48 protein-coding genes, 3 pseudogenes and 2 riboswitches (2 of these 53 cut by a window edge) are annotated in these 57478 nt (G+C 73.3%); of the genes and pseudogenes, 21 read left to right on the top strand and 30 right to left on the bottom strand.

What is annotated here, in order from left to right; genetic code table 11:
• Positions 1–1939, top strand: partial view of an ABC transporter permease gene (locus CLT72_RS05450; protein WP_101409799.1) — the 3' portion only. 614 nt of this gene lie to the left of the window's left edge; 1939 of the gene's 2553 nt are visible here — the last part of the coding sequence; its start codon lies off the left edge, out of view; its stop codon occupies positions 1937–1939.
• 48 nt (positions 1940–1987) lie between these two features.
• Here the strand turns inward: CLT72_RS05450 and CLT72_RS05445 are convergent, their stop codons facing one another.
• Positions 1988–2641 (bottom strand): HAD family hydrolase, encoded by a 654-nt coding sequence (locus CLT72_RS05445; protein WP_101409798.1) that lies wholly within the window; start codon positions 2639–2641, stop codon positions 1988–1990.
• A gap of 184 nt (positions 2642–2825) precedes the next feature.
• Between CLT72_RS05445 and CLT72_RS05440 the strand changes: the two genes are divergently transcribed.
• Positions 2826–3374, top strand: a complete 549-nt coding sequence (locus CLT72_RS05440; RefSeq protein ID WP_101409797.1) for a hypothetical protein — start codon at positions 2826–2828, stop codon at positions 3372–3374.
• Positions 3375–3390: 16 nt separating this feature from the next.
• Here CLT72_RS05440 and CLT72_RS05435 read toward each other — a convergent pair.
• From CLT72_RS05435 to CLT72_RS05425, 3 genes and pseudogenes are all read right to left on the bottom strand, one after another.
• Positions 3391–4149: pseudogene (locus tag CLT72_RS05435) on the bottom strand (neutral zinc metallopeptidase); the annotation flags it as partial.
• Positions 4150–4257: 108 nt separating this feature from the next.
• On the bottom strand, positions 4258–5358 hold the full coding sequence (locus CLT72_RS05430; RefSeq protein ID WP_101409795.1) for a calcium:cation antiporter: 1101 nt from the start codon (positions 5356–5358) through the stop codon (positions 4258–4260).
• A gap of 88 nt (positions 5359–5446) precedes the next feature.
• A complete protein-coding gene (locus CLT72_RS05425; RefSeq protein ID WP_101409794.1) occupies positions 5447–6190 on the bottom strand; it encodes a VOC family protein in 744 nt (247 codons plus the stop codon).
• 431 nt (positions 6191–6621) lie between these two features.
• Here CLT72_RS05425 and CLT72_RS05420 point away from each other — a divergent pair, with 431 nt between their 5' ends.
• The 3 genes from CLT72_RS05420 to CLT72_RS31495 are packed head-to-tail and all read left to right on the top strand — an operon-like array spanning position 6622 to position 7521.
• Positions 6622–6867 carry a hypothetical protein gene (locus tag CLT72_RS05420; protein WP_101409793.1) on the top strand — a complete coding sequence of 82 codons (246 nt, stop codon included), beginning with the start codon at positions 6622–6624 and terminating at the stop codon, positions 6865–6867.
• Positions 6864–7361: a glycosyltransferase gene (locus CLT72_RS32530; protein WP_374208840.1), complete on the top strand. Its 498-nt coding sequence runs from the start codon at positions 6864–6866 to the stop codon at positions 7359–7361. Before CLT72_RS05420 ends, CLT72_RS32530 begins: the two co-directional genes overlap by 4 nt.
• A gap of 13 nt (positions 7362–7374) precedes the next feature.
• Positions 7375–7521 carry a hypothetical protein gene (locus CLT72_RS31495; RefSeq protein ID WP_144082200.1) on the top strand — a complete coding sequence of 49 codons (147 nt, stop codon included), beginning with the start codon at positions 7375–7377 and terminating at the stop codon, positions 7519–7521.
• Positions 7522–7718: 197 nt separating this feature from the next.
• On the opposite strand, the gene CLT72_RS05405 is transcribed toward CLT72_RS31495, so the two are convergent.
• Positions 7719–8822: an ice-binding family protein gene (locus CLT72_RS05405; RefSeq protein ID WP_486484186.1), complete on the bottom strand. Its 1104-nt coding sequence runs from the start codon at positions 8820–8822 to the stop codon at positions 7719–7721.
• A 169-nt stretch (positions 8823–8991) separates the two neighbouring features.
• Here CLT72_RS05405 and CLT72_RS31820 point away from each other — a divergent pair, with 169 nt between their 5' ends.
• Positions 8992–9135, top strand: a complete 144-nt coding sequence (locus tag CLT72_RS31820; RefSeq protein ID WP_158241973.1) for a hypothetical protein — start codon at positions 8992–8994, stop codon at positions 9133–9135.
• Between the two features lie 402 nt (positions 9136–9537).
• Here the strand turns inward: CLT72_RS31820 and CLT72_RS05400 are convergent, their stop codons facing one another.
• The gene (locus CLT72_RS05400; protein WP_374208841.1) at positions 9538–9774 is read right to left on the bottom strand and encodes a sigma factor; all 237 of its coding nucleotides are present in this window, start codon (positions 9772–9774) and stop codon (positions 9538–9540) included.
• On the opposite strand from CLT72_RS05400, the pseudogene CLT72_RS32525 reads away from it, so the two are divergent.
• The 7 genes and pseudogenes from CLT72_RS32525 to CLT72_RS05370 form a co-directional block, all read left to right on the top strand.
• Positions 9730–9876 (top strand): annotated as a pseudogene (locus CLT72_RS32525) (sigma-70 domain-containing protein); the annotation flags it as partial. The gene CLT72_RS05400 and the pseudogene CLT72_RS32525 sit on opposite strands and share 45 nt — an antisense overlap.
• A gap of 43 nt (positions 9877–9919) precedes the next feature.
• Complete coding sequence (locus CLT72_RS05395) at positions 9920–10135, top strand: sigma factor-like helix-turn-helix DNA-binding protein (protein WP_250101032.1); 216 nt, start codon at positions 9920–9922, stop codon at positions 10133–10135.
• Between the two features lie 168 nt (positions 10136–10303).
• Positions 10304–10519, top strand: coding sequence for a hypothetical protein (locus CLT72_RS05390; RefSeq protein ID WP_101409791.1), 216 nt, complete (start codon positions 10304–10306; stop codon positions 10517–10519).
• 174 nt (positions 10520–10693) lie between these two features.
• Positions 10694–11149: pseudogene (locus tag CLT72_RS05385) on the top strand (phage holin family protein); the annotation flags it as partial.
• The gene (locus CLT72_RS05380) at positions 11146–12189 is read left to right on the top strand and encodes a fatty acid desaturase family protein (protein WP_101409789.1); all 1044 of its coding nucleotides are present in this window, start codon (positions 11146–11148) and stop codon (positions 12187–12189) included. The pseudogene CLT72_RS05385 and the gene CLT72_RS05380, both read left to right, overlap by 4 nt.
• Before the next feature lie 139 nt (positions 12190–12328).
• Positions 12329–13789, top strand: coding sequence for an SDR family NAD(P)-dependent oxidoreductase (locus CLT72_RS05375; protein WP_101409788.1), 1461 nt, complete (start codon positions 12329–12331; stop codon positions 13787–13789).
• A gap of 102 nt (positions 13790–13891) precedes the next feature.
• Positions 13892–15163 carry a glycoside hydrolase domain-containing protein gene (locus tag CLT72_RS05370; protein ID WP_101409787.1) on the top strand — a complete coding sequence of 424 codons (1272 nt, stop codon included), beginning with the start codon at positions 13892–13894 and terminating at the stop codon, positions 15161–15163.
• On the opposite strand, the gene CLT72_RS05365 is transcribed toward CLT72_RS05370, so the two are convergent.
• On the bottom strand, positions 15150–15458 hold the full coding sequence (locus CLT72_RS05365) for a hypothetical protein (RefSeq protein ID WP_101409786.1): 309 nt from the start codon (positions 15456–15458) through the stop codon (positions 15150–15152). The genes CLT72_RS05370 and CLT72_RS05365 overlap by 14 nt on opposite strands.
• Positions 15459–15779: 321 nt before the next feature.
• Between CLT72_RS05365 and CLT72_RS05360 the strand changes: the two genes are divergently transcribed.
• Entirely contained in the window at positions 15780–16835 is a 1056-nt protein-coding gene (locus CLT72_RS05360) for a LacI family DNA-binding transcriptional regulator (RefSeq protein WP_101409785.1), read from the top strand.
• 24 nt (positions 16836–16859) lie between these two features.
• Here CLT72_RS05360 and CLT72_RS05355 read toward each other — a convergent pair whose 3' ends face one another.
• The 7 genes from CLT72_RS05355 to CLT72_RS05325 form a co-directional block, all read right to left on the bottom strand.
• Positions 16860–18494, bottom strand: coding sequence for a fucose isomerase (locus tag CLT72_RS05355; protein ID WP_101409784.1), 1635 nt, complete (start codon positions 18492–18494; stop codon positions 16860–16862).
• On the bottom strand, positions 18491–20023 hold the full coding sequence (locus CLT72_RS05350; RefSeq protein ID WP_101414955.1) for an FGGY-family carbohydrate kinase: 1533 nt from the start codon (positions 20021–20023) through the stop codon (positions 18491–18493). The genes CLT72_RS05355 and CLT72_RS05350 overlap by 4 nt, the downstream gene beginning before the upstream one ends.
• 61 nt (positions 20024–20084) lie before the next feature.
• Positions 20085–21086 (bottom strand): substrate-binding domain-containing protein, encoded by a 1002-nt coding sequence (locus CLT72_RS05345; protein WP_101409783.1) that lies wholly within the window; start codon positions 21084–21086, stop codon positions 20085–20087.
• Between the two features lie 26 nt (positions 21087–21112).
• Positions 21113–22195, bottom strand: a complete 1083-nt coding sequence (locus CLT72_RS05340) for an ABC transporter permease (protein WP_350823699.1) — start codon at positions 22193–22195, stop codon at positions 21113–21115.
• Positions 22192–23748, bottom strand: a complete 1557-nt coding sequence (locus CLT72_RS05335; RefSeq protein WP_101409782.1) for a sugar ABC transporter ATP-binding protein — start codon at positions 23746–23748, stop codon at positions 22192–22194. Before CLT72_RS05335 ends, CLT72_RS05340 begins: the two co-directional genes overlap by 4 nt.
• Before the next feature lie 74 nt (positions 23749–23822).
• On the bottom strand, positions 23823–25946 hold the full coding sequence (locus CLT72_RS05330; protein ID WP_101409781.1) for a family 43 glycosylhydrolase: 2124 nt from the start codon (positions 25944–25946) through the stop codon (positions 23823–23825).
• Positions 25946–29221, bottom strand: a complete 3276-nt coding sequence (locus CLT72_RS05325) for a DUF2961 domain-containing protein (protein ID WP_101409780.1) — start codon at positions 29219–29221, stop codon at positions 25946–25948. Before CLT72_RS05325 ends, CLT72_RS05330 begins: the two co-directional genes overlap by 1 nt.
• A gap of 284 nt (positions 29222–29505) precedes the next feature.
• Here CLT72_RS05325 and CLT72_RS05320 point away from each other — a divergent pair, with 284 nt between their 5' ends.
• The 4 genes from CLT72_RS05320 to CLT72_RS32160 all read left to right on the top strand — a co-directional run bounded on the left by CLT72_RS05320 (position 29506) and on the right by CLT72_RS32160 (position 35811).
• Complete coding sequence (locus tag CLT72_RS05320; RefSeq protein WP_101409779.1) at positions 29506–30957, top strand: FG-GAP repeat domain-containing protein; 1452 nt, start codon at positions 29506–29508, stop codon at positions 30955–30957.
• A 20-nt stretch (positions 30958–30977) separates the two neighbouring features.
• Positions 30978–33035, top strand: coding sequence for an N-acetylmuramoyl-L-alanine amidase (locus CLT72_RS05315; RefSeq protein ID WP_101414953.1), 2058 nt, complete (start codon positions 30978–30980; stop codon positions 33033–33035).
• Positions 33036–33114: 79 nt separating this feature from the next.
• Complete coding sequence (locus CLT72_RS05310; protein ID WP_101409778.1) at positions 33115–34107, top strand: alpha/beta hydrolase; 993 nt, start codon at positions 33115–33117, stop codon at positions 34105–34107.
• A 240-nt stretch (positions 34108–34347) separates the two neighbouring features.
• The gene (locus CLT72_RS32160) at positions 34348–35811 is read left to right on the top strand and encodes an FG-GAP-like repeat-containing protein (protein WP_486484361.1); all 1464 of its coding nucleotides are present in this window, start codon (positions 34348–34350) and stop codon (positions 35809–35811) included.
• A gap of 142 nt (positions 35812–35953) precedes the next feature.
• On the opposite strand, the gene CLT72_RS05300 is transcribed toward CLT72_RS32160, so the two are convergent.
• From CLT72_RS05300 to CLT72_RS05275, 6 genes are all read right to left on the bottom strand, one after another.
• Positions 35954–36349, bottom strand: coding sequence for a hypothetical protein (locus tag CLT72_RS05300; protein WP_101409776.1), 396 nt, complete (start codon positions 36347–36349; stop codon positions 35954–35956).
• 181 nt (positions 36350–36530) lie between these two features.
• Complete coding sequence (locus tag CLT72_RS05295) at positions 36531–37907, bottom strand: FAD-dependent oxidoreductase (protein WP_101409775.1); 1377 nt, start codon at positions 37905–37907, stop codon at positions 36531–36533.
• A gap of 166 nt (positions 37908–38073) precedes the next feature.
• Positions 38074–39444: an L-serine ammonia-lyase gene (locus CLT72_RS05290; RefSeq protein WP_101409774.1), complete on the bottom strand. Its 1371-nt coding sequence runs from the start codon at positions 39442–39444 to the stop codon at positions 38074–38076.
• Between the two features lie 37 nt (positions 39445–39481).
• Positions 39482–40417, bottom strand: coding sequence for a proline dehydrogenase family protein (locus CLT72_RS05285; protein ID WP_101409773.1), 936 nt, complete (start codon positions 40415–40417; stop codon positions 39482–39484).
• 102 nt (positions 40418–40519) lie between these two features.
• Positions 40520–40951, bottom strand: a complete 432-nt coding sequence (gene gcvH, locus CLT72_RS05280) for a glycine cleavage system protein GcvH (RefSeq protein WP_101414952.1) — start codon at positions 40949–40951, stop codon at positions 40520–40522.
• A gap of 5 nt (positions 40952–40956) precedes the next feature.
• Entirely contained in the window at positions 40957–41136 is a 180-nt protein-coding gene (locus CLT72_RS05275) for a hypothetical protein (RefSeq protein ID WP_199184488.1), read from the bottom strand.
• A 52-nt stretch (positions 41137–41188) separates the two neighbouring features.
• A riboswitch (glycine riboswitch) is annotated at positions 41189–41269 on the bottom strand.
• A gap of 5 nt (positions 41270–41274) precedes the next feature.
• A riboswitch (glycine riboswitch) is annotated at positions 41275–41367 on the bottom strand.
• 257 nt (positions 41368–41624) lie between these two features.
• On the opposite strand from CLT72_RS05275, the gene CLT72_RS05265 reads away from it, so the two are divergent.
• A complete protein-coding gene (locus tag CLT72_RS05265) occupies positions 41625–43910 on the top strand; it encodes a M9 family metallopeptidase (RefSeq protein WP_358169001.1) in 2286 nt (761 codons plus the stop codon).
• A gap of 119 nt (positions 43911–44029) precedes the next feature.
• On the opposite strand, the gene CLT72_RS05260 is transcribed toward CLT72_RS05265, so the two are convergent.
• The 9 genes from CLT72_RS05260 to CLT72_RS05220 form a co-directional block, all read right to left on the bottom strand.
• Positions 44030–45415 (bottom strand): FAD/NAD(P)-dependent oxidoreductase, encoded by a 1386-nt coding sequence (locus tag CLT72_RS05260; protein WP_199184487.1) that lies wholly within the window; start codon positions 45413–45415, stop codon positions 44030–44032.
• Positions 45412–45669, bottom strand: coding sequence for a (2Fe-2S)-binding protein (locus CLT72_RS05255; protein WP_101409770.1), 258 nt, complete (start codon positions 45667–45669; stop codon positions 45412–45414). Before CLT72_RS05255 ends, CLT72_RS05260 begins: the two co-directional genes overlap by 4 nt.
• A complete protein-coding gene (locus tag CLT72_RS05250) occupies positions 45653–46801 on the bottom strand; it encodes an NAD(P)/FAD-dependent oxidoreductase (RefSeq protein ID WP_101409769.1) in 1149 nt (382 codons plus the stop codon). The genes CLT72_RS05255 and CLT72_RS05250 overlap by 17 nt, the downstream gene beginning before the upstream one ends.
• Complete coding sequence (locus tag CLT72_RS05245) at positions 46798–48147, bottom strand: aminopeptidase P family protein (RefSeq protein WP_101414951.1); 1350 nt, start codon at positions 48145–48147, stop codon at positions 46798–46800. Before CLT72_RS05245 ends, CLT72_RS05250 begins: the two co-directional genes overlap by 4 nt.
• Positions 48148–48246: 99 nt before the next feature.
• The gene (locus tag CLT72_RS05240; protein WP_101414949.1) at positions 48247–49644 is read right to left on the bottom strand and encodes an aldehyde dehydrogenase family protein; all 1398 of its coding nucleotides are present in this window, start codon (positions 49642–49644) and stop codon (positions 48247–48249) included.
• Between the two features lie 5 nt (positions 49645–49649).
• Complete coding sequence (locus CLT72_RS05235) at positions 49650–50651, bottom strand: proline racemase family protein (protein ID WP_101409768.1); 1002 nt, start codon at positions 50649–50651, stop codon at positions 49650–49652.
• Complete coding sequence (locus CLT72_RS05230) at positions 50651–51544, bottom strand: dihydrodipicolinate synthase family protein (RefSeq protein ID WP_101409767.1); 894 nt, start codon at positions 51542–51544, stop codon at positions 50651–50653. Before CLT72_RS05230 ends, CLT72_RS05235 begins: the two co-directional genes overlap by 1 nt.
• Positions 51545–51702: 158 nt before the next feature.
• Positions 51703–52443, bottom strand: coding sequence for a GntR family transcriptional regulator (locus tag CLT72_RS05225; protein ID WP_101409766.1), 741 nt, complete (start codon positions 52441–52443; stop codon positions 51703–51705).
• 94 nt (positions 52444–52537) lie between these two features.
• A complete protein-coding gene (locus CLT72_RS05220) occupies positions 52538–53863 on the bottom strand; it encodes an FAD-dependent oxidoreductase (protein ID WP_101409765.1) in 1326 nt (441 codons plus the stop codon).
• 112 nt (positions 53864–53975) lie between these two features.
• Here CLT72_RS05220 and CLT72_RS05215 point away from each other — a divergent pair, with 112 nt between their 5' ends.
• A complete protein-coding gene (locus CLT72_RS05215) occupies positions 53976–54584 on the top strand; it encodes an SRPBCC family protein (protein ID WP_486484185.1) in 609 nt (202 codons plus the stop codon).
• Positions 54585–54766: 182 nt separating this feature from the next.
• On the opposite strand, the gene CLT72_RS05210 is transcribed toward CLT72_RS05215, so the two are convergent.
• Positions 54767–55990, bottom strand: a complete 1224-nt coding sequence (locus CLT72_RS05210; RefSeq protein WP_101414948.1) for a multidrug effflux MFS transporter — start codon at positions 55988–55990, stop codon at positions 54767–54769.
• Positions 55991–56483: 493 nt separating this feature from the next.
• Here CLT72_RS05210 and CLT72_RS05205 point away from each other — a divergent pair, with 493 nt between their 5' ends.
• Positions 56484–57478, top strand: the 5' portion of a protein-coding gene (locus CLT72_RS05205) for an ATP-binding protein (RefSeq protein WP_101409763.1). The gene runs 4459 nt beyond the window's last position; the window shows 995 of its 5454 coding nt (coding positions 1–995); its start codon is at positions 56484–56486; the stop codon falls past the right edge of the window.

Raw genomic sequence — 57478 nt, 5'->3', positions numbered from 1 at the left:
CGCGCAGAAGCTGATGCTCGGCGCGCCCGACACCTTCAGCAACATCTCGGTCACCGCCGCCGACGGGGTGTCGAACGAGGCCCTGCGCGACGCCGTGGCCGCCGCGGTGGGCGCCGACTTCGAGGTCAAGACCGGTGCGCAGCTGTCGGAGGACGCGGCGGCCGGCCTGAAGGAGGCGCTGTCCTTCTTCAACCGGATCCTGCTCGGCTTCGCGGCGGTGGCGCTGCTGGTGGGCACCTTCCTGATCCTCAACACCTTCTCGATCATCGTGGCGCAGCGCACCCGGGAGTTGGCGCTGATGCGCGCCGTCGGGGCGAGCGGACGCCAGATCATCGGCTCGGTGGTGCTGGAGGCCGTCGCGGTGGGGCTGGTCGCCTCGGTGCTGGGCCTCGGCGCGGGCATCGGCATCGGCGCGCTGCTGGCGTACCTGTTCGGCACCTTCGCCGGGGGGCTGACCCTGGCGGGGATCGGCGTACCCCTCTCCGCCGTCATCGGCGCGTTCGCCGTCGGCCTCGTGATCACCGTGGTGGCGGCGCTGCTGCCGGCGCTGCGGGCGTCGCGGATCCCGCCGATCGCGGCGATGCAGGACGTGGCCACCCCCGACCGGCCGCTGACCAAGATCACCGTGGCCGGGGCGATCGTCACGGCCGTGGGCGGCGCGCTGCTGGCCCTCGGGCTCACCGGCAACGCCGGGGGCAGCACCCTGGCCACCATCCTCGGCGGGGTGCTGTTCGCCTTCATCGGCGTGGCCCTGCTGACGCCGCTGATCAGCCGGCCGGTGGTGAGCCTGCTCGGCGCGATCTTCGCCTGGTCGGTGCCGGGCAAGCTGGGACGGCTCAACTCGGGGCGCAACCCGCGCCGCACCGCCATCACCGCCGCCGCGCTGATGGTCGGCATCGCCCTGGTCACCGGGGTGACGGTGATCCTGGACTCGGCGAAGAGCAGCATCGGCGGGCTCGCCCAGGACAGCCTGAAGGCGGAACTGGTGATCGCCGGGGCGCAGAGCGGCCCCCGCCCGCCGAGCTTCGACCCGGCGGTGCTGGAGAAGGCCGCCGCGATCCCCGGGGTGCGCCTGGTCGACGGCGAGTACGGCGACCTGGCGATGGTCGGCGGCGAACGCACCTGGGTGGCGGCCAGCAGTGACGTCGCCGCGCTGCGGCAGATCTTCGGCGCCGAGCCCACCGCCGGCGACATCGACCGGCTGGCGCCGGACGCGATGCTGGTCAGCTCGGACACGGCGACGGCCCGCGGCCTCTCGGTCGGCTCGAAGGTGCCGGTGCAGACCTCGCGGGGCGAGGCGCGCACCTACACGGTGACCGGCATCTACGCCAGCTCCCAACTGACGAACCCGGTGGTGCTGCCGGCGCAGGCGGCACGCGACTTCACCATCCCGCAGCCGATCCAGGGCTTCATCCAGCTGGCGCCGGGCACCCGGGTGGCCGACGTGCAGCCGCAGATCGAGGCGCTGCTCGCCGACTCCCCCGAGGTGTCGGTGGCCGACCGGGAGGCGTTCATCGAGCAGCAGGCCGGCCAGTTGGACGGGCTGCTCACGATGATCCAGATCCTGCTGGCGCTGGCCATCGTGATCGCCGTGCTCGGCATCATCAACACCCTGGCGCTGTCGGTGCTGGAGCGCACCCGCGAGCTGGGGCTGCTGCGGGCCATCGGCCTGCGGCGGGCGCAGACCATGCGGATGATCACCGTGGAGGCGGTGGTGATCTCGGTGTTCGGCGCGCTGCTCGGCGTGGTCGTCGGCGCCGGCCTCGGCGCGGCCGTGGTCGAGGCGCTGCGCGACGAGGGGATCACCGACCTGGTGCTGCCCTGGACGCAGATGGGGATCTTCCTGGGCCTCGCCGCGATCGTGGGGGTGGTCGCGGCGGCGCTGCCGGCGGTGCGGGCCGCCCGGATCAACGTGCTGGGCGCCATCGCCCACGACTGATCCCGACGCGCGACGAGGGCCCCGTCGGTCGGCGGGGCCCTCGTCGTCTCAGCCGACGGGTGGCGGCGCGCCGAGCAGGGCCGCCAGCAGCTCCAGGTCCGCGCCGGTCAGGCTCTCCAACTGGTGTACGCCGTCCAGCGGCCCGATCGGCACCTCCGCCGGCACGGCCAGCACCGCCGCGCCGGCGGCGAGCGCGCTCGCCACCCCCGTCGGGGAGTCCTCGATCGCCACGCAGCGGGCGATCGGCACGCCGAGCAGCCGGGCGGCGGTGAGGTACGGCTCGGGGTGCGGCTTGGCCGCGTCGACCTCGTCGCCGCAGACGATGGCGTCGAAGCTGTCTCGCCCGAGGGTGTCCAGCGCCACCTCCACCAGCGGCCGGCCGCTGGAGGTCACCAGCGCGGTCGGGATGCCCGCCGCCCGGACGGCCCGCAGCAGGTTCAGCGCGCCGGGGCGCCAGCGCAGCCCGGTGCGGAACAGCTCCAGGATGCGGGCGTTGATCCACGCCGCGCTGGCCTCGGGATCGCGCCCCGGCTGGCCCAGGTCGTCGTGCAGGATGCGCATCGACGCGGCCATGGCGGTGCCGATCATCGCCTTGCGGGCGGGGTCGGAGAGGGTGCCGCCGTACTCGGCTGCCAGCTCGTGCAGCGCGACGTCCCACAGCTTCTCGCTGTCGACCAGGGTGCCGTCCATGTCGAAGAGCACGGCGGCCAGGTGGTGGCTGTTCAGCGGGTCCTCCCTCGGGTGGCTACCCGGGGATCCTCTCAGTCGGCACGACACCGGCGCGCGCTGCGGTGTCGCGGGGTGACCTGGCCGACGGGTTGCGCCCACACGCGAGACTCGGAGACAACCGGTCGCCGGCACGGCGGCCCCTCGCGCGGAGGTCGCCATGCGCGTCCGATCCCTGGTCTCCCGGTGCACCGTGGTCCTGCTCGCCGCCGCCGTCGCGATCTGGCCGGCGGGGCCGGCCGCCGCGGCGAGCCTGCCGTTGGAACGCTGCTACGACCTGGAGACCCCCCAGCACGAGGATGAACGGGACTGGTTCGCGCCGGGCAACGTGCACACCACGTGGCCCTCGCCGGTGGGCATGGTCGACCGGGACGTGTTCCGGGTGTCGGCCCTGGGCACGATCCGCATCGACCACTGGGGCACCCGGAAGTCCATCTCCGGCGAGCTGCCGCTGGCCGGCAGCGGCTGGCCCGCGCCGGAGGCCCCCCGGTACGCGCTGATCGCCAAGGTGACGTCGGGGTCCATGCTGGTGCTGAGCAACGGGCTGACCTACACCTCCGGCCGGTGGTTCCCGGTCGGCGCCAACAGCGGCTGCATGCTCTACTCCAACGGCGGTGCGCCGTCGCGGCTCATCTTCTCCTTCAACGACCCGAACCTCGGCGACAACGGCGGCGGGGCGTCGGTGTGGGTACGACAGTGGTGGAACTGACTGCTGCCGGGCCGTCTCAGCTGAGGTCGCAGGCGGCCAGGGAGCGCTCGTAGCCGCGGAAGAACGACTCGGTGCGCTGCTCGGCGGTGCCGTGCGCGCCCTCGGCGAACCAGGGCTGGTCGGGGGCGTCACCGACGGCCAGCAGCCCCTCGCGGAACTCCTCCAGGTCGCCGTCGGCGAGCCGCAGCGCCTTCGCGCGTACCGAGTCGCCGAGGTAGGCCCCCGCCATGCAGTCGGCCTGCAACTCCTGCTGGATGGTGTAGGAGTAGCGGATGCCGAGGCGGGCCTGGACGCCGTGCGCGTACTCGTGGCCGAGCAGGTAGAACACGAAGGCGTCGCCGACCTGGCGGAACGCGGCCACCGACCAGTTCACGTCGTAGGCGATGAAGTCGCCCGCCGAGCAGTAGACGGCGTTGTTGCGCGGTAGTGGCTGCCCGCCGCAGGAGACCTCGCCGGCCCGCTGGTACGGGATGATCCGGCGGATCGGGCGGAACCGCTGACCGGACGCCCGGAACTGGGCGGCCCAGTACCGCTCGGCGATGCTCTGCGCGTCGGCGACGTCCTGCCGGAACTCCGCGACGCTGGTGGTGCCGTCGGCCCGGGTCCGCTCGGCGCCCGCCGAGGACCCGCCGCCGGGGCGCGGCGGCGCCGGCTGCTGTCCCTCGGGTTCGGACACTCCGCCGACCGCGCACCCGGCCGCCACGACGAGGGCCACCAGCAGGCCGGCCAGCGAGCTTCGCGGTCGGCGTCCCACGCGCGTCCTCACAGTGCCCTCCCCGGCGTCGGCGTCGCGGCGTGCAGTACCCCCGTGGTGGGTCCCTCATGCCCGGACACGGACCTACCCGGCGGCGGGGCCGCGCCGGTCCACCGGCTGCGAGGACGGTCAGGGGCTCGCGGCGAGGAAGACGAACGCGGCGAGCAGCACCAGGTGCACGCCGCCCTGGAGCACGGTGGCCCGCCCCGGCACGACGGTCAGCACGCTGGTGACGACGGTGAGGGCGAGCAGGGTCACCTGGGTGCCGCCGAGGCCGAGCAGCAGCGGGCCCTCCAACCAGATCGACGCGATCGCTATCGCCGGGATGGTCAGCCCGATGCTGGCCATGGCCGAGCCGAGGGCCAGGTTCAGGCTGATCTGCACCCGGTCGCGGCGGGCGGCCCGGGCGGCGGCGAGCGTCTCGGGCAGCAGCACCAGCAGCGCGATGACCACCCCCACGAAGGACGGGGGCAGGTTCGCCCCGGCCACGGCCGACTCGATCGCCGGGGAGACCGACTTGGCGTCGCCCACCACGGCGACCAGTGCCACCAGCAGCAGTCCCAGGCTGAGCAGGGCGGCCCGGTCGGACGGCGGCTCGGCGTGCCCCTCGGTGTCGAGCACCCGCCCCTGGCTGTTGACGGGCAGGAAGTAGTCGCGGTGGCGGCCGGTCTGCACCATGACGAACAGGCCGTAGAGGGCGAGCGAGACCACGGCGGCGAAGGCGAGCTGCGCCGGGGTGAACTGCGGTCCCGGCCGGCTGGTGGTGAAGGTCGGCACCACGAGGCTCAGCGCGGCGAGGGTGGTCACGGTGGCCAGCGCCCCGCCGGTGCCCTCGGAGTTGAACACCGCCACCCGTCGGCGCAGCGCCCCGATCAGCAGCGACAGCCCGAGGATGCCGTTGCAGGTGATCATCACGGCGGCGAAGACGGTGTCGCGCGCGAGGGACTGCGTCTTCTCGCCGCCGCTGATCATGAGCGTGACGATCAGGGCCACCTCGATGACGGTGACGGCCACGGCGAGCACGAGCGAGCCGTACGGCTCCCCCACCCTGTGGGCCACCACCTCGGCGTGGTGCACGGCGGCCAGCACCGCGCCCGCCAGCAGCAGGGCCACCACCACCACGACGGGACCGGAGAGGTCACGCCCCCAGGTCATGATCAGCACCAGGATCGCCAGCAGCGGGACGAACACGGTCCAGTCGGTCAGACGCGAGCGAAACGGCGCGGCCATGCCCCAACCTTCGCAGAGCAGACGACCGGTTGAACGCGGACCGACGCGACGGGGTGCGACTCGGAGCCACCGTCCCCGGCCGGGGACGTCAGGTCGCGTCCGGCAGCCACGCCTCGAGTACGGCGGGCTCGGCGACCGCCTGCCGCACCTGCGTCCGCTCCGGCGCGGTCAGCGGCAGCGCCGCGAGCCGGGTGCCCCAGTCGGGCACCAGCTCCGGCTTCTCCAGCGCGAGCGACAGCTCGATCAACCCGGCCAGCGCCAACGCCTGCTCCACCGCCGGCGCGGCGTCGCCGTGCCGGCGCAGCCCCGAGTTGAGCGCCCGGAAGGCGGCCAGGTCGTCGCTCTTGAACTCCCGCAGGATCCGCGCGTTGTCGAGTACCCGGGCCAGGCCCTGCAACCGCTTCGCGCCGCCATACTCCAGCTCCGCCGGCTCGTCGCGCTGGATGAAGACGATGGTGTTCCCCGACGGGTCGACGACGCTGAACCGGGACGCGCCGGGGCGGTAGCGGGTCATCCGGGGGCGCCCCTTGGCGAGCACCTTGCCGTGGGTGCGGCGCATCGCCTCGCTGAACGCCGCGTGGTAGGGCGCGACCGCGTCGACCATCACCAGGCAACCGCCGGTGCTCTCGGCCGACGGGTCCACGCCGCTCGGCGCGCCGCCGTAGTGCAACTCGAACCCGCTCCAGCGGAACGCCAGGTAGAGGTACGGCCTCGTCTGCTCGTAGGTGACCTCGAAGCCGAGCGCGCGCCAGAACGCCAGGGTCTCCTCCGCCGACACACAGTGCAGCAACGGCACCGTGGTCTCGTTCGGCTGGATGCGATGCTCGGTCATCGGTGCGCCCCAATCCCCGTCGACGGCCCGGCCATTGTGCCAGCGCGCCGGACGTGACGTGTGCCCCTCGGCGGTGCCCGGCCGGTCGGCGCGCGGCCGGCCGGGAGGGCGTAGGCTGGGGGCATCCCGGAAACGACGGCATCCCACTCCTGAGGGTGCCCGCCACGCCGGCTCCGCCCGAGGGCACGCGACGTCCGCCCCGATCCGACGGTCATTCGGCCCGCCTCGATCACCGCGTCCTTCGCGGTGGCACGACGCATCATCTCCGGGAAGTCCTTCTCACCTGCCCGCGGCCGAGGGTGCCGTTAACCCACGCGACGCTCGCGGTCGATACCACGGTGACCGGCACCGCCCGTACCGCACCGCGAGGGCGCCCCCGAGCGGGGCAACCGACGATCCGACCGGGCGAGTCGGCGCACCGACCGGCCGGGATGCCCGCCCCGACGGCGCCCCCGCAGCGGCGCACCGGCGACCTTCCCACCATCACCACCAAGGAGCAGAGCATGACAGTTTCCCGGCACACGATCGTCGCCGTGCTGCGTCGGCGCGGCCAGCACACCAGGGCCGACTGGGTCGAACGGGAACTGCCGGCGCAGGTCGACACCACCCGGCACGCCGGGCTGCTCGCGACCCTGCGTCTCGACCCCGCCGAACTGGACGGGTCGACGACACGGTGAGAGTGGCCCTGCTGGGCCCGGTGGCCTGGCGGACGCCGCCGCGCCACTACGGCCCGTGGGAACAGGTGACCGGCCTCCTGGCCGAAGGCCTCGTCGCGCGGGGTGTGGACGTGACGCTCTTCGCCACGTTGGATTCGCTCACCTCCGCCGCGCTGGACGGGGTGTGCCCGCGCGGCCATGCCGAGGATCAGGGCATGGACGGACTGGCCACGCTCGGCGCGCTGATCCGCTCCGCCGACGTGGTCGTGCTGCCCTCCGACTCGACCGAACAGGTGACCTCCGGCGTCCTGACCGAAGCGGTGGCCGCCGGTGTCCCCGTCGTCGCCACGCCCTTCCCGCACGCCGTCGGCCTGCTCACCGGCGGCCCGGGGCTGTCACCCACGGCGTCGGTCCGATGCGCCGCTACGCCATCGGGGCCCTGCTGCTCGACCTGCACCGGCCGGAGCGGGTCCTCGCGGAACTGCCCGGGCCGCTGCTGGCCCCGACGACACTGAGCGCGAAGGATACGTGACGAACGTCGTCTACTCCTGCGGCGGCCTGCTCCACGACGGGCTGCTCTGGCTGCTGTACGGGGCCAGCGACGCCCGGGTCGGCTTCGCCACCGTACCCCTCGACGCGCTCGTCGAGGCGACGGTCGACCACCGTTCCGGCTGAGCGCCGACCGGCCGGTGCGGCACCGCCCGGCGGACCTGCCGGCCGGGGACCTCATCGACCCCGAGCCGATCGATCGCACGAAGCCGTCACCTGACGGCACCCTTGTGGAAGGTGCCGTCGGGTGACGGAAACTCATGCCCTAGCGGTGCGGGCCCCGGCTGCCGGTGACCGGCAGCCGGGGCCCACCCCCGTCAGGCCTAGGAGGTTCTGCGGCGGTAGAGGAAGAGCAGGCTCGCGCCGGTGGCGACGGCGAGGCTGCCGAGGCCCGTCAGCACGGGGACCAGCGCGCCACCGCCGCTACCACCGGTCACCGGCAGCTGCGTGCGGCTCGGGGTCGGGAACCCGGTCGGGGTGCCCGTGGGCTGTCCGGTCGGAGTGCCTGTGGGGCTTCCGGTGGGCTGGCCGGTCGGGGTGCCCGTGGGGGTACCGGTCGGCGTGCCCGTCGGAGTGCCGGTCGGCGTGCCCGTCGGAGTGCCGGTAGGGGTGCCGGTCGGCGTGCCCGTCGGAGTACCGGTGGGCTGGCCCGTCGGCGTGCCCGTGGGGGTGGTGGTCGGGCTTCCTGTCGGCTGGAGGCAGACGGGGGCGTTGATGGTGTTGGTGTCGAGGGTGACGGCACCGGTCCGGGCCAGGGCTCGGCCCTGCAGGGTCGCGCCGGTGTTCATGCTGATCGAGGTCTGGGCCAGGATGTTGCCCATGAACCGTGTACCGGTGCCGAGAGTCGCCGAGCTGCCCACCTGCCAGTAGACGTTGCAGGGCGAGGCGCCGTTGATGAACACGATGCTGCTGTTCGAGGCGGTGATGAGGGTGGAGGCGATCTGGAAGATGAACACCGCCGCCGGGTCGCCCTGGCTGTTGAGCGTCAGCTGGCCGGTCAGTTGCGCGGCCCCGATGCGGTACACCCCCGGGGTGAGCGTGGCACCGCCGAGTTCCGCCGGCAGGTTGGTGAAGGGAGTCCGACCGGCGGCGTCGTTGTACGCGGTGGTCAGGTCATCCTTGGCTTGCAGTGCGACGGCGTCGCCGAGGTGGATCTCGCCGCCGACGACGCCGGGCGGGAAGCCGGGCGCGGTGTTGCCGGGGTAGACGCCGAGGCTCTGCGCCAGGAAGCTCGGACCGGTGTTGGTCACGGTGGAGCCGGCCAGTACGGAGAAGTTCGCCGCTGTGCCCAGGCCGACCGGTGCCTCGGCGGCGCTGGCGCCGGTGCCACTGACGATCAGCACGGCGACGGCCGCGCTGGCGGCGGCGACGGCCGCGAGCGCCGGCATTGCCGCGCGCCGGAGATGACGGATTCGGGTGACTGTCACGATGAGGCCCTCTCATGGTGCGTCTCCGGCCCGCGCTGTCGGGACAGCAGGCCGAGAGCCACACAAGTGCAAATATAGGTAAATCGGACTTTTGCATATCCATGGTCGCAATGCTCTGATAACCCCTGAAATCGTCGCTGCACCGACCGGCAGGGCCGTGCCTCGGGGTGTGCGGCACGCAGCAGCCGCCCCGGCCGCCTTCGGCCGCTTCTACCGCCGTCTCGCCCCTGCCGTCTTCGCCGAGGTCCGGGGGAGCCTCGGCGGCCCGGCGCCCACGGTCGCGGCGACCCGGGCGGTCTTCGTCGAGGTGTGACGGATCGCGCCGCCACCGCACGGCAACCCGGAGGCGGGCTTGGCCCCGGCCAGCCGCAACCGGCCACTGTCCGATCTGGCGCGGGCGATCGTCGTCGGTTCCGAGCAGCTCCCACCGGCACGGCCGACTCGACGGCCTGCCTGAGCATCGGCTCAGCCGCCGGCGGCGTCCTCCTCGTCGGGTTCCGCCAGGCTCCGTCCCGTGGTGCGCGGACCCCGGACAGCGCATACGGTGAGGCTGTCGCCCGGGTCCCCGACGTGCCGGGCAGCCGCGAGCGGTCGCTGCGCCACCTCGCCGCGTTGGACACCGCGACGATCCCGCTCGCGCGAGGCTACGAGCCCGGATCATCGAGAGCGGCCTGCCGATGGCCGACCGGCTGGCCCGCCGGTACGGTCCTGCTGTTCAGCTCCTGGGCCCGGCGCGGTACCCGCATCGCCACGTGGTGTCGCGGAAGTGCCGACGCAGGGCACCGAGAATGCTCGGGACCGCGTAGCCGGAGAAGGACAGGCCTCGCTCGACGTCGAACCCGTCGACCGCTCTGACCAGGGCCAGCGCCGCAACCTGCGCCAGGTCGTCGTACGGCTCGCCGCGTCCGTGCGCGCCGTGACGGCCGAGTTGACGCGGTCTCGGGGCCACCATCCGAGTGCCGCGGAACTTGCCGACCACCTTGAGGTGCGCGTCGAGGAGGTCCAGGCCACCGCCCTCGCGGCGCAGGCCTACCGGCTGATGTCGCTCGACGCGCCGCGTCACGACACCGACGACCTCGGGACGCTCGCGCTCATCGGTGCCGTCGACCCCGCCTTCGCCCGGGTGGACGATCACCTCGTACTGCGGTCGCTCCTGGCAGACCTCCCCGCGGGAGCGTCGGATCCTGACGCTGCGCTTCCACGGTCAACTGACCCAGAAGCTGATCGCCGAGCGATGCGGGCTGTCGCAGATGCACGTGTCACGGCTGCTGAAGCAGGCCCTCGCCCGGCTCCGTGCCGGCATGCCGCGCTGACCGTCCCCGGCCCGCGGCGCGTCGCCGGCCCGAATGCCCCGACCGTGTCGAATGCGCCGAATCGCCACCCACTGCCCCTGCGCGGTCCCCACGATGAGAGCAAGGTCGGATTCCAACCGAGAGGGGTAGTGCGGCATGAGGCGTCGACGTAGCAGGAGGGTCCCGCTGATGCAGGCGGCGGCGATGTCCCTGGCAGCGGTGGTGGCGGCGGCGGCCGTCGTACGGGCTCGGCGCCGTCGCGCCGTGGGCGACACGATGGGCGGCGATCTTCCTGCCCTGCGCGACGGCGCGTTCGCCGACGCGAGCACGGTCGGGATGCCGGTCCCCGACGGCGCGGCCGGCCGGGACAAGCAGAAGGTGCCATCGGCAGCCGCAGCACGATGAGGACGGGGAGCGCCGCCCCGCGACCAGGCAGGCAGCGCGCCGGCCCGGCGTGACCAGGCGGCGCCCGCCCGACGGCCCTGGACGAACGCGCCCCCGGCACGACGTGCCGAACTGCTCGTGGAGGTGACGGCGGATGAGTGACCCGCCCAGCGGCGCCCGGGCGAGGTTGACCGTCGAGGTGGACACGCCGGCGCCGGCGCCGCGACAGTCGGCGGCGCGGGCGCAATGGCGCTGTTCGGGACGGGAACGCTCGTCGTCGCGCTCCTCCTGGTCCTCCCCGGGTTCGTGCCGGCGTGGGTGGCCGCGCTGGTCGTCGCGGTGGCTCTCTTCGCGACGGCCGGGCTGTTCGTGCTGTCCGGAAAGAAGCAGGTGAAGCAGATGATGCCCGTCAAGCCGGAGTCGACGCTGCACAGCGTGCGCGGACGCGGAGTCGGTGCGGCAGACGGCCAGGGAGGGACGGGGGCGATGACCCCGACCGGCGGCGCGGGGCACGACGGAGCAGCCCGTCCGCTTCGCGACCGGCTGGGCGGGATCGGATCGGTCGTCCGCCGACACCCCCTCCTGGTCGTGGTCGTCGCCACCACCGTTGGTCTCGTCGTGACGATGCGCCAGTACGAGCGTCGACCATGAGCGACGCCACCCTCGACACCCAACGCCACGGTGGCAGCCAGTACGCCGAGCTGTCACGCGTGATCCGGCGCGCGGGCCTGCTCGATCGCCGGCGTCGTTACTACGCGCTGCGCATCGGCGCCCTCGGCGGGTGCTACGTCGGCGCGTGGACGCTGTTCGGGTGGCTCGGTGAGTCGTGGTGGCAGCTGGGCGTCGCAGCCGTCCTGGCGGTGGTCTTCGCGCAGGCCGGGTTCATCGGTCACGACGCCGGTCACCGCCAGATCTTCCGTACCCGGCGCGCCAACGACCTGGTCGGCCTGCTGCACGGCAATCTCCTGATCGGCCTCAGTTACGGCTGGTGGATCGACAAGCACAACCGCCATCACGCGCACCCCAACACCGAGGGGCACGACCCGGACATCGTCGTCCGGCCGTTGTCGTTCACCCCGGAGCAGGCGCGGGGGCAGCGCGGGCCGGGCGCGGTGGTGGTCCGGTACCAGGCGTACCTGTTCTTTCCGCTGCTGCTGCTGGAGGGCCTGCACCTGCACGCCAACAGCGTCAAGGCGGTCGTCGGCCCGGGTCGGCTCAGGCGACGGCCCGCGGAGGCCGCGCTGCTGGCCCTGCACGTCGTCGGATATCTCGGGGCCGTGCTGCTCGTGCTGAGCCCGGCGCAGGCCGTCGCGTTCGTCCTCGTCAACCAGGGCCTGCTCGGGCTCTACCTCGGCAGCGCCTTCGCGCCCAACCACAAGGGCATGCCGATCCTCGCCGCCGACGACCGGCTCGACTACCTCCGACGCCAGGTGCTCACCTCCCGCAACGTGCGCGGCAACTGGTTCATCGACGCCCTGCTCGGCGGCCTGAACTACCAGATCGAGCACCACCTCTTCCCCAGCATGCCGCGACCCAACCTCCGTCGCGCCCGGCCACTGGTCCGCCAGTTCTGCGCCGACCACGCCATCCCCTACCACGAGACCAGCCTGACGCGTTCGTGGGCCCAGGTGCTGGGGCACCTGCACGCGGTCGGATCGAGTCGGCCGGCCGACGACGTCGGCCCCCGCTGAGACACGGCCGGGAGGCGGTTCCCGGGCCGGTCGACGGGCGCGGGATGCGCCGACATCCGTGCGGTGACGTACAGTTCCGGGTCGGACTTGGCGTGGGCCGGGAAGACACGGCGCGGAAACGGGACGAGACAGCGACGGCATGGCGGCGGACAAAATTACGGAAACCGGTCAGGACGGTATCGACCAGGGCCGGCTGGAGATCTGTCTCAGCGTCTTCGAGGCGTTGGAGGACCTTCCTCCCGATCACCCCGACGTGGTGCGCGTGCAGCGGGCCACGGCGAGGCTCTACAAGGTGATCAAACAGCGCCGGCGGGAGGAGCGGCGCGACGCGATCGCGGCGGCGGACCGCGCGGTGACGGCCGCCACCGCCACCGGCGCCCCGGGCCGGATCGACGACGAGACCCAGGGGATTCCGCTCGCCTCCCCCACCGAGGGCACCACGGCCGGCTTCCTGCACAACCCGCGCGGCTGCTACGTCTGCAAGCAGCGCTACCGCGAGGTGGACGCCTTCTACCACCAGCTCTGCCCGACCTGCGCGGCGCTCAACCGGGAGCGCCGCGACGCCCGCACCGACCTGACCGGCCGGCGGGCGCTGCTCACCGGCGGCCGAGCCAAGATCGGCATGTACATCGCGCTGCGGCTGCTGCGCGACGGCGCCCACACCACGGTCACCACCCGGTTCCCGCACGACGCGGTGCGCCGGTTCGCGGCGATGCCCGACAGCGCGGAGTGGCTGCACCGGCTGCGGGTCGTCGGGATCGACCTGCGCGATCCCGCCCAGGTGATCGCGCTCGCCGACTCGGTCAGCAGCCAGGGCCCGCTCGACATCCTGATCAACAATGCGGCGCAGACCGTGCGGCGCAGCCCCGGGGCGTACGCGCAGCTCGTCGCCGCGGAGGCTGCGGCCCTGCCGGACGGCCCCCTGCCGGAGATCGTCACGTTCGCCAAGCCGGCCGGCGGGAGCGACCCGACGGGCAGCCTGACCGCCGCGCCGCAGTCGACCCCGCTCACCCCGCACGCGCTCACGGCGCTCGCGCTGACCAGTGGCTCCGCCTCGCCGGAACGGATCGCGGCGGCCACCGCCATCGACGCCGGCGGCCTGGTGCCGGACCTCGACCCGGTCAACAGCTGGGTGCAGCGGGTGCAGGAGGTCGACCCGGTGGAGCTGCTGGAAGTGCAGCTGTGCAACGTGACGGCCCCGTTCGTGCTGGTCAGCCGCCTGCGGGCGGCGATGGCCGCGGCACCGGCCCGCCGCAAGTACGTCGTGAACGTCTCGGCGATGGAGGGCCAGTTCGGCCGCGGCTACAAGGGCCCGGGGCACCCGCACACCAACATGGCCAAGGCGGCGCTGAACATGCTGACCCGCACCAGCGCCCAGGAGATGCTGACCGACGGCATCCTGATGACCAGCGTCGACACCGGCTGGATCACCGACGAGCGTCCGCACCCGACGAAGATGCGGCTGGCGGACGCCGGCTTCCACGCCCCGCTGGACCTGGTCGACGGCGCGGCCCGGGTGTACGACCCGATCGTCCGTGGCGAGCAGGGCGAGGACCTGTACGGCTGCTTCCTGAAGGACTACGCGCCCTGCGCCTGGTGACCGGCACGTCCATCGATCGAGACTATTGCCAACCGTCGATCCGCTGTGTAAAAGTTCTTCACTGATTTCATCCTCGTGTAAAAATTCTTCGAGGGAGACCGGATGAAGAGGACCACCACCTGGCTGATGAGCCTCGCCACCACGGCGGCGCTCACCACCGCGCTCGGCTCGGCGGCCGCGGCGGAGTCGACGCCGGCCCCACCGCCGCAGCCGCAGTCCGTGGCGGTGTCGGCCGTCGGTCCGCAGCCCGGCACCTTCGTCGGTAAGGGCTTCGACACCTGCGCCGCCCCGTCGCAGTCGGCGATGAACGCCTGGCGGGCCAGCTCGCCGTACCGCGCGGTGGGCATCTACATCAGCGGAGCCAGCCGCACCTGTGCGCAGCCCAACCTGACGGCGACCTGGGTCACCAACCAGACCGCCAACGGCTGGCGGCTCATCCCCATCGAGCTCGGCTACCAGGCGCCCTGCGGCACCCGCGCGCCGAAGATGTCCGCCGACCCCGCCACCGCGCGCTCGCAGGGCCGCACCGCCGCCGACAGCGCCGCCAGCGCCGCGCAGGCGCTGGGCATCGGCGCCGGCAGCACCATCTACAACGACATCGAGCACTACCCGACGTCCGCGTCGTGCCGCGCCGCGGTGCTGTCGTTCCTGTCCGGGTGGGTCGAGCGGTTGCACACCAAGGGCTACCTCGCCGGCATGTACTCCAGCGGATCCTCCGGCATCAGGGACGTCTGCCTGGAGTACAACAACGCGAGCTACACCAGGCTGGACCAGATCTGGATCGCCTGGTGGAACGGCGTGGCCGACACCGACGCCGGGAGCTACTGCTCCGACGCCTACTACGCGAACCACCAGCGGTTGCACCAGTACGCCGGGGACGTGACGGAGACCTGGGGCGGCGTGACGATGAAGATCGACCGCAACTACCTGGACGTCAGCACGTCGCAGCAGCCGCCCCCGCAGCAGTGGACCACCACGATCGACAACACCACGTCCGGCCGGTTCACGGCGAGCGCCAACTGGAGCACGTCGGCGTACTCCGGGCAGCGCTTCGGCACCGACTACCGGTTCGCGAACCCGACCTCGGCCAGCGACGTCGCCTGGTACCGGGCGAACATCCCCGAGACGGGGACGTACGAGATCTCGGTCTGGTACCCGGCCGACCCCGGGTACAACGGCCAGACGCCGTACATCGTCGCCACCGCCTCGGGCAACCGGACGGTGCCGGTCGACCAGCGCGTCAACGGCGGTCGGTGGGTGTCGATCGGCGTGTTCACCCTCGCGGCCGGCGACGCCAACAAGGTCGGGGTGAGCCGCTGGACCAGTGGCAGCGGCTACGTGGTCGCCGACGCCGTACGCATCACCCGCGCCTGAGCGGAGTGCTACCCGGATCGACGCGTCGGTCCGGGTAGCACTCGCCCAGCTCGATCTCGGCCCGTACGGCGAACTCGCGCAGCTTCGTCATCGCCTCGTCCGGCCCGCCGGTGGCCTGCACCATCGCCGACTGGGCCAGGACGATCAGCGCCTCGACGGCCTCCTGCGGTCGGGGGTTGACCAGGGCCGCCACCTGGACCATGTCGTCGTCGAAGTAGGCCAGCAGGATCCGGCTCGCCAGCCCGATGGTCCGGGCGGTGTCCCGCGACAGCTCACTCGCCTCGCCTGACGTCACGTTCCGCTCCTCCCCACACCACCGCGCGCCCCCGACAGGAACCCGGCCCGAGCGCTGCCGGACATCCGGGCCGGTGCGGGCATCCCCACTCTGCACGGTCCGCGCCACCGCCCCGGCGTGCGGCGGGGTGCCGCGGACGGGGCCGGGTTCCGCCGTCGGCCGGCGGGGCTGGGACGGTGGGGAGAAATCGATTGCCTGCCCTATAGGATCTCAGGCGGACACTCTCGGACGGCGGGTCGCGACGCACGGTGGCGCTCGCGCGTGTGGCCGCCTCCGGGGCCGACGCGGGACCGAGCGTACGACACCGACAGGGGCGGCCACATGACGACCATCTATGACGTGGCTCGGGTGGCCGAGGTCTCGGCGTCGACGGTGTCCCGGGTGCTCAACGGGCACTCGTCGGTGGATCCGGACCTGGCGGCGCGGGTACGCCAGGCGATGCTCGACCTGGACTACCGGCCCAACGCGGTGGCCCGCAGCCTGCGCCGGCAGCGCACCAGCCTCTGGGCGGTCATCATCTCCGACATCGGCAACCCGTTCTTCACCTCGCTGGTGCGCGGCATCGAGGACGTGGCGCAGGAGGCCGGCTTCTCCGTGGTGCTCTGCAACGGCGACGAGGATCCCGACAAGGAGACCCGCTACGTGACGGCGGCCCTGGCCGAACGCATGGCCGGGGTGATCATCTCGCCGTCGGGGCGACCGGCCCTGATCAACCGGCTCACCGAGGCCGGGATGCCGGTCGTGGCCATCGACCGGCAGCCCCATGGGGTGGCCGTGGACACCGTCCTGGTCGACAACGTCCACGGCGCCGAGACGGCCACCGCCCACCTGGTCGACGGCGGCTACCGCCGGATCGCCTGCATCACGGGCCCGCGCCGGATCTCCACCGCCGTGCAGCGGCTGCGCGGCTACCAGCAGGCCCTGCGCGCGGCTGGCCGGAGCGTGCCGGAGGACATGGTCCGCCACGCCGACTTCCGCGAGGACGGCGGCTACCGGGCCATGGCGTCCCTGCTGGGCGCGGCCGAGCCGCCGGACGCGGTCTTCGTCACCAACAACCTGATGACCGTGGGCGCGATGCAGTGCCTGGTCGACAGAGGTGTCGCCGTGCCCGCCCGGTGCGGCGTGGTGGGGTTCGACGACATCCCCTGGGCCCACCTGGTGCGCCCCTCGCTGAGCACGGTCGCCCAGCCCACGTACGACCTGGGGCGGGCCGCGGCCTCGCTGCTCACCGAGCGGATCGCCAACCCCGCGAAGGCCTCCTCGACCGTGACCCTGCGGACCACCCTGCGGGTACGCGAAAGCTCGGTCCGCTCGCCGGGTGAGCCGGGCGGGCAGCCCACCGCCGGGCGGAGTGGGCTGCCCGCCCAGGCCCGCTGAACCCGCGCCGCAGGGCGCCCGGGATCACAGCGACACGTCACCGCACAGGTGCACCCGCACCCCGAGCGCGTCGAGCATCGCGGCCTTGACCCGCAGGGCGCGGTCGGCGGCGTCGGCGTCGTCGGCGTAGACCACGTTGACGTGGTTGGCCCTGTGCCGGGCCATCAACTGGTCGCGGCCCACGCCGTGCAGGACGGCGTGCATGATCGGCCACTGCGGGGTGGTGGCCCGCAGCCGACGCTGCGTCTCGGCGGCCGGCAGCTCCACCACGGTGCCCCGGCCCAGGTCGGCGTGCAGCACGCCGTCCATGATGAAGATCCGCGACCAGACGATCTCGCCCGGTCGGGAGACACCGCTCAGGGTGCCGCCGCCCAGCGGGAAGTACATCGGCGGCTGCCGCATGCTGTACGACCGGTCGTAGCCGCCGTTGTGCGCGGCGGGCACCGAGCCGGAGATCTCGAACACCCAGACGAAGTCCGGCCCGTACGACTCGCCCCAGCGGATGTCGTGCAGGGTGGTGGCCGGGTCCATCCCCATCGCGGTCCAGATCCGGTTCGTGACCAGCGAATCCACCGCGACGCCCTCGTCGACCTCGTTGAAGTGCGGCAGGGCCCGTCCCGCGTACAGCTCGCGCGAGCCGTCCCGGCTTCTCACCGGCGGCCGCAACACGTCGTTGAGCAGCCCCTCGGCCAGGTCGCTCGCCGGCACCGTGTCCTTGAGCCCCTGCTGGTACTGGATGCCGACCGCGTCCAGGCCGAAGTCGTCGGCGATGCGCAGCGCGGCGACGTACATCTTGAACTGGCTGAGCAGTTGGGCGTCGGTCAGTTCGGTGGCCTCGTCCGTGCCGGTGTGGAAGGTCATCCCGGCGGCGTCGAGCCACGCCCGCACCGCCTGCGCCTCCTCGTCCGGCACCCGCGACATCTCCGCCACCAGCGCGCTCTGCGACAGCCGTTCCTTGTAGACGCCGAGCGGGTTGAGCAGCTCGTCGTCGATGATCGCGTTGTACATGCCCATGCAGCCCTCGTCGAAGACGCCGATGACGGCCGGCCGGCGCCGGAGCTGCCGGGCCAGCGCCACGCCGAGCGCGACCTCGGGGTCGGACGGCAGCGGCGGCAGGTCCCGTACGTGGCTCTCGTCGTGGACCACCTCGCCGGTCTCCAGCCAGGCCTTGAGCCCGTTGCGGGCCCACTCGTCGGTGAAGTCCTCGCTCCACAGCGCCGAGTACCGCACGCCCGCCTTGGTGAGGCTGCCGGCGAGGTTCAGCAGGCCCACCAGGCCCGGAAACTCGCCGCTCCAGTTCGCCACGAGCAGGATCGGGCCCCGGTGGGCGCGCAGCCCGGCCAGCACGTGGTGGCTGTACTGCCACACCGCCTCGACGACGACGAGCGGGGCGTCGAGGGGGATCTGCTGGAAGACCTGGATGCCGGCGCGCTGGCTGTCGATGAAGCCGTGACCGGCCCGGTCGTCGACCGGGTGGGTCCGCCGGGTCTGCCAGCCCAGGGCGGTGACGGCGGCCGCGAGGTCCGACTCGAGGCGTTGCTGGGTCGGCCAACCGGTGACGTTCGCGGCGGGCCGCAGGTCGCCGCTGGCGACCGTGTAGACCGTCCGGGGGGCGGCGGCCGGCGGCTCGACCAGCACCGGCATGGTGTAGTTGCTCACGGGTTGACTTCCTCCATCGGCTCGTCGGTTCCTGGCTGGGGCGGGGTCGCGAGGCGCGCCTGGCGGGCCGCCAACGCGTGGGCCACGGACTTCGAGCCGGCGTACAGCTGCCGGTACAGCCCGTACAGCTCGTCGTAGTCGGCGGCGAGCGCGGCTCGCGGCTCGCGGACCTCCCGGATCGGGTTCCAGCGGTGGATGTCGACCGGCTGCACCGTCCCGGCGGCGAGGTACGCGGCGCCGTAGCTGGCGCCGATGGTGATCGACGGGACGTGCTGCGCCCGGCCGGTGACGTCCGAGACGATCTGCGTCCACAGGTCGCCCCGGGTGCCGCCGCCCACCGCCACGACGCGCCGGATGTCGCCGCCGGCCGCCTCGATGGTCTCGATGTTGTGGCGCACCGCCAGCCCGGTCGCCTCCAGCGCCGCGCGGTAGATGTCGCCGCGCCCGTGCGAGAGCGTCAGGCCGGCGATCACGCCACGGGCGTCGGGGTCGAGGATGGGGGTCCGCTCCCCGGCGAAGTACGGCAGCATCAGCAGCCCCCGCGCACCCGGCCCGGACCGCTCGGCCAAACGGAGCAGCTCGGGGTAGTCGGCGGCGTCGAACAGCTCCCGCAGCCATCCGGTGACCGCCCCGGAGGTAGCCATGCCGCCGGCCAGGTTGCGGGTGCCCGGCAGCGCGCCGACGGTGCCCCACAGCGACGGGCTGGTGAGCCCGTGCGGCACCGTGTGCACGAGGAACATCGTGGTGCCGTACATGAGCATCAGGTCGCCGACGCCCTGGGCGCCCACGCTGAGCGCCTCGGCCCAGGCGTCGATCGTCCCGGTCACGACCGGGGTGCCCGACGCCAGCCCGGTCGCCGCGGCGGCCCCGTCGGTGACGGTCCCGGCCACGTCGCCGGGCCACCGCAGCTCGGGCAGCTCCAGCCCCGGGGCGATCTCGTCGGCCCACGGCCGCAACCAGGTCTGGGCCGCGCAGTCGTACAGCGGGGTGCACTGGCTGGCCGAGTGCTGGTCGAGCAGGTAGCCGCCGGTCAGCTGGTGCACCAGCCAGGAACTCGGCATGAACAGCCGCCGGGCCCGGGCGAACAGCTCCGGCTCGGCGTCGGCGACCCAGGCGACCTTCGCCCCCGCCGCCTGGGTCGACAGCGCCGAGCCGCACCGGCGCAGGATCTCGTCGGCGCCGAAGCGCTCGGTGAGCCGGGCGATCTGCGGCGTGCAGCGGGTGTCCACGCCGTAGAGGACGGCCGGCCGCAGGGGCGTGCCGGCCGCGTCGGTGAGCAGCACGCACGGCCCCATGCCGCTGACCCCGACCGACACCACGTGGGCGTCGCGCGGGGCCAGCAGCTCACGGGTGAGGGCGACGAACTCGTCCCACCAGACGCGGCCGTCCATCTCCACCCAGCCGGGTCGCGGCCGGTCCACCCGGTGCTCCCGCACCGCGGAGCGCAGCACGCGCCCGGACAGGCCCACCAGGACGCCCTTGCTGCTGGACGTGCCGATGTCGACGCCGAGCACCGCGGCCACCGTCATGCCGGCCATCCCTCAATCTCCAGGTCCGGTCCCGGCCCGTCGGGCCGTGACGGGTCGGTGCTCAGGCGACGCCGCCGAGCTTCGCGTACGTCTCGGCGGCGTTCTCCTTCGTGACGCGCATCGTGTCGAGGGTGGTGGTACGCGGGACGTCCTCGGCGCAGTCGACGAGGATCCGGCGGGCCAGGTCGACGGCCTCCCGGCCACCCGTGGCGTACTGGAAGGTCGCCGCGAGCCGGCCCTGCTCGACGGCCTTGATGCCGCCCGACGGCACCGGCAGGGCGTCGATGCCGGTGAACTTCACCTTCGTGTGCAGCCCGGCCGCTTTCGCCGCCAGGTACGCGCCCTCGGCCATCGGGTCGTTGTGGGCGTACACGGCGGCGGCGTCGGGGTGGGCCTTGAGCAGCGCGTCGGCCACCGACTGGCCCTTCTCCCGCAGCCAGTCCCCCGGCTGGGAGGCGACGACCTCGATCTTCGGGTTGGCCGCGATGCCCTCCCGGAAGCCCTGGGCGCGTTCGGCCGCCGGCGTGGAGCCGGGCAGCCCGGCGATCTCGATGACCTTGCCGCCGTCGGGCAGCAGCGTCGTGGCGTAGAACTCGCCGGCGGCCCTGCCGATCGCGACGTTGTCCCCGCCGATGAAGGCCGTGTACGCCTCGCCCTCCACCTTGCGGTCGAGCACGATGACCGGGACCCCCCGGTCGTACGCCTTGCGCACCACGGCGGTCAGCGGCTTGGCCTCGTTCGGCGAGATGATCAGCAGGTCGATCTTCTGGGTGAGGAAGTTCTCCACGTCGGCGACCTGTTTGCTGTTGTCCTGCGCGGCGTCGGAGACCACCACGCTGAACCCGGGGACGGACTTCGCCGCCGCCTGCACGTCGTTGTTCATGACCTGCCGGTAGGGCTCGGCGTTGTTGGCCTGCGACATGCCGATCAGGAAGTCCTTGCCGGTGCCGCAGTTCCTGGCGGCGGCGTCGCGGCCGTCGGACGGCTTCTCCACGCTGCACGCGCTGGAGGCGGCGAGCGCGCCGGCGCACAGCAGGGCGAGAAGGACGGTACGGGTGCGCATGATGACGCTCCTTGTTCGGTGGCGGTTCAGACGATGCTGCGGCGGAGCTTCTGCAGCCCGGCGGCGGCCACGATCACCAGTCCCTTGATCAGTAGCTGCACGTTGGCGTCGATGTTGTTGAGCGCGAGGATGTTGTTGAGGATGCCGAGCAGCAGCGCCCCGGCGAGGGTGCCGCCCATCGAGCCGGTGCCCCCGGCGAGGCTGGTGCCGCCGATGACCACGGCGGCGATGGCGTCGAGTTCGTAACCGGCGCCGTCGTTGGGGCTGCCCTGGTTGAGCTGTCCCGCGTGGACGATGCCGGCGACGGCGGCGAGCAGGCCCGCGATGGCGAAGACCGCGACCTTGACGCGCAGCACGGGTACGCCGGAGAGGCGGGCCGCCTTCTCGTTGCCGCCGATGGCGTAGACGTGGCGGGCGAACGCGGTCTTGCGCAGCACGACGATCGCGGCCACCCCGATGCCGATGAACAGCACGGCCGGGACGGGCAGCACTCCGTTGATCGTGCCGTTGAGGATCTCGAACGCGGGGGGCGCCTCCTGCGGGCCGTCGCCGTAGGCGATCGGGATGCCGAGCCCGCCCGACCAGATCCGGGCGAGGCCACGCGCGACCTGGAGTCCGGCGAGGGTGACGATGAACGACTGGATGCCGAGCCGGGCCGTCGCGTAGCCCTGCAACGCGCCGAAGAGGGCGCCGATCAGCAGGACGACGGTGACCGCCGGGAGGATGCCGAGCCCCGAGTCGACCATCAGCGTCGCGGTGCCGACGGCGGACAGGCCGAGGATGGCGCCGACGGAGAGGTCGATGCCGCCGAGCAGGACGACGAACGTCATGCCGACCGCGATGATCCCGATCTCGGAGACGGCGCGGACGATGTTGCCGAGGTTCTCCGTGGACAGGAACAGGATCTCGCCGTCGCGGCGGGGCGAGACGGCGATGGCCAGTACGAACACCACCAGCAGCGCGAAGAGGCTCTGCACGGCGAAGAGCCGCTCGACGAGTTCGCCCCGGCCGCCGGGGCGGTGCCACCACCGGTCGCCGCCATCGGCCGTGCCGCCGCCGGCCGGCACCGGCGTGCCGGGCCCCTTCTCCGGTGCGCCCAGGTGGGTCATCGGTCGTCTCCTCCGGCGGACGCGCCGCCCGTCGCCGCGGTCAGGATGTCCTCGCCGGTGCACCCGTCGGCCGGCAGTTCGGCGACGGCCCGCCCGCGCCGAAGGACCACGATCCGGTCGCAGACGCCGGTCAGCTCGGGCAGCTCCGACGAGGCGAGCAGGATGCCCATGCCGTCGTCGGCGAGCCGGCGCAGCAGCCGGTAGATCTCCGCCTTGGCGCCGACGTCGACGCCCCGGGTCGGCTCGTCGAGCAGCAGCAGGCGGGGACGGGTCAGTAGGTGCCGGGCGAAGACGACCTTCTGCTGGTTGCCGCCGGAGAGCGAGCCGACCGGCGCGGCGGCCGACGACGTCCTGATCGCCAGGGCGGCGACCTGCTGGCGTACGGCGTCGCGCTCGCGCCCGCCGCGCACGAAGCCGGCGGTGGTGAGCCGGCGCAGGGCGGCCAGCACGATGCTGCGGCCCACGGGGTGTTCGAGGACCAGGGCGGAGCGGCGGCGGTCCTCCGGCACGAAGCCGACGCCGGCGCGCAGCGCGGCGCGGGGGCCGCGCGGGGCGTACGGGCGGCCGGCCAGCCGGACCTGGCCGCTGCGGCGACCGGGCGGACCGGCGCCGTACAGGGTCTCCAGCAGCTCGGTGCGGCCCGCCCCCATCAGCCCCGCCAGGCCGACGATCTCCCCGGCGCGGACGGTCAGGCTGACGCCGGCGGGTTCGCTGCGCCCGGGGCGGGTGCCCCGGGGCCGTACGGTGAGGTCGTCGACCTGGAGCACCGGGGGCCCGGCGGGGCGCTCGGCGGCGGCGGGTCCGACGTCGAACAGCGCCTGCGCCGGGCGGCCCACCATGAGCGTGATGATCCGCTGCCGGTCGGCGCGGTCCGGGCGCAGCGTGCCGGCCACCTCGCCGTTGCGCAGGACGGTGGCCCGGTCGGCGATGTGCTCGATCTCCTCGAGCCGGTGGGAGATGTAGACGACGGCCACGCCGCGCTCGCGCAGCGCGCGGATGGTGGACATCAGCCGCCGCACCTCGGCGTCGGCGAGCGCGGCGGTCGGCTCGTCCATGATGAGCACGCGGGCGTCGAGGGAGAGCGCCTTGGCGATCTCGACGAGCTGCTGCTCGCCGACGCGCAGCGACCCGACGGGCCGGCGCGGGTCGATCTCGGCACCGAGGGGGCCCAGCCAGTCGCGGGCGGTGCGGGTCATGGCGCGCCGGTCGAGCGTCCGCAGCCGGGTGCGCGGCTCCCGGCCGAGCACGAGGTTCTCGGCGACGGAGAGCGCCGGCACGAGGTCGAGTTCCTGGTGGATGGTGGCGATGCCGGCGGCCTGGGCGGCGGCCGGGCCGGCGAAGCGTACGGGGTCGCCGCCGATCGAGATCTCCCCGTCGTAGTCGGTGACGACGCCCGACAGGATGTTGATCAGGGTGGACTTGCCGGCCCCGTTCTCCCCCAGCAGGGCGTGCACCTCGCCGGCGCGCAGGACGAGGTCCACGCCGCGCAGGGCGTGCACGCCGCCGAAGCGCTTCGCGATGCCGGACATGGCGACGACGACCTGGTCGCTCATGCGGGCCTCCGGAGAGAGATCGGAAATCGATTTCTGGCAACATAGAGGAGCGTCGAAGTGGTGTCAACGCCCCCTCAGGGCACCGCGTTGACCGCCGCGTGCACGGTCTCGGCGAACGCGGTGTCCCGCCCCAGCCCGCTGGCGGCGAACCGCCACGTCCCGCCCGGGTACGCCCCCGGCGGCCACGCCATGCCCCCGTTGCGCCACAGCGGCTGCCAGGCCGCCATCGCGTGACCGGCGTCGTACCAGGTGTTGTCGCCGCGCCACGCCGAGGCCCAGCGGTGCGCGGCCACGAGGGACAGGTACGCCCCGGAGGTCATCGACCACGTCGGCATCCCGGTCACGTCCCCGGTCGGGCGGGCCGCCACGGCGGGGTCGCCCACCGACGGCAGGGCGCCGTCGACGTTGAACGCGACCTCCCACACCGGCGCCGTCGTCGGGCCGGTCACCGACCAGGTGACGTCGCTCTGCAACGCCGGCCCGGTCCAGCGCGGCGCCACCGTCAGCAGCCAGTCGGCGGTGACCGGCTCGTCGCCCATGCGCATGCCGACCAGGTTGATCCGGGAGCCGTCGGCGGAGACGTCCACCCGCGCCGGCGGGCCCGCCCGGTCCGTCACGTCGAAGCGCCCGACCGCCAGGTAGGGCCCTGTCCCCCGGTGCGACGAGTCCAGCGCCGGCCGGTACGCCCCGCCGCCGGCCGGATCGACCGCCAGCGACGCGATGCGGGTGTACGGCCAGGTGCGCACGTCGGCGCGCAGGAAGCCGGTGCTCACCTGGTAGCCCCGGGCGACGACCTGAGTGGACCAGGTCAGCGGGGCGAGCCACAGCCCGCCCTGGCCCCAGCCGGCGTGGCTGAGGTACCAGGTGTCGCCGTCCACCACGACCTCGGCGGCGTGCGCGTCGAGCACGGTCACCTTCTCCGCCCCCTCGAAGCGCAGGGGGTCCCGGCTGCGGTAGACCGCCGTGCGCCGGTACGCCGCGCCGTAGTCGGTGCCGTCGCAGCAGACGAAGAGGTACCACCAGTCCCCCCGGCGCACCACGAACGGCGACTCCGTCTGCCCCGCCGCCCGGCCGGTGTGCGGCGACGCGTACGCCACGCCCCGCCCGCTCCACGTCCGCAGGTCGGTGCTGGTGCGGTACGCGACGACGTGGTTGCCGCCCTGCGGGTTCGAGGTCGCCGTGTAGTACATGACCCAGCGGTCACCGACGCGGGTCACCATCGGGTCGCGGCCCTCCCAGCCGTCGGTGAACAGCGGGTTGGCGGGGCTGCGGGTCCAGGTGAACAGGTCGGTCGAGGTGGCCAGGTGCATGCGGTAGTTCGCGTAGTCGGGGCTGCCGGCGGCGTAGAACATGTAGTAGGTGCCCTGGTCGTGGACGACGTGCGGGGCCCAGATCCACTGTTCGCCCCGCGCCGGGTCGGCCGTCAGCGCCGGTCGTTGCTTCGTCCACGGCCCGGTGGGCGTGGGCGCCGTGGCATGGCCGAAGCTCTTCTCGTCCTGCGGCGCGCCCGGCTCGGCGTGGGCGATGGCGAAGGCGTGCCACAGGCCGGTCCGCTGGTCGCGCACGATCGTGTGGTCGTTGTAGTACCACGCCGTCGGCTCCCCCACGCCCGGGTCGTAGACCCGGGTCAGCGGCCCGCGCGCCGGCGTCTCGCCCACCGTCTCGTACGCCGTCGTGGTGACCGCCGCCAGCGGGCCGACGCGGCGCAGGGTGAGCGTGTCCAGACCAGCGAAGAACCCGGTCGAGGAGGCGGAGCGGCCGGTCACCGTCACCGTCAACCGGTGGCTGCCGGCCGCGAGCGAGGCCGACCCCACCGGCACCGCCTCGACGCGCCGCACAGTGGGGGCGTAGCCGTCGAAGAGCTGACCGACGGCCACCCCGTCGACGGCGAAGCGCAGGGTGCCGTAGTCGGCGGCGCGGGTGAGCACCGCGCCGATGTCGTACTGCCCGGCCGGCACCGACGGCAGCGACACGGTGACCGAGTCCCCCGCCCGGGCGGCCCGCAGCCACAGCTGGCGGCCCGCCGACCAGGCGACCCCGCAGCAGTTCGCCTGCGCCTCGACCGGGGCGGTGGACGAGAGCACCGTCAGTGACTCCGCCTCGGCCCGTACGACGTCCTCGGCGGCGGCCGGCGCGGCCGGCACGGTCAGCAGCGCGGCGCCGAGCAGGAGCACCGCGAGCATCCGGGGCGCCCGCATCACGACACGCTCGGGCGGGGCAGGTCGAAGCCGGGCGCGAACTGGTCGTGCCACCTGACCCCGGCACCGAAGCCGCCGCCGGTCGACAGCGCCACGTACGTGTCCGCTCTGGTCCCCCGGGTGTACGTCACCAGGTCCGCCCTTCCGTCGCCGTCGAAGTCGCCGATGCCGGGCAGTTCGTCGCCCACCGAGAACCAGTCGTGCCACCTGGCGACCTGCGGGACGAACCGCGTCCCGTCGGACAGCGCCACGAACACGTCGCCGGTGGCGCCCCGGGTGAACGTGACCACGTCGTCGCGCCCGTCGCCGTCGACGTCGCCCAGCGCCGGCAGCTGGTCGCCGGGCGCCACCGAGTCGTGCCACTTCCAGCCGTCCTCGACGAACCGGGTCCCGTCGGAGAGGGAGACGAAGGCGTCGGCGCTGGCGCCGCGGGTGAAGGTGACGATGTCGTCGCGCCCGTCGCCGTCGACGTCGCCCACCGCCGGCAGCTCGTCGCCGAGGGCGAAGTGGTCGTGCCACTTGACGCCCGGGCCGAAGCCGCTGCCGGTCGACAGCGCCACGTACACGTCGCCCGCCGCGCCCCGGGTGAAGGTGACGATGTCCGCGCGCCCGTCGCCGTTGACGTCGCCGACCGCGGGGATCTCCGTGCCGGTGGCGAAGAAGTCGTGCCACTTGACCCCGGCGGCGTACGTCGTGCCGGTGGACAGCCCCACGTAGACGTCGGCGCTGTCGCCCCGGGTGAACGTGACGATGTCCGCCCGGCCGTCGCCGTCGACGTCGCCGGTGAGCGGGATCTCCTCGCCGACGGCGAAGAAGTCGTTCCAGACGCGGCTGTCCGGCACGAACCGGGTGCCGTCCGACAGGGAGGTCGTCACGTCGGCGGTGGCGCCCCGGGTGAACGCGACGGCGTCGTCGCGGCGGTCGCCGTTGGCGTCGCTGGTGTTGCGCGTACGGGTGGTGGTCGACACCTCGGCCGACGGCGCGGAGGCGTTGCCGGCGCCGTCGACCGCGACGACCCGGTAGTGGCGGGTCTGCCCGGCCGGCAGCGGGCCGTGCCGGAAGGTGGTCGCGCGGGTCGTGCCGACCAGGTTGGTCGGGGTGATCGCGACGCCGGGGTTGCGCGAGGCGTAGACCCGGTAGCCGGCGACGCCCACGTCGTCGGGCGAGGGCGACCAGGACAGGCCGATGGCGTGCACCCGCCCGCCCGCCAGGCCGAGGCCGGCGACCGCGCCCGGCGCGGTGGTGTCGAGGAAGGGGGCGACCATGCTGTCGGCCTCGTAGCGGGCCGCCGTCCACACGGGGGCGCCGGCGGCCGGGGTCAGGGTGAGCGTGACCGTCGGGCGGCCGGCGGTCAGCGCGGCCGGGAGGACGAACTCGTCGGCCGACCAGCGCTGCCGGTCGTTGCCCAGCGGCTGCCGCCACACCCCGGCCGGCCGGCCGTCGACCGACACGGCGACCTGCTGGTACGCGGCGGCCTGGTCGCCGTGCCGGCGCAGCCGTACGCCCTGGTTGCCGGGGTCGACGGCGAGCCGGAAGCTGACGGCGCCGCCGCCGGCGCGGACCTGGCCGGTGACGGGGACGTTGTCGTCGTCGCCCTCGTACGGCGCGGTCAGCGGGTACTGGGTCCCGGAGTCGGTGTACGCGTGCCCGGCGCGACTGGCGGCGTCGCCGGTGACCAGCGTGTCGGTACGGCGCAGGGCGACCGTCGGCTGGGTGTAGAGGAAGGCCGTCGAGGCGTAGTCGGCCGGCATGTCGTTGGCCGGGCCGTGCTCGATGCCGAAGCGCAGCGCCGTGGCGTAGGGCACCGCGTCGCCGATCATCAGCCGGTACATGGCGTCGCACTCGTCGACGCAGCCGCCGGAGCGCAACAGGTGGGCGGTGTTGCCGGTGAAGACGCCGCTGTACTCCCCCCGGTTGAAGTACCACCCGGACTCGTAGAAGTCCTCGGTGCCGGTGCCGTAGATCTGCGGCGTGGGCGAGCCGTCGACGTGGATGCGCTCGTCGCCCTCCAGGTAGTTGCGGGTGTTGCCGCCGGTGATGTGCCCACGGGCGGTCTGCGACACCCCGACGAAGCGTCCCCGGCCGGCCTGGTCGGCCACGATCCAGTCGCTGCCCCCCACGGTCTCGGCACGGCGCGACCGGGTGGTGAAGTAGCCGGCTACGCCGTCGGCGGCGAGCGCCGAGGCCCAGGCGGCGCCCGGCGCGCTGGTCACCTCCGCCTGGACGCCGATGACGGCGGCGCCGGTGGTGTTGGCGACCGCCACGGTGGCGGTGGAGCGGAACGGCATCGGCCACCAGGCGCTGTACCAGCCGCCCGGCGCGGAGTCCATGGCGAACATCAGCGAGCGCACGGAGCGCTCGCCGAGCCCGGCGCCGAAGAACTCGCCCACCGGGCTGTCGACGGTGGCGCGCCCGTCGAAGGTGATCCGCAGCCGCAGGCCCGACAGCGTCGACGCGGTGGCGGCGGCGTCGGGCAGCCGCAGCCGCAGCGCCGTGACGGCGGCGGGACCGGTGAGGGTGGCGAGCGTCGCCTGCCCGCCCGCGGGGACGTCGACGCGGGCGGTCCTGGTGCTCGCGCCGGGCTGGCTCGGCTTCGGGTCACGCTGGCCGGCGGCGCGCAACTTCTCGACCACGTCGGTGGCGGGGTCGGCGGGGTCGAACCTGGACACCCCGACGGCGTCGGCGAACGTGCGGTAGGTGACGTGGTGGAACAGCGGGTTGAACTGGGTGGTGATCCGCATGGACTCGCGGTACGGCATGGGCACCTTGACCGTGACCCCGCCGGAGGTCTGGTCGGCGTTGGTCACCAGCGGCCACACGAACGGGTGGCCGAGGCCGCCGTCGACCAGGCGCTGGAGGCTGGTGTCCACGACCGTCACGCCGTCAAGCTCGACGCGGATCCAGCCGGTGGCGCTGACGTTGCCGTCGTCGCGGGTGAACCAGATCGACTGCACCTCGCCGGCGCCGCGCTCCTCGGCGATGACGCAGCCGCCGGACCGGCGCAGGCACGAGTAGGTGCCGACGAAGCCGTCGTCGTTCGAGCCGTCGCGGGCGAAGCTGGAGAACTGCCGGGTGCGGCTGCCGGCGGCCAGCTCGGGCAGCCGGTCGAGGCGGCGGTACACGTCCCAGCCGACCGGGCCCTTGTCGTCGGCCACGGCGAGCGCCCCGGCGCCGCGCGGGGCCGGCGCGGGCCCGACGGCCACCGCCGCCGTCGGGGGGATCATGCTCACCAGCGCCACGGCCAGCGCCAGCCAGCGGCGTACGTGGAGCTTCATGGATGTCCCTCCAGGATGACCGGCGGAGCGGCGGGAAATCGATTGCTCGGCAGTTAACCGGGGGGCATCGCGGGATGTCAATACTTTACCGGCACCGCTCAGTTGCCGAAGGAAGATTCCAGCACGCATTGACAGTCGTCGGGGTCCTGACGATACTCCTCGGCAATCGATTTCCCACCGACGAGGAGGTGTCCACGCGGCGGCGCACCCGTCAGCCCCGGCGGCAGCGCGCCTCCGTGGCGGATCCGCTCGCCGCACCCGCTGACACCCCTCAGAGGAGCATCGTGAGACGTACCCCCCTCGCCCTGCTGGTCGGCCTCTGCACCGCGCTGGCGTCGGTCGTGGCGACCGCGCCGGCCCAGGCCGACGCTCCGGTCGGCACGCTGGCCTGTTCCTCCATCCCCGCCAGCCACGACCCCGCGATCACCGTGATTGTCTACCGGGTCGCGCGCGCCCACAACGTCAACGACAAGGTCATGCTCTCCGCGTTCGAGGCCGGCTGGGTCGAGTCGCACATGAACAACCTGCCGTGCGGCGACAAGTCCTCACTCGGGGTGTTCCAGCAGCGGTGGGACTACGGCTGGGGCACGCCGGAGCAGATCATGGACCCGGTCTACGCCAGCACCCAGTACGTCACCCGCGCGATCGTCTGCGACCGGAACAACCCCCGCTACACCGCCGGCCAGGTCGCCCAGTGCGTGCAGCGCTCCGGCTTCCCCGACCGCTACGACCAGGTGGCGACCAAGGCACGGACCCTGCTCAACGAGGCGGCGCGTACGCACGCCATCGCCGGTGGCTCCGCCACCGACGTCAACGGCGACGGACGCGACGACATCGTCGCCTTCACCCAGAACGCCCTCGCCGACGTCTACGTGAGCACCTCCACGGGCGCCGGCTTCGCCGGGACCTCGGTGAAGTGGAACGACTTCTTCTCCATCGGCGGCGAGACGGCCTCGACCGGCGACGTCGACGGCGACGGCAGGGACGACGTCGTCACCTTCGCGCACGGCAACACCGGCGACGTGTACGTGGCGCTGTCGAACGGCACCAGCTTCGGCGGCGGGCAGAAGTGGCACGACTGGTTCGCCCCCGGCGCGGAGATCGGCGCCGTCGGCGACGTCAACGGCGACGGCCGTGCCGACATCGTCGCCTTCACCCACAACGCCGCCGGCGACGTCTACGTGGCGCTGTCCACCGGAGCCTCGTTCGCGGGCACGGCGGTGAAGTGGCACGAGTACTTCGCCATCGCCGGCGAGTACCCGGCCCTCGGCGACGTCAACGGCGACGGCCGCGACGACATCATCACCTTCACCCAGGGCCCCCACACCGCCTCGGACGTCATCGTCGCCCTCTCCACCGGCACCGGATTCGGCCCACCGCAGAAATGGCACGACCTCTTCGCCGTGGGCGCCGAACTGCCCCGCGTCGGCGACGTCGACGGCGACGGCCGCGACGACATCGTCACGTTCACCTGCGACACCAACGCCGACGTCTACGCCGCCACCTCCACCGGCACGTCGTTCGCCGGCACCACCGTCAAGTGGCACGACTTCTTCTGCCTGGGTGGCGAGTTCCCCTACCTGGCCGACGTCGACGGCGACGGCAGGGACGACATCGTCGTGTTCACCAAGGGCGCCACCAACGACGTCCACGTCGCCCTGTCCACCGGCACCACCTTCGGCCCCAGCGCCAAGTGGCACGACTACTTCGGCCTCAACGGCGAGACCACCCTGTGACCCGCGGACGGGAGACCACCATGAGACCCAGCAGACTCCCCTGGCGCGCGGGCGCCGCCGCCGTCCTCGCGGCGACGCTGCTGAGCCCGGCCGCGCCGGCCACCGCCGCGCCGGCCAGCCCGCTGGAGGCGGCCTTCACCCGGGCGGCCGGCGAGTTCGACGTACCGAGGGACCTGCTGGTCGCCGTCGGCTACGGCGAGACCCGGCTGGACGGGCACGAGGGGCAGCCCAGCCAGGCCAACGGCTACGGCGTCATGCACCTGGTCAGCAACCCCCGCCAGCGCAGCCTGGAGCGGGCGGCCGAGCTGACCGGGCAGCCGGTGACCGCCCTGAAGTCGCAGACACCGGCCAACATCAGGGGCGGCGCGGCCCTGCTGCGGGACATCGCCGACGCCGAGCGCCTCACGGCCGCCGACCGCGACCGCGTCGCCGCCTGGTATCCGGTGGTCGCGCGGTACGCGCACGCCGCCGACGACGCCACGGCCCGGCTGTACGCCGACCACGTCTACGACCTGCTCCGCGACGGCATCACCACCGCCTCCGTACGGGTGACGCCCCGGCGGGTGCGGCCGGAGCTCGGCCGGTACGCCCGCGTCGCCCCCGCCGGCACGGCCGCACCGGCCGCCCTCGCCGCGGCGGTGCCCGAGTACGCGCCGGCCCGGTGGATCTCGGCGTACGGCGGCAACTACGCGGCGGGCCGCTCCTCGCGGATCACGACCGTCGTGGTGCATGTGACCCAGGGCTCGTACGCCGGCACGATCAGCTGGTTCCAGAACCCGTCGGCGGGGGTGAGCGCGCACTACGTCGTGAAGTCGAGCAACGGCGAGGTCACGCAGATGGTGCGCGAGGGCGACACCGCGTACCACGCGCGCTCGGCCAACCCGTACTCCGTGGGTATCGAGCACGAGGGCTACGTCGACAACCCGAGCTGGTTCACCGAGAGCATGTACCGCTCCTCGGCGGCGCTGACCCGCTACCTGTGCGACAAGTACGGGCTGCCGAAGAACCGCACCGCGATCAAGGGCCACCACGAGATGCCGGGCAACGACCACACCGACCCCGGTCCCCACTGGAACTGGAACCACTACATCTCGCTGGTCAACGCCGGTGGCGGATCCGGTGACCGCTATCTGGCGGGTTCGCCGACGGACTTCACCGGTGACGGACGCGACGACATCGTCACCTTCACCCGAGGCAACCTCAACGACGTCTACGTCGCCACCTCCACCGGCACCACCTTCACCGGCACCTCCAACAAATGGCACGACTACTTCGGCCTCAACGGCGAAACACTCCTCACCGGAGACTTCAACGGCGACAACCGCGACGACATCATCACCTTCACCCACGGCACCCTCGCCGACGTCCACGTCGCCACCTCCACCGGCACCAGCTTCAACCCCAGCCAGAAATGGCACGACTGGTTCGCCCCCCACAACGAAATCGCCGCCATCGGCGACGTCAACGGCGACGGCAAAGACGACATCATCACCTTCACCCACGACACCAACGCCGACGTCTACGTCGCCCTCTCCACCGGCACATCGTTCGCCGGCACCGCCATCAAATGGCACGACTACTTCTCCATCCCCGGCGAACACCCCGCCCTCGGCGACGTCAACGGCGACGGACGCGACGACATCATCACCTTCACCCAAGGCCCCCACACCGCCGCCGACGTCATCATCGCCCTCTCCACCGGCACCACCTTCGGCCCACCCCAAAAATGGCACGACCTCTTCGCCGTCGGCACCGAACAACCCCGCATCGGCGACATCAACGGCGACGGACGCGACGACATCGTCACCTTCACCTGCGACACCAACGCCGACGTCTACGCCGCCACCTCCACCGGCACCTCATTCGCCGGCACCACCATCAAATGGCACGACCACTTCTGCCTCACCGGCGAATTCCCCTACCTCGCCGACGCCAACGGCGACGGCAAAGACGACATCATCGTCTTCACCAAAAACACCACCAACGACGTCCACGTCGCCCTCTCCACCGGCACCACCTTCAACCCCAGCACCAAATGGCACGACTACTTCGGCCTCAACGGCGAAACCACCCTCTGAGACGTCCCACGTAGACAAGCAAAGCTCCGCGCCGACTTCATAGTCCCTTCGACGCGGCCCCACCCCCGATGGAGGAATCATGGACAACATCCCTGCCGTCCGTCAGTCACTCAGTCGCCGGCGGCTGCTGACCGGTGCCGCGGGCGTCGCCGCGGCCGGCGCCCTGGGCGGCGCCTTCGCCGCCCAGGGTCCGGCTGCCGCCGCCGGCGACGGCCACGGCCTGCGCATCCTCCGGCACGAGAACTACGGCCGGCTGCAGTACTACCGGTTCGTCACCGACGCCATCGAGTGGGACCCGGCGGTCAACGTCCTGCTCCCCGACGGCTACCACACCAGCGGCAAGCGCTACCCGGTGCTGTACCTGCTGCACGGCGGAGGGTCCGACTTCCGGGAGTTCCACCTGTACGGCAACATCATCAACCTGACCGCCGGCAGGGAACTCATCGTCGTCATGCCGGACGCCTCCACCGGGTGGTACTCGAACCCGGTCAGCAGCAACGCCGGGCCTCGCAACTGGGAGACGTTCCACATGGCGCAGCTGCTGCCGTGGATCGACTCGAACTTCCGCACGTTCGCCGAGTACAACGGCCGCGCCGTGGCTGGCTTCTCGATGGGCGGGTTCGGCGCCCTCAAGTACACCGCCAAGTACTACGGGCACTTCTGTTCGGTAAGCTCCCACTCCGGCCCGGCCAGCCTGCGCCGGGACTTCGGGCTCGTCGTGCACTGGGCCAACGCGACCTCCGCCGTCATGGACCTCGGCGGTGGCACGGTCTACGGCGCGCCGTTGTGGGACGAGGCCCGGGTCAGCGCCGACAACCCGATCCAGCGTATCGAGAGCTACCGCCACAAGCGCATCTTCCTGGTCGCCGGCACTTCGCCGGACCCGGTCAACTGGTTCGACACCGTGAACGAGAGCCAGGTTCTCGCCGGCCAGCGCGAGTTCCGGGCGGCCCTCGGCCGCGCCGGCATCCCCCACGAGTGGCGCGAGGAGCCCGGCGGTCACGTCTTCCGGCAGCACATCTTCGCCCAAGACCTCAACGGGATGCTCGCGCGCCTGCGCCGCGCCGGCTGATCCCCGGCTGACGACGCGCCGCCGTCGTACCACGGCGGCGCGTCGTCGGCTCCGCCTTCCCCACCGCTGCCGGGTCGGTGCGTTCCGACCCGGCAGCCGGTCCTTCCCGCGCGCGACGAGCCCCGCCCGGGCCCTGGCGGTGCGCGACCCACCCGTCCGACTCTTCCCTGACCGGAGTCACCCATGTCACGGCATTCGAGGAGCAGGGTGCGTCGCATCCTGGTTTCCCTGCTCACCCTGGTGGTCGGCGTACTGACCGGGGCGGTGGCCACCTCGTCCCCCGCGCTCGCCGCGCCGAACTTCAAGGCCCCGTTCCCCTGCGGGCAGCGGTGGACGTACGGGCACCACAGCGCCGAGGTCCGGCTGGCCCTGGACTTCGTACGGGCCGACGGAGGATCCACCGCCGGCACGCCGCAGCTCGCCTCCGCGGCCGGTGTCGCCCGCCGGTACTCGCAGCCCAGCGGCGCCGGGAACTACATCGTCATCGACCACGGCGGCGGGTGGACCACCTACTACTTCCACCTCAGCTCCTACTCCGTGCCCGACGGGGCGTACGTGCAGCAGGGCCAGCAGATCGGCACCACGGGCAGCACCGGCAACTCGTCCGGCGCGCACATCCACTACGAGCAGCTCTACAACGGCGTCGGGCAGACGATCGTGATCAACGGGACGTCACTGGCGCCGTACCCCGGCCAGTACCACCAGAGGTACCTGGTCAGCGACAACTGCGGCCCGTCGCCGTCGGGTGGGCGCTATCTGGCGGGTTCGCCGACGGACTTCACCGGTGACGGCAAGGACGACATCGTCGCCTTCACCCGAGGCACCCTCAACGACGTCTACGTCGCCACCTCCACCGGCACCACCTTCACCGGCACCTCCAACAAATGGCACGACTTCTTCGGCCTCAACGGCGAAACCCTCCTCACCGGAGACTTCAACGGCGACGGACGCGACGACATCATCACCTTCACCCACGGCACCCTCGCCGACGTCTACGTCTCCACCTCCACCGGCACCAGCTTCAACCCCAGCCAGAAATGGCACGACTGGTTCGCCCCCCACAACGAAATCGCCGCCATCGGCGACGTCAACGGCGACGGCAAAGACGACATCATCACCTTCACCCACGACACCAACGCCGACGTCTACGTCGCCCTCTCCACCGGATCATCCTTCGCCGGCACCGCCATCAAATGGCACGACTACTTCTCCATCCCCGGCGAACACCCCGCCCTCGGCGACGTCAACGGCGACGGACGCGACGACATCATCACCTTCACCCAAGGCCCCCACACCGCCGCCGACGTCATCATCGCCCTCTCCACCGGCACCACCTTCGGCCCACCCCAAAAATGGCACGACCTCTTCGCCGTCGGCACCGAACAACCCCGCATCGGCGACATCAACGGCGACGGACGCGACGACATCGTCACCTTCACCTGCGACACCAACGCCGACGTCTACGCCGCCACCTCCACCGGCACCACCTTCGCCGGCACCACCATCAAATGGCACGACCACTTCTGCCTCAACGGCGAATTCCCCTACCTCGCCGACGCCAACGGCGACGGCAAAGACGACATCATCGTCTTCACCAAAAACACCACCAACGACGTCTACGTAGGACTCTCCACCGGCACCACCTTCAACCCCGCCACCAAATGGCACGACTACTTCGGCCTCAACGGCGAAACCACCCTCTGAGTCAGGCGCCCCTGCGGTCCCGCCGGGGCGCCGTGAGGCGAAGGGCGTTGCGTGAAGCTGCGGGCCCCGCTCCCTTGCCGGGGAGAGCGGGGCCCGCAGCCGTCTCAGCAGTGCCGAGTCGAGGTCCGGCGGTGACGGGAGATCAGTTCCAGCTCGAGCACCACGGGACGAACGCCTGGATGGGCACCTGGGCGGCGCTGACCCAGCCGGTCTTCCAGCCGGCGGTGGTGTTCGCGGTGACCTTGAACCAGCGGTTGGTGGAGGGCTCGCCGGCCCACTCTCCGTCGCGCCAGCACCAGGTCTGGTCCCACTGGTTGCCCACGACCGATCCCTTGACGCCGTTGGCGCCGAGCCCGTCCGGGCACTGGATTTGCCGTACCGATCCGCAGACGCGGACGTTGGTGTGGTTCAGGACGTAGCTGACGTCGCCGGCGGCGGCCTGCGCCTGCTGGGGTACGGCGAGAACGGCCACGGTGGCGGCGGCGACACTGAGCGAGGCGAGCCAGCGGCTCCGGGTGGTCGGGTGGGTTGCGCGCATGCGTTCTACCGTCCTGTCCGGGAGGGAGGCGTCGACCTGCTGGCCGCCGCGCACCTCACGGTAGGAGCCGACGCGGCCTCCCGGCGGGCGTCTTGCACGCGACCGTGTCGGTTGCAAGAGGTCGCATCCCGCCGGGATTCATCGCGTGACGCGCCCTCCGGAGGCGGGCGCGGCGGCCTGCTCAGCGGGCGCGACGGTTGGCCCGCAGCGCGCCCAGGAGCACGCCGGGCGTGGCCAGCGTGCTCGGGTGGGCGCGAAGGGAGACCACCTCGTTGAAGCGTCGCGCCGTCGGCACGTCCGTGACGGTCGCCTGGACGATCTGCCTGCTGACCCAACTGGAGAGCCGGTAGCCGCGCGGATAGGGCCCGTTGACGTGTGGCAGCGCCAGGTCGGCGGAGGTCGACATCGACCACGCCACGTCGACGACCACCTTTTGAAGGGCGAAGAACCGGCGCGCGGCCACCCCCGGACCGGGACGCGACCGCAGGTACGTCGACAGGCACGCCGCGTGCAGGGCAGCCGCCGTGATCCCCTGCCCGTACACCGGGTTGAACGACGCGACGGCGTCACCGACGCTGACGAGCCCGACCGGGAGCCGCCGCAGCGCGTGGAAGTCACGCCGCCGGCTGTCGGCGTGGCGGTAGGTCCGGACGTCGCCGAGCATCTCGTTCCCGGCCATCTCGCCGAATTCCGGCGGGAACTGCTCCCGCAGCCGGCGTACGAAGTCGTCCGCGGTGCGCCCTGGGCGGTTGTCGCCGTAGCCGGCCATCATGGCCATCCAGCGCCCGTCCTCGACGGCGAAGTACGCGGCGCCGGCCACGTCCGACGACGTCCCCGGGGTGTGCAACGCCATGACCACCGTGGCCCGCGGGTCGGTCTCGGGGCGCCGGAACAGGGCGGTCGCGTAGTTGAGGTTCACGGTCATCCGCCGTAGGGCGGGCCGCTGCCAGCCGGCCTGCTCCAACCAGTCGGAGAGCCTGCTCGATCGTCCCATGGCGTCGACCACGAGGTCACCCGACTCGACGCCCGTCACCCCGCCGGCCTCGCAGCGGACCCCGGTGGCCGCGCCGCCCTCGCAGACGAGACCCGTGGCGCGGGCGGTGACCGTCTTGACGTTGGGCAGTCGCAGCACCCGCTGGCGGATCAGCCCTTCCAGCAGGGGCCGGGTGCCGGCCAGGCTGTCGGCGTCGTCGGGCACGACGACCTTGAGGCGGCCGTCGAGGTAGCTGCGGCGGGCCGCGGGTGGCGCCTCGACCGCCCCCTGGGCCAGGGCCTGCTCGCGGAATCCGGGGAACAGGCGCTCGAGCAGGAGGAAGCCGCCGGGCAGCAGCGCGTGCAACTGCGTCCCCTGTGGCACGCCCGGTCGTCCGGCGGTCCCCTGTGGGTCGTCGCGATCGATGATCACGACGCTCTCCGCGTAGTCGGCCAGCACGCGGGCCGCCAGCAGCCCGGCGACACTGCCGCCGACCACGACGGCCCTGCCGACGACGGGGGATGCCTGGTCGGGAGGCCGCACCGCGTTCAGTCCGGCGAGGACCCGGGCCGGGGACAGGGACATGACGCCCTCCAAGGGGTACGAGGTGTGTGCCTTCCCGCCTGCCTGCCCGGGACCGGCGCGAGGCGGACCGGCGCGAGGACCGGTCGGCGCGACGTCCGACGATCGTCGCACAGGCGTCGGCCGCGAGCGGGGACCCGAGGAATGCCCGCTGCGCGTACCGGGCGGATCAGCACTCGATGACGTTGACGGCCAGTCCGCCGCGCGCCGTCTCCTTGTACTTGACCTTCATGTCCGCGCCGGTCTCGCGCATCGTCTTGATGACCTTGTCCAACGAGACGTGGTGCACCCCGTCACCACGCAACGCCAACCGGGCAGCCGTGATCGCCTTGATGCTAGCCACCGCGTTGCGCTCGATGCAGGGGATCTGCACCAGACCACCAACCGGATCACAGGTCAACCCCAGGTTGTGCTCCATACCGATCTCCGCGGCGTTCTCCACCTGCTCCGGCGTACCACCCAACGCCTCAGCCAACCCCGCGGCCGCCATCGAACAGGCCGAACCCACCTCACCCTGACAGCCCACCTCCGCACCCGAGATCGACGCGTTCTCCTTGAACAACACCCCGATCGCACCCGCCGCCAACAGGAACCGCACCACCCCCTCCTCGCAGGCACCCGGCACAAACCGGGTGTAGTAGTGCAGCACCGCCGGAATGATCCCCGCCGCCCCGTTCGTCGGCGCCGTCACCACCCGCCCGCCGGCCGCGTTCTCCTCATTCACCGCCAGAGCGAACAGCGTCACCCAGTCCATCGCCCGCAACGCATCGGCCGGGTCGGACTCCGTCTCCAGACTGCGACGCAACTCGGCCGCGCGGCGACGGACCCGCAACCCACCCGGCAGCACCCCGTCACGCGAGCAACCCCGCTCGACGCACTCGCGCATCACCCGCCAGATCTCCAACAGGCCGGCACGCACCTCGCCCTCACCGCGCCAGGAAAGCTCGTTGGCGAGCATCACCCCACTGATCGACAGCCCCGTCGACGCGGTCACGCCGAGCAACTGCGCACCGGTCAGGAACGGATACCGCACCCGCGTGCTGTCAGGCTTGATCCGGTCCGCCCCGGCCGCCGCCTCGTCCACCACGAACCCGCCGCCGACCGAGTAGTACGTCCGGGCCCGCACCTCGACACCCGCGTCGTCGTACGCGACGAACGTCATCCCGTTCGGATGAAACGGCAACGACCGACGCCGGTGCAACACCAGATCCCGATCCACATCGAAGTCGACCTCGTGCGCGTCGAGCAGGCCCAGCCGCCGCTCCGCGCGGATCCGGGTGATCCGCGCGTCGACCGCGTCCGTGTCGACCGACTCCGGAACCTCACCAGCCAACCCCAGCAACACCGCCCGATCACTACCGTGACCATGCCCCGTCGCACCCAACGACCCGAACAACTCCGCCCGCACCCGAGCCGTACCGGCCAACAACCCGTCAGCCTTCAACCCCGCAACGAACGTACGAGCCGCCCGCATCGGCCCCACCGTGTGGGAACTGGACGGCCCGATACCGACACTGAACAGATCGAAAACACTGATCATGGCTGCACTTCCTGTCGCGTCGGCCGCACCCGGCGGCTCAATTGGCGGAACCGGGCGTGAACGAGCGGGCCAGCAGCAGCAGGTTCGCGGGCTTCTCGGCGAGCCGCCGCATGAAGTACGCGTACCAGTCGCGGCCGTACGGCAGGTAGACCCGCACCCGGTGCCCGCCCGACGCCAGCCGCAGCTGCTCGTTCTCGCGGATGCCGTACAGCATCTGGAACTCGAAGTCCTCGACGCTGCGCCCGCCCAGCCGCGCCAGGTGCAGGGTGTGCTCGATGAGCTTCGGGTCGTGGGTGGCGACCATCGGATACCCCTGCCCCTCCATGAGGATGCGCAGGCACCGCCGGAACTCGTCGTCGACCTGGCGCTTCCGGACGTACGCCACCGAGGCGGGCTCGGCGTAGGCGCCCTTCACCAGGCGGACCCGGCTGCCCGCGTGGGCGAGCCGCCGGCAGTCGTCCGCCGTACGCCGCAGGCACGCCTGGAGGGCGACTCCGACGCACGGGAACTCCGCCCGCAGCTCGCCGACCAGGGCGAGGGTCGCGTCGACGGTCGTGTGGTCCTCCATGTCGATGGTGACGCTCGACCCGACGGCCGCGGCGGCGGCGCAGACGTCGCGCGCGAGCCGCAGGGCGTGCCCGTACCCGTCACCCGGCAGCGACCCACCGAGCGCCGAGACCTTCAGTGAGACCTCGGCGGTCGCGGCCAGGTCCGCGGCGTGCAGCGACCACAGCAGGGCGACGTACGTGTCACGGGTGGCCTCGGCCTGCGCGAGCGCCGTGGTCCCCTCGCCGAGGAGGTCGATCGTGACCTGGAGGCCCACCCCGGCGAGCCGGCGCGCGACCGCGACCACCTCACGGTCCTCCCCGCCCGCGACGAACCGGCGGACGACCCCCCGGGTCAGGGACGAGCGCGAGACCAGTGCGCGCATGCGCTCGTTCTCCGCGGCCAGGAGCAGGAGCTTGTTCGGCATGGAACGCCTTTCGGAAAGCCGGGTCGCGACGCCGTCGCCGGACGGCGGCGAGCGGGTTGGTGCCGCCGGGGTGCGGCGCACGCACGCGCCCCGGCGGATGGTTTACGGGTGGGCCGTCGGGCCCGCAGCCGCCGCGTCGGCCAGGTAGGCGCGGTACTCGTCGGCCGTCAGCAAGCTGGACCCGACGGCCCGGGCGGTGGGAAGCGCCGGCGCGTCGGTCAGGCGCACCCGCATGAGCCAGCCCGCCCCGTACGGATCGGTGCCGATCAGGCCCGGGTCGGCGACGAGCGCCCCGTTGGTGGCGACGATCTCGCCGCTCACCGGCAGGTACAGCTCGGCCACCGACTTGGTGGACTCCACCTCGCCGCAGACCTCGCCCGCGCTCAGGTGGGTGCCCGGCTCGGGCAGCTCGGCGTAGATGACGTCGCCGAGGGCGGCGGCGGCGAACGCGGTGATGCCCATGGCGGCCGGTTCGGTCGTGTCGTCGATCCACTCGTGGTTCCTGCTGTAGCGCAGACGCGCGGGAACGTCCATGTCGGTCACGCGACCGACCCGACCCGACCTCCAGCGAAGAGGCTGGCGCGTTCGCGTACCGCGCGGTGCCCGGCGGTCTCGCTGCCGTGGCGCAGCGGCGCGGACCAGCCGGTTGACCGGGCGCCGAGTTCGGCGCGCACGGCGTGCAGGGGTGAGCGGAGCAGGGTGGTCGGACTGTGCTGCACGGAGGCCTCCCTCGTCCCGACGCGGTCGCGTCGTACGGTCGGTTGCCTCCCGCTCTGTCATCGACCTGAGAGCTTCACCGCCGGTTGGCGGCTTGCACCGTGGGTGAGACGAAGGATCGTCTGCTTTCCAGAGTTCGCCTCACCCGAGCGGTAACGGGGCCTGAGAGTTTCTTGGGAGTTTGCTCCTTCGGCGCCCCGACGGACGGTCGGGATCTCTCCCGCGCGGGTTCGAACGGCGTCTATGTAGTTGTGGGTCGCCCGCAGACCCTAGGCGACCGGCCGAGCGGGTGTCAACGGCCACGGACCGTCGCCGAAGCGTCACTCATATCGACCGTCAGCGATTCTTTACACGATGTGTGATGTGTGCCATTGTACTGGCCACCCGCAGCGCGGTCCCCGCTTGATCGACGGACGTCAGCGCGCAGCCACCTCACACCACCACCACCCGCCGGCCACCCGGCCGGACCACGAACGCCAGGAGGCGACCCGTGAGAACTTCGAGACCACGACACCGGCGCGGCTGGCTCGCCGCCCCGCTCGCACTCGCACTGGCCCTGGGGCTGGCCCCGATGGCCTCCGCCGGCACCGCGAACGCGGCGTCGCCGCCCAGGCCGACCGGCGCCGCCCCGACCGACGCCGGCACCGGCTCCGGCTCCGCCGACGCCCACGTGCGGCGGTCGCCGCTGCCGGTCAGCGAGCGGGCCCCGCTCCCCTCGTCCCGGGAGGAGCTGCGCCGCGACTACGACCGGCCCGACGACGCCCGAAGCCGCGTCGCCCCGTCCATGCGCGCCTCGGCCGCCGCGCCGTGCGCGGTCGGCGACTTCACCAGCCGGACCGGCAGCGCGCTGGTGCAGCAGATCAGGGCGTCCACGACAGACTGCGTGAACACCCTGTTCAGCCTCGCCGGCAGCGACGCCGCCCAGGCCTTCCGCGAGGCGCAGATGACCAGCGTGGCGTACGGGCTGCGGGACGACGCCGCCACCTACGACGGCACCAACCGCACGGGCACCGCCCAGCTCGTGCTGTACCTGCGGGCCGGCTACTACGTGCAGTGGAACCACCCCGCCACGGTGGGCGCGTACGGCCCCGGTCTGCGCACCGCCATCCGCGCCGGGCTGGACACGTTCTTCGCCAACGGCCGCTCCGGCAACGTCAGCGACGCCAACGGCGAGGTGCTGGCCGAGGCGGTCACCCTCATCGACAGCGCGGAGGAGAACGCCCGCTACCTGTACGTGGTGAAGCGGCTGCTGACCGGCTACGACAGCTCGTACGACTCGTCGTGGTGGATGCTCAACGCCGTCAACAACGTCTACACGGTGCTGTTCCGGGGCCACCAGGTGCCCGAGTTCGTCAGCACGGTCAGCGCCGACCCGAGCGTGCTGGACACCCTGTACGCCTTCGCCTCCGGCAGGCGGTCCTTGCTCGGCACCGACCGGGGCTACCTCGTCTCCAACGCCGGCCGCGAACTGGGCCGCTTCCTCCAGCACACCGCCCTGCGGTCGAAGACGCGGCCCCTGGTCCGGGGCCTGCTCGACCTGAGCGCGATCACCGGCCCCACCGCCGCCCTCTGGGTCGGCGTCGCCGAGATGACCGACCACTACGACAAGGCCGAGTGCGCCTACTACGGCACCTGCGACCTCCAGCGGCGGCTCGCGGCCGAGGTCCTGCCGATCACCTTCACCTGCGGCAGCACCATCCGCGTCCGCGCCCAGCAGATGACCTCGGCCCAGCTCGACTGGGCGTGCGCGAGCATGCGCAACCAGGACGCCTACTTCCACTCCGTCGCGGCGGACACGGGCCCGGTCGCCAACGACCGCAACACGACCATCGAGGTCGTGGTCTTCGACTCCAGCGCCGACTACCAGACGTACGGCGGGCCGATGTTCGGCATCGACACGAACAACGGCGGCATGTACCTCGAAGGCGACCCGGCGGCCGCCGGCAACCAGGCGCGCTTCATCGCGTACGAGGCCGAGTGGCTGCGACCCACCTTCGAGATCTGGAACCTCAACCACGAGTACACCCACTACCTCGACGGTCGCTTCAACCTGTACGGCGACTTCACCGCCAACATCGCCACCCCCACCATCTGGTGGATCGAGGGCTTCGCCGAGTACGTGTCGTACTCGTACCGGGAACTGACCTACGGCGCCGCCATCACCGAGGCCGGGAAGAAGACCTACTCCCTGCGTACGCTCTTCGACACGACGTACAACCACGACACCAACCGCGTCTACCGCTGGGGCTACCTGGCGGTGCGCTACATGCTCCAGTCACACCGCGGTGACGTCACCACGCTGCTCGGGCACTACCGTGCGGGCAACTGGAACGCCGCCCGTACGCTGCTGACCGGCACCATCGGCAGCCGCTACGACACCGACTGGTACGCGTGGCTGGGCGCCTGCGCGGCCGGCAACTGCGGCGGCACCACCAACCCGCCCGCGAACGAGTGCACCGGCGGCGACGTGCGGACGCTGGGCCGCAACTGCCAGCGCAGCAACCTCCAGGCCACCACCGGGAACCTCTCCTACCTCTACCTCCAGGTGCCCGCCGGCACCGCCCGCCTGACGATCACCTCGTCCGGTGGCACCGGCGACGCGGACCTGTACTACAGCCCCAGCGGCTGGGCCACCACCACTTCGTACACCCACCGGTCGGTCACCAGTGGCAACGGCGAGACGATCACGATCGACAACCCGGCCCCCGGCTACCACTACGTGAGCCTGCACGCCAGGCAGGCGTTCAGCGGGGTCACCGTGAAGTCGGAGTACTGACGACCCGCACCACGTCCGGCAGTGGTGGCCGCCAGCGCTCGCGCGGGCGGCCACCACCGGCTGGCGGGCGGCGCGCCCGCGTGGCCTTGCGGATCGGCGGCGGCCCGGGCCCGCAACGCTCAGTCGTCGGCGGCGAGTTCGCCGAGCGTGACCGGCTGCGCCAGCGGACGGGACGCGTACCCGGCCAGGTCGGCCGCGCCCGGCGCCCGGCCCGCCTCCCGGGCCACCAGGCAGGCGGTGGCGTAGCCGCAGACCCGACCCTGGCACCAGCCCATGCCGGCCCTGGTCAGCAGCTTCGCGCCCCGGGCGTCGGTGGCGGACAGCTCCCGCACCGCCTGCCGGACCGCCGCGACGGGCACCTCCTCGCACCGGCAGACGAGCGTGTCGTCGGCGCACCAGTCCGGCCAGCCGGCCGGCACGGGGTGGACCGCGTGCAGCGTCGCCGCGAACCGGCGCAGCCGGCGTCGGGCCCGCAGCAGCCGGTCGAGCCGGCGGGCCGGGAAGGGCGGCGGACGGCCGAGGGAGAGCGCGGCGGCGCCCCCGGCGAGCTGCCCCTCCACCAGCGCCAGGCCGGCACCGCCGACGCCGGTGACCTCACCGGCCGCGTACACCCCCGGCACCGAGGTCGCCTGGGCCGCGTCGACGGCCAGCACCAGGCTGCCGTCGCGGTCCAGCCGGGTCGCACAGCCCAGGGCCACGGCCAGCTCCAGCTGCGGGGTGAACCCGAAGCCCACCGCGAGGCCGTCGCACTCCACCCGGGTGCCGGTGCCGGGCAGCACGGTGCCGTCGGGACCGAGCCGGGCGACGGTCACCTCGGTCACGTGGTCGGTGCCGTGCGCGGCCACCACCGCCGTCCGGCGGTGGTAGGGCACGGCGTGCCGCAGCATCCGCCAGCCGTACCGGCCGGCCTCGGTGAGCTTGCCCGCCGCGCCGGCGACCGCGCGCGGGTGGCGGGCGTACCCCGCCGGGTCGTTCGCCTCGTAGACGCCGACGACGGTGCCGCCCGCCGCGGCCAGGCCGGTCGCGACCGGCAGCAGGAACGGTCCCGTCCCCGCCACCACGATCCGCCGCGCGAACGTCACCCCCTGGCCCTTGAGCATGGCCTGGGCGCCGCCGGCGGTGACCACCCCGGGCAGGTCCCAGCCCGGGAACGGCACGACCCGGTCGTGGGCGCCGGTGGCGACGACCAGCCGGCGCCCGCGCACCACCCCCGCACGGGTGTGCACGGCGAACCGCGGGTCGGCGCAGCCCGCCGGGGACTCCACGAACCAGACGGCGGCGTCGGCCCGGTGCGCGACCCGGCCGAGCTGCCCGCGCAGCCGGGCGAACGTCGACCGGTCGGGGTGCTCGCCGCTGTCGGTGTCGGCGCGGTGCCGCCAGAACTGCCCGCCCGGGCGTGACCCGGCGTCCAGCAGCGCCACCCGGCAGCCGGCCCGCGCCGCCGAGGCCGCCGCGGCCAGCCCGGCCGGCCCGGCGCCGATCACCACCACGTCGTACGCGGTCACGGCCGCGGCCCGTCGTCGTCGTGGGTCTCGACCACGTCCCCTGGACGGGCGACGACCAGGCAGGCGCGCTGGGACGGCGTCCCGTTGACGCGTACCAGGCAGTCGAAGCAGATCCCGATCCCGCAGAAGATCCCCCGGGGCCGGTCGCCGACCCGGGTACGCCGCCACGAGCGGATGCCGGCGGCGAGCAGTGCGGCGGCGACCGTGCGCCGCCCGTCGGTGGGGACGGGGCGGCCGTCAAAGGTGAACGTCATGGCGCTCCGGGGCGAATGGTCGTAGGTCCACGTCCGGGCGGCGCCCGGTCAGCAGTGCCGCGACGGCGTGCCCGGTGGCCGGGGCGAGACCGATCCCGGCGCCCTCGTGGCCGGCGGCGTGGTAGAGGCCCGGCACCCGGGGATCGGCGCCGATCATGGGCAGGTGGTCGGGGCTGTAGGGCCGGAACCCCCGGTAGGCGCGGATCGCCGACACCCGGCCGAGGACCGGGAAGAGCCGGACCGCTCCCGCCGCCAGCCGGCGCAGGGCCGGCAGCGGGATCGTCGGGTCGAATCCCGCCCGTTCCCGGGTGGAGCCGATCAGGATCGTGCCTGCCCTGGTGCCCTCCACCACGGGCGAGACCTCCAGGTCGCCGGAGCTGCGGCCGACGTTGGCGACGTAGCCGGCCGCGTACACCTTGTGCCGCACCAGCGGCGGCAGCGCCTCGGTGACGAGGATGAAGCCGCGCCGGGGCAGGACCGGCAGCTCGACCCCGGCCAGGGCGGCGACCTCGCCGGCCCCGACGCCGGCGGCGTTGACCACCGTCGCGGTGTGCAGCGTGCCCCGGTCGGTCACCACGGCCCGGACCGCTCCGGTGGCGTCGCGGCGCACCCCGACGACCCGGGTCCCGGTCAGCAGCCGCACCCCGGCGGCACGCAGCAGGTGGGCGGCGGCCAGCATCGGCTGCACCTGCATGTCCTGCGGATAGTGCACGCCGCCGGCGAGGTCCCGGGCCAGGTGCGGCTCGAACTCGGGCAGCGCCTCGGCGGCCACCTCGTACGCCTCGACCCCGACGGCGCGCTGGCTCGCGGCGAACGCCCGCAACGCGGCGTGTTCGGCCGGCGAGGCGGCCACCACCAGCCCGCCCTTGTGTTCCAGCTCGATGTGTTCCCCGCCGAGACTCTCTCCGAGTTCACGCCACAGGGCGACGGAGTGCCGGGCCAGCGCCAGCTCCGGCCCGGGCGGCTTGTCGGAGACGAGGATGTTGCCCTCGCCGGCGCCGGTGGTGCCGGCGGCCACCCCGCCCCGGTCGACCACGGTCACGGCAAGTCCGGCGCGGGCGGCGTAGTAGGCGCAGGCGACGCCGACCATGCCCGCCCCGATGACGACGACGTCCGGGCTGGCGGCGGTCATGAGGCGACGCGGTGCATCCACGCCTCGACGTCGTCCGCGTGGCGGGGCAGGTCGGCGGAGAGCATGCGGTAGCCGTCGTCGGTGATCAGCACGTCCTCCTCGATGCGCATGCCCAGCCCGCGCAGCTCGGCGGGGATCAGTTCGTCGTCCGGCTGGAAGTAGAGTCCCGGCTCCACGGTCAGCACGTGACCGGCCGCGAGGCGGCCGTCCAGGTAGGTCTCGGAGCGGGCGGCGGCGCAGTCGTGCACGTCCAGGCCGAGCATGTGGCCCGAGCCGCAGAGGGTCCACCGGCGGTGCAGGCCGCAGTCCTGCGCCAACGACTGCTCCGGCGTGCAGGGCAGCACCCCGAGATCCGCCAGCCCGTGCACCAGCACGGTCATCGCGGCCTCGTGGAAGGCCCGGAAGTGCGCCCCCGGCCGCAGGCACTCCAGCGCGGCGTCGTTGGCCCGCCGGCACAGCTCGTACAGGTCGCGCTGCAACGGGCTGAACCGGCCGGAGACCGGCAGCACCCGGGTGATGTCGGCGGTGTACAGCGACCGGGTCTCCGCCCCGGCGTCGAGCAGCAGCAGGTCGCCGTCACGGACCGGCCCGTCGTTGTCGTTCCAGTGCAGGGTCGCCGCGTGCGCGCCGGCGGCCACGATGGACTGGTAGCCGACGTCGTTGCCCTCCAGCCGGGCACGCTGCCAGAACACCCCCTCCAGGTACCGCTCGGACGTCCGCATCGCCATCGGCAGCGCCCGCACCACGTCCTCGAAGCCGCGGGTCGTGGTGGCCACCGCCTGCTCCAGCTGGGCGATCTCCCAGGGATCCTTCACCAGGCGCAGCTCGGCCAGCACGGCGGCGAACTCGGCATCGCCGGCGGTGGCCCCGCCGCCGAGCAGCGCGTCGACACCTGCGTCGACGCCGCGCAGCACCCGCGTCGGCGTGTGCGCCCCGGCCAACGCCGGCGCCAGCTCGGCGACGTGGCGGGTCGGCAGGGCCAGCCGGCGGCTGCTCTCGCCGAGGGTGGGACGCCGGCCGGCCCACAGCTCACCGTAGACCCGGTCCCGGAAGAACTCGCCGTCCTTGCGTCCCGAGCGGGGACGCAGGAACAGCGTGGCGTCCCCGTCGGGTTCGACCACCAGGACGCCGTCGGAGGACTGGTCGCCGGTCAGCCACGTGTACGCCGAGTGGGGCCGGAAGCGGTGGTTCTGGTCGTTGGAGCGCTGCTGGTAGCCGCCGGCCGGGACCACCAGGCGCTGGCCGGCGAACAGCTCGTGCAGTCGCGCGCGCCGCCGCACGGCCCAGCCGGCGACCTCGTCGACCGGCAGGTCGTACTGCTCGGTGTCCGCCCAGCCGGACAGCATGAACTCCTCGAGCGCGGGGCTGACGGGCAGGTCGTGGCTGCCGGTACGCAGGTCGCGGGTCACAGCGGCTCCTTGACGTGGAGGGGTCGGTGGCGTGGGTCAGTGGGGTCGCGGCGGCGCCGCGAAGGTGACGGTGCGGACCGAGGTGTAGAAGTGCAGGGCGGCGGTGCCCTGTTCGCGCGGGCCGTAGCTGGAGGCCTTCTCGCCGCCGAACGGGGCGTGGAAGTCCACCCCGGTCGTCGGCGCGTTGACCCGGATCAGGCCGGTGTCGATCCGCCGGGCGGCGTCGAGCAGCGCGCCGACGTCGTGGCCGTGCACCGAGGTGACGAGCCCGTACCGCACGTCGTTGACCAGGTCGACGGCGCCGGCCAGGTCCGGCACGGACAGGATCGCCGCCAGCGGGCCGAAGGTCTCCTCCCGGGCCACGGGGTGTGCGGGGTCGAGCCCGTCGATCAGCACCGGCGCGACGTAGTAGCCGTCGTCGGCGGCGGTCGGACCGCCCGTGCCGCCGGTGAGCAGCCGCGCCCCGCTGGCCCGCGCGGCCCCGGCGGCGTCGAGGACCCGCTCGCGCGCCGCCGCGTCGATCACCGGGCCGGCGACCACGCTCGCCTCGGCCGGATCGCCGAACCGCAGCGACGTCACGGCGGCCACCAGCGCCTCGGTGAACTCCCGGGCGTCGCCCACCACGACGATCCGCCGGGTCGCGGTGCACTTCTGCCCGGCGTACCCCATCGCGGCGTTGGCCAGCAGCGCGGCGGTCTGCCCGAGGTCCGCGTCGGGCAGCACGACGGCCGCGTTCTGGCCGCCCATCTCCGCCTGGACCGGCAGCCCGGCGCGGGCGGCCGCGACCGCGACCTGCGCGCCGACCGCCGCGGACCCGGTGAACGAGACGACGTCGCTCGCCTCGACGACCGCCTGGCCCGTCGCCGGTCCGCCCGGCACGACGTGCAGCAGCCCGCTCGGCAGCAGCCCCTCGAAGAGCCCGGCCACGGCCTCGCCGCAGGCGAGCGCTTCCGGGGAGGGCTTGAGCAGCACGGCGTTGCCGGTGGCGAGCGCCGGCGCCGCCTTCCACAGCGGGATGGCCAGCGGGAAGTTCCACGGCGTGACCAGCCCGGCGACGCCGCGCGGGCGGCGTTCGGTGAAGAGCAGGCCGGGCTGGTGCGCCGGCAGCGAGGGCGCCAGCACGTCACCGGTCGCGGCGTAGCAGGCCTGCGCGTAGTAGTCCAGGATGGCCGCCCCGCGGTCCACCTCGGCGCGGGCCTCCCCCGCCGGCTTGCCGACCTCGCGGACGATGAGGTCGGCGAGGGCGTCGGCCCGCTCGCGCAGCCGGTCCGCCGCCGCGCGCAGGGCCGAGGCGCGGCCGGCGGGCCCTTCCCGGCACCAGCCGGCCTGGGCGGTACGCGAGCGCGCGGCCAGTGCGCGCACCTCGTCGGGGGACACCGCGGCGCGCTCGGCGACCACGTCGCCGGGGCACTGCGGGGAACGGCTCCGGATCATTTCGGTCACCACAGGAATCCTGCCGGGAAGGGGTCGTCGGGGTCGAGGAAGTACTGGGCGGTGCCGGTCAGCCAGGCCCGCCCGGTGACGGTCGGCACCACCGCCGGGCGGCCCGCGACGGTGGTCGTGTCGACCAGCCGTCCGACGAACCGGGTGCCGAGCAGGGACTCGTTGACGAAGTCGCGGTCGAGCGGCAGCAGGCCCCGGGCGTGCAGCTGCGCCATCCGCGCCGACGTGCCCGTACCGCAGGGTGACCGGTCGAACCAGCCCGGGTGGATCACCATGGCGTGCCGGGAGTGGCGGGCGTCCGAGCCCTCGCCGGCCAGGTAGACGTGGTGGCAGCCGGCGATCTCCGGCTGCTCGGGATGCACCGGCCGGTCGGTGGCGTCGACCGCCGCCATGATGGCCAGTCCGGCCTCCAGCAGCCGCTGCTTGTGGGCCCGGTCCAACCTCAGCCCCAGCTCGGCGAGGTCCACCACCGCGTAGAAGTTCCCGCCGTAGGCCAGGTCGTAGCGGACCCGGCCCAGGCCGGGGACGTCGACCACGGCGTCCAACGCGACGACGAAGGACGGCACGTTGCGGATCGTGACGGCGGTGGCGCGGCCGTCGGCCACCGCGACCGACGCCACCACCAGTCCGGCGGGGGTGTCCAGGCGTACGGTGGTCACCGGCTCGGTGACCTCGACCATCCCGGTCTCGACGAGCACGGTCGCCACGCCGATGGTGCCGTGCCCGCACATCGGCAGGCAGCCGGACACCTCGATGTAGATCACGCCGAAGTCGGCGTCGGGCCGGGTCGGCGGTTGCAGGATCGCCCCCGACATGGCCGAGTGGCCCCGGGGCTCGTACATCAGGAAGGTGCGCAGGTGGTCGAGGTGGGTCATCAGGTGTTCGCGGCGCTGCGCCATGGTGGCGCCGGGGATCACCGGGACCCCGCCGGTCACCACCCGGGTGGGCATCCCCTCCGTGTGCGAGTCGACCACGTGGATGACGCGGTTGGTGCGCATCAGCGGTGACCCGCCGCGAGCAGCCGCTCGGTGGTCCTGCGGATCTCGGCGGCGACGGCCGGGGGCAGGGGCTGGCGCGGCTGACGGGTGGGGCCACCCGGCCGGCCGGCCACGTCCATGGAGAGCTTGATCGCCTGGACGAACTCCGAGCGGGAGTCCCAGCGCAGCAGCGGGTGCAGCGTCCGGTACAGCGGCACGGCGGTCGTCGGGTCCCCGGCGACGGCGGCCGCGTAGAGGCGGGCGCAGCTGTCCGGGATGGCGTTCTGGTAGCCGCCGATCCAGCCGACCGCCCCGGCCATCAGCAGTTCAAGGGCCACGTCGTCGGCGCCGGCCAGCAGGTCGAGGCCGGGCGCGAGCTCGGCGATCTCGTACGCGCGGCGCACGTCGCCGCTGAACTCCTTGACCGCGACCACGAGCCCCTCCTCGAAGAGCCGGCGCAGCAGGGCCGGGGTGAGGTCGACGCGGGTGTCGAACGGGTTGTTGTAGGCCACGATCGGCAGGCCGGCCCTGGCCACCTCGCGGTAGTGGGCCAGCACGGCCGCCTCGTCGGCGCGGTACGCGGTGGGTGGCAGCAGCATCACGGCCTGGCAGCCCGCCTCGGCCGCCTGCTCCGCCCAGCGCCGCGCCTCGTCCGCGCCGTACGCCGACACGCCGGGCACCACCGAGAAGCCGGCGGGGGCCGCCTGCACCGCGGTGCGCACGACGGCCTCGCGCTCCTCGGCGCTGAGCACCTGGTACTCCCCCAGCGAGCCGTTCGGGACGACCCCGCGGCAGCCGTTGTCGGCGAGCCACCGGACGTGCGCCGCGTACGCGTCGAGGTCGACGCTCAGGTCACGGGGGTCGAACGGCAGGGCGGCGGCCGCCAGGACGCCCCGCCACGGAATCTGTTCCACGCCACCTCCAGTAAAATGTTACATGGCACCGTAGCATGGTCGTCAGGACGTCCACCAGATCCGAACGGTGCTCCTCTTGCCGGCACCGACGACCGCACCCGCGACCGTGGCCGGCATGCCGGCTGGACGCGCGCAGGACCGGCGCGCGGCGCCCCCGGCTAGCGCTCGGGCCGGTCGGCCCAGATGCCGCGCACGTGCCGCAGGTGACCGCGCATCAGGTTCACGACCCCGTCCCGGTCCCCCGCCGCGAACAGGTCCATGAGCTGGACGTGCTCGTCCGCCGAGTCGACCAGCCGGCCGTCCCTGACGAGCGCGTCGAGCCCGTACAGGCGGGTGCGGTTACGCAGGTCGGCGACCGTCTCCACCAGCCGCAGGTTGCCGCCCGCGCGCAGCAGGGTCAGGTGGAACTCGCTGTCCGCCTCGATGTACGCCACCACGTCGCCCCGGCTCGCCGCCTTGACGATGGCCTGCGCGAGCACCCGCAGCTCGCGCAGCTGCTCCGCCGAGAGCCGGCCCACCTGGTCGGCCACCACCGGGATCTCCAGCAGCTCCCGGATCTGGGTGATCTCGTCGAGTTCCCGCTCCGACAGGGACCTGATCCGGAAGCCCTTGTTCTTGACGATCGTGATCAGGCCCTCCTTGGCCAGATCGAGGATCGCCTCGCGCACGGGGGTCGGCGAGACCCCGAACTGCGTCGCCAGCGTGGGCGCCGAGTAGATGGTGCCGGGCCTGATCTGGCCCGCCACGATCGCGGCGCGCAGCGCGTGCGCCACCTCCTCGCGCAGGCTCTGCCGCCCCGCGATGGCCGCCAGCGCCAGCACCGGCCCGGCGGCACCGGCGCCGCCCGCCTGCCAGTCGGCTGTCACCACCACGTCACCCCGCTCAGCCCGCGCCGTCATCCGTGGGTCGCTCGTCCGACGCCACGGCCCGCCCGAGCTTACCGGTCGGCCCGGCGCCCGCCGCCAGCGTCGGCCGGCGCCGGGTCGCGGGTGCTCAGCGGCCCGCGCCCGCCAGGATCTCGGCGGCCGCCCGCTCGCCGGCCTCGATCGCCCCGTCCAGGTAGCCGGCCCACCGGGTGGCGGTCTCCGTACCGGCCCAGTGCACCCGCCCCACCGGCCGACGCAGCTCCGGCCCGTACCCGCACCAGGAGCCCGGGGTCGGCGCCCCGCAGAAGCAGCCCCGCGTCCACTCGTCGGCCGACCAGTCGTACTCGACGAACTCCTCGGCCCGCCGGGCCGCCGGACCGACGACGGCGGCCAGGGCGTCCAGCAGGCCCGCCCTGCGCTCCCCCGGGGACATCCGCCGCAGCGCGTTCGCCTCCGGGCCGTAGCTGAACCCGGTCAGCACGCCGCGCGCGGAGTCCGGGGTGCCGTTGTCCACCGTCTCGGTGACCGGCCCGGCGAGGCAGACGGCGACACCGGAGCGGCCGTCCGCGCGCCAGAACGGCTCCGGGTAGACCGCGTGGACCTTGAACGCCGAGCCCATCGGCATCCGCTGGGTGAGCGCGTCGCGCAGGGCCGGCAGGGGTGGGTCGTACCGGATGCGCCCGGCCAGCGTCGGCGGCACGGCGACCACCACCGCGTCCGCCTCGACGCGGCCGGTGTCGGTGTGCACGACCACGCCGGCGCGGTCCTGCGCGATCGCCCGCACCGGGGCACCCAGCCGCACGGCGTCCGGGCCGAGGGCGGCGGCCAGCGCCTCGGCCAGCACCGGCGGCCCGCCGACGACGCGGTCTTGCTGCGCGCCGCCGGCCATCGCGAGCAGCGCCCGGCTGCCGCCGCCGGAGCGCAGGTAGAACGCCATCTGGAGCAGGGATATCTCGTCCGGCCCGGCGGCCAGCAGGCCGCCGGCGAGCAGCCGGCCGAGGTAGCGGGCGGTCGCCGGGTCCGGCGCGGCCGTGCGCAGCCAGCCGGCCAGCGTCGTACGGTCCCACTCGGCAGCCTGCGCCGCCGCCCACGGCGCGGCCGGGTCGACCCGCTCGGCGTACGCGTCGAGCAGGTCGAGGACCCTGCCGGCGGCCTCGGGCGCCCCGGCGTGCCGGCCGTCGGGGAACAGCACGGTCGACGGGCCGTACGCGGCGGACGCGAAGGTGCCGATCCCGTACCGGGCGAGCAGCCCGTTGACCCGCTCCTGGGTCGGGCCGACCCACTGGGCCCCCAGATCGAGCTGGGTGCCGTCGGCCAGCCATCGGGTGAGCACCCGCCCGCCCACCCGGTCGCGCGCCTCCAGCACCCGCGTGCGTACGCCCGCGCGGGCGAGCGTGAGCGCGGCGGCCAGCCCGGAGAAACCGGCGCCGACCACGACGACCTCGGTTGCCATGCGACGGCATACCCGTTCGCGTCGCCGCCATGACCCGACCGCCGCTCCGGCGTCGACGCAGGTGGCACCCGACGGGGCAGCGCGATCGGCGCGCAGGGGCCATCCTTGTCCGGTGCGGCTGCCGCCCGCCCTGCGACGGCGGGTGCGGCCGGAGCGTCGGAGCACCGTGAAGGACACGAAGGAGGATGCCGTGCGCTACGTCGACGGCCCGGCGGTCGAATGCGACCTCCACCTGGCAGCCGATCCCGCCCGGGTGTGGGAGCTGGTCACGGACATCGAACTGCCCGCGCGGTTCAGTTCGGAGCTGCTGCGGGTGAGCTGGTTGGACGGCAGCCGGGGGCCGGCCCTCGGAGCCCGGTTCGAGGGGCACAACCAGCATCCCGCGCTGGGCGAGTGGCGCACCATCTCGCACGTCGTGCAGTTCGACCAGCCGCGGGTCTTCGGCTGGGTGGTCACCGACCCGGACAACCGCTTCGGCGGCGGCCCCGCCGACCTCACGCGCCCGGGGGCCACCTGGCAGTACCGCCTCACCCCCGAGGGCGACGGTTGCCGGCTGTCGCACTCGGTGCGCATCGGCCCCACCCGTACCGGGCTGAGCCTGGTCATCGACCAGGCCCCGGAGCACGAGGAGGAGATCATCGAACGCCGGCTGGCCGCCCTGCGCGAAGCCATGACCGGCACCCTCGAGGGCATCCGGGGGCTCGCCGAGCAGCCCCGCTGACCCGTCGCGTGGCCATCGCCGGCGCGAGCCCCGGCGTCGGGCGACGCTTCCATGGTGGACGGCCCGCCGAGCCAGGCGCGGCAGGGGCCGGTGCCAACGGTGGACGGCCCGCCGAGCCGGCGCGGCGGGCCGCGTCGCTCGGTGGGCCGGCCGTCACCCGCACCGCTGCGGCGCGTACCCGCTCAGTGCGCCGCCAGGACCACCGCCTCCGGTTCGAGGCCGGCGAGGCGGGCCGGGCGCACCACGACGAGCAGGACCGCCGTCGCCGCCAGCATGCCGCCCGCGACGACGACGGCCATGGCGACCGCGCCGGTGCCGAGCACGCCCACCAGGGGCGCGGCCAGCGCGCCGACGCCGAACTGCACGGCGCCGAGCAGGGCGGAGGCCGTGCCGGCCGCCTCGCCGTGGCGGGACAGGGCCAGGGCCGGCGCGTTCGGCATCGCGAGGCCCGCCGCCGCGAGCACCACCCACAGCGACACGAGCAGGCTGGGCAGCCCGCCGATCCCGGTCACGGCGAAGGCCAGCAGCGCCAGGCCGGCCACGCTCCCCGCGCCCAGGGCGACGACGAGGATCCGCTGCGGCGAGTGCCGGCGCAGCAGCCGTACGTTGAACTGGGTGGCCGCGATCAGCCCGACGGCACCGGCTCCGAAGGCCAGCCCGAACTGCTGCTCGTCCAGGCCGTACTGCTGTTGCAGGACGAACGACGACCCGGCCACGTACGCGAACAGCGCCGCCATGGCCAGCCCGGCGACCAGGACCAGGCCCACGAACGTACGGTCGCGCAGCAGCGCGCCGTACACGGCCAGCGTCGCGACGGCCCCGCCACGCCGGCGGCGCTCGGCCGGCAGCGTCTCGCGCAGGCCCAGCGCGGCGACCACGACGAGCACCACGCCGAAGGCGGCCAGCGCGACGAACACGCCGCGCCAGTCCGTCCAGCGCAGCAGACCGCCCCCGAGGGTCGGGGCGAGGATCGGCGCCGCCCCCATGACCAGCAGCAGCCGCGACAGCAGCTTGGCGAAGGCCGCGCCGTCGAACAGGTCGCGGACCACGGCCATGGCGACCACCGAGGCGGCGGCGACGCCGAGGCCCTGCACCACCCGCAGGCCGCCGAGGACGCCGACGCTCGGTGCGACGGCGCAGAGCAGTGACGCCACGACGTACAGCGCGACGCCGGCGATCAGCGGCGCGCGCCGGCCGACGGCGTCGGACAGCGGGCCGATCAGCAACTGGCCGATGGCGAGGCCCGCCAGGGTGCCGGTGAGGGTCAGTTGGACCGCCGCCGACGTGGTCTGGAAGTCGGCGACGATGGCCGGCAGCGCCGGCAGGTACATGTCGATGGTCAGCGGGCCCACCGCGGTCAGCGACCCGAGGACGAGGACGAGCCGCAGGCGTTGCCGGGGGCTCATCAGCTCGCCCGGCGTCGGCCGGGCCGCCGGAGCCTCGCCGGTGTCGACGATGGCGGTCAACGGATCGTCTCCGGCCGGTCGTCGCGCGGCCGGCCCGTCAGCGGTGTAGGAGTCACACCTGGCTGCAAATCCGGATCCGATGATCCCATTCCCGTCCGGCGGCGAGGTAACGCAGTTCACAGCCTGCCCGACCACGCTGCGACACGGCCCGGTGACCGACCCCAGTGCCGCGTCGACCCCCGTCGCGGCGGTAGGGGTTCCGGGGACGCCCGCCGGCCCGGCGTCCCAGCAAATGGAAGATCCCGCCACGCATCAGGAAGAAGCTCCGACCGGAGGCTGCGTTTTCGCTGGTCAGGACCGTGCCCGCGCGCCACGCGCGGAGGGGGGCGGACCCCTGGGGTTCTGATCCCGGGATGCAAGGGTGGACACTGCCGAAGGTGCCGCGGCGTGGCGGCATGGCACATCATGGGTTTCTACAGGAGGGCTTGGTCGAGTGTTCAAACGTGTCGCCATCGTCAACCGCGGTGAGGCCGCCATGCGGCTCATCCACGCCGTACGGGACATCGCCGCGGAGACCGGGACACGGATCGAGACCGTAGCCCTGCACACCGACGTCGACCGTACGGCCACCTTCGTCCGCGAGGCGGACCTGTCCTACGACCTCGGTCCCGCGTCCGCGCGCCCGTACCTCGACCTGAAGGTGCTGGAGCGCGCGCTGGTCGAGACCGGGGCCGACGCCGCGTGGGTCGGCTGGGGCTTCGTCGCCGAGGACCCGGCGTTCGCGGAGCTGTGCGAGAAGGTCGGTGTCACCTTCGTCGGGCCGAGCCCGGAGGCCATGCGCAAGCTCGGCGACAAGATCGGCGCGAAGCTGATCGCCGAGGAGGTCGGCGTGCCGGTCGCGCCGTGGAGCCGCGGCGCGGTCGAGACCCTCGACGCCGCCCTGGCCGCGGCCGCCGAGATCGGCTACCCGCTGATGCTCAAGGCGACCGCCGGCGGCGGCGGGCGCGGCATCCGTGTCATCACCAGCGAGGCCGAGCTCGCCGACGCCTACGAGCGCACCAGCCAGGAGGCCGCCCGGGCGTTCGGCAGCGGCGTCGTCTTCCTGGAGCGCCTGGTCACCGGCGCCCGCCACGTCGAGGTCCAGGTGATCGCCGACGGCCAGGGCACCGCGTGGGCGCTCGGCGTCCGCGACTGCTCCGTGCAGCGGCGCAACCAGAAGGTCATCGAGGAGTCGGCGTCGCCGGTGCTCGGTCCTGAGCAGACGGCCGAGCTGAAGGCGTCGGCCGAGCGGCTGGCCGTCGCGGTCGCCTACCGGGGCGCGGCGACCGTGGAGTTCCTCTACCACCCCGGCGACCGGCTGTTCGCGTTCCTGGAGGTCAACACCCGCCTTCAGGTCGAGCACCCGATCACCGAGTCCACCACCGGCTTCGACCTGGTCAAGGCGCAGCTGCACGTGGCCTCGGGCGGGCGGCTCGAAGGCGGGCCGCC

Source organism: Micromonospora sp. CNZ309 (assembly GCF_002846525.1).
The sequence above is the reverse complement of the archived record's forward strand: the minus strand, read 5'-3'. Positions and strand labels throughout refer to the sequence as shown.

Bases quoted from the DNA above. Each gene is read 5' to 3' on its own strand.
- CLT72_RS05425 (WP_101409794.1), bottom strand. From the start codon at position 6,190: ATGACCGAGCATCGCATCCAGCCGAACGAGACCACGGTGCCGTTGCTG.
- CLT72_RS05225 (WP_101409766.1), bottom strand. From the start codon at position 52,443: ATGACGGCGCGGGCTGAGCGGGGTGACGTGGTGGTGACAGCCGACTGG.
- CLT72_RS05285 (WP_101409773.1), bottom strand. From the start codon at position 40,417: ATGCCGAACAAGCTCCTGCTCCTGGCCGCGGAGAACGAGCGCATGCGC.
- CLT72_RS05315 (WP_101414953.1), top strand. From the start codon at position 30,978: ATGAGACCCAGCAGACTCCCCTGGCGCGCGGGCGCCGCCGCCGTCCTC.
- CLT72_RS05310 (WP_101409778.1), top strand. From the start codon at position 33,115: ATGGACAACATCCCTGCCGTCCGTCAGTCACTCAGTCGCCGGCGGCTG.
- CLT72_RS05240 (WP_101414949.1), bottom strand. From the start codon at position 49,644: ATGATCCGGAGCCGTTCCCCGCAGTGCCCCGGCGACGTGGTCGCCGAG.
- CLT72_RS05330 (WP_101409781.1), bottom strand. From the start codon at position 25,946: ATGCGGGCGCCCCGGATGCTCGCGGTGCTCCTGCTCGGCGCCGCGCTG.
- CLT72_RS05420 (WP_101409793.1), top strand. From the start codon at position 6,622: ATGCCCGCCCCGACGGCGCCCCCGCAGCGGCGCACCGGCGACCTTCCC.
- gcvH (WP_101414952.1), bottom strand. From the start codon at position 40,951: ATGGACGTTCCCGCGCGTCTGCGCTACAGCAGGAACCACGAGTGGATC.
- CLT72_RS05255 (WP_101409770.1), bottom strand. From the start codon at position 45,669: ATGACGTTCACCTTTGACGGCCGCCCCGTCCCCACCGACGGGCGGCGC.
- CLT72_RS05290 (WP_101409774.1), bottom strand. From the start codon at position 39,444: ATGATCAGTGTTTTCGATCTGTTCAGTGTCGGTATCGGGCCGTCCAGT.
- CLT72_RS05300 (WP_101409776.1), bottom strand. From the start codon at position 36,349: ATGCGCGCAACCCACCCGACCACCCGGAGCCGCTGGCTCGCCTCGCTC.
- CLT72_RS05220 (WP_101409765.1), bottom strand. From the start codon at position 53,863: ATGGCAACCGAGGTCGTCGTGGTCGGCGCCGGTTTCTCCGGGCTGGCC.
- CLT72_RS05375 (WP_101409788.1), top strand. From the start codon at position 12,329: ATGGCGGCGGACAAAATTACGGAAACCGGTCAGGACGGTATCGACCAG.
- CLT72_RS05250 (WP_101409769.1), bottom strand. From the start codon at position 46,801: ATGACCGCCGCCAGCCCGGACGTCGTCGTCATCGGGGCGGGCATGGTC.
- CLT72_RS05430 (WP_101409795.1), bottom strand. From the start codon at position 5,358: ATGGCCGCGCCGTTTCGCTCGCGTCTGACCGACTGGACCGTGTTCGTC.
- CLT72_RS05345 (WP_101409783.1), bottom strand. From the start codon at position 21,086: ATGCGCACCCGTACCGTCCTTCTCGCCCTGCTGTGCGCCGGCGCGCTC.
- CLT72_RS05335 (WP_101409782.1), bottom strand. From the start codon at position 23,748: ATGAGCGACCAGGTCGTCGTCGCCATGTCCGGCATCGCGAAGCGCTTC.
- CLT72_RS05380 (WP_101409789.1), top strand. From the start codon at position 11,146: ATGAGCGACGCCACCCTCGACACCCAACGCCACGGTGGCAGCCAGTAC.
- CLT72_RS05440 (WP_101409797.1), top strand. From the start codon at position 2,826: ATGCGCGTCCGATCCCTGGTCTCCCGGTGCACCGTGGTCCTGCTCGCC.
- CLT72_RS05245 (WP_101414951.1), bottom strand. From the start codon at position 48,147: ATGCTGTCCGGCTGGGCGGACACCGAGCAGTACGACCTGCCGGTCGAC.
- CLT72_RS05400 (WP_374208841.1), bottom strand. From the start codon at position 9,774: ATGGTGGCCCCGAGACCGCGTCAACTCGGCCGTCACGGCGCGCACGGA.
- CLT72_RS05325 (WP_101409780.1), bottom strand. From the start codon at position 29,221: ATGAAGCTCCACGTACGCCGCTGGCTGGCGCTGGCCGTGGCGCTGGTG.
- CLT72_RS05340 (WP_350823699.1), bottom strand. From the start codon at position 22,195: ATGACCCACCTGGGCGCACCGGAGAAGGGGCCCGGCACGCCGGTGCCG.
- CLT72_RS05210 (WP_101414948.1), bottom strand. From the start codon at position 55,990: ATGAGCCCCCGGCAACGCCTGCGGCTCGTCCTCGTCCTCGGGTCGCTG.
- CLT72_RS05390 (WP_101409791.1), top strand. From the start codon at position 10,304: ATGCAGGCGGCGGCGATGTCCCTGGCAGCGGTGGTGGCGGCGGCGGCC.
- CLT72_RS05370 (WP_101409787.1), top strand. From the start codon at position 13,892: ATGAAGAGGACCACCACCTGGCTGATGAGCCTCGCCACCACGGCGGCG.
- CLT72_RS05235 (WP_101409768.1), bottom strand. From the start codon at position 50,651: ATGCGCACCAACCGCGTCATCCACGTGGTCGACTCGCACACGGAGGGG.
- CLT72_RS05350 (WP_101414955.1), bottom strand. From the start codon at position 20,023: ATGACGGTGGCCGCGGTGCTCGGCGTCGACATCGGCACGTCCAGCAGC.
- CLT72_RS05360 (WP_101409785.1), top strand. From the start codon at position 15,780: ATGACGACCATCTATGACGTGGCTCGGGTGGCCGAGGTCTCGGCGTCG.
- CLT72_RS05295 (WP_101409775.1), bottom strand. From the start codon at position 37,907: ATGTCCCTGTCCCCGGCCCGGGTCCTCGCCGGACTGAACGCGGTGCGG.